The 57,671-nt window shown below is 40.4% G+C and carries 44 protein-coding genes and 1 tRNA gene (2 of these 45 only partly in view); 21 read left to right on the forward strand and 24 right to left on the reverse strand.

The window, feature by feature from the left end; all coding sequences use genetic code 11:
• Nucleotides 1-69 carry the 5' portion of a TIGR01777 family oxidoreductase gene (locus L2735_RS01235; RefSeq protein WP_248982973.1) on the reverse strand. 831 nt of this gene lie to the left of the window's left edge, so 69 of the gene's 900 nt are visible here — the first part of the coding sequence; it begins with the start codon at nt 67-69; its stop codon lies beyond the left edge, outside the window.
• Between the two features lie 520 nt (nt 70-589).
• Between L2735_RS01235 and L2735_RS01240 the strand changes: the two genes are divergently transcribed.
• The 10 genes from L2735_RS01240 (at nt 590) to L2735_RS01285 (ending at nt 10,452) form a co-directional block, all read left to right on the forward strand.
• A complete protein-coding gene (locus tag L2735_RS01240; protein ID WP_248982974.1) occupies nt 590-1,738 on the forward strand; it encodes an AI-2E family transporter in 1,149 nt (382 codons plus the stop codon).
• A 65-nt stretch (nt 1,739-1,803) separates the two neighbouring features.
• On the forward strand, nt 1,804-2,733 hold the full coding sequence (locus L2735_RS01245) for a class I SAM-dependent methyltransferase (protein ID WP_248982975.1): 930 nt from the start codon (nt 1,804-1,806) through the stop codon (nt 2,731-2,733).
• A 501-nt stretch (nt 2,734-3,234) separates the two neighbouring features.
• Nucleotides 3,235-3,393: a periplasmic nitrate reductase, NapE protein gene (locus L2735_RS01250; RefSeq protein WP_102528770.1), complete on the forward strand. Its 159-nt coding sequence runs from the start codon at nt 3,235-3,237 to the stop codon at nt 3,391-3,393.
• 34 nt (nt 3,394-3,427) lie between these two features.
• Nucleotides 3,428-3,694 (forward strand): chaperone NapD, encoded by a 267-nt coding sequence (locus L2735_RS01255; RefSeq protein WP_248982976.1) that lies wholly within the window; start codon nt 3,428-3,430, stop codon nt 3,692-3,694.
• A gap of 2 nt (nt 3,695-3,696) precedes the next feature.
• A complete protein-coding gene (gene napA / locus L2735_RS01260; RefSeq protein WP_248983032.1) occupies nt 3,697-6,186 on the forward strand; it encodes a nitrate reductase catalytic subunit NapA in 2,490 nt (829 codons plus the stop codon).
• Between the two features lie 11 nt (nt 6,187-6,197).
• The gene (locus L2735_RS01265; RefSeq protein ID WP_248982977.1) at nt 6,198-6,674 is read left to right on the forward strand and encodes a nitrate reductase cytochrome c-type subunit; all 477 of its coding nucleotides are present in this window, start codon (nt 6,198-6,200) and stop codon (nt 6,672-6,674) included.
• A gap of 20 nt (nt 6,675-6,694) precedes the next feature.
• Complete coding sequence (locus L2735_RS01270; RefSeq protein WP_248983033.1) at nt 6,695-7,282, forward strand: cytochrome c3 family protein; 588 nt, start codon at nt 6,695-6,697, stop codon at nt 7,280-7,282.
• 173 nt (nt 7,283-7,455) lie between these two features.
• The gene (locus L2735_RS01275; protein ID WP_248982978.1) at nt 7,456-9,237 is read left to right on the forward strand and encodes a type 2 periplasmic-binding domain-containing protein; all 1,782 of its coding nucleotides are present in this window, start codon (nt 7,456-7,458) and stop codon (nt 9,235-9,237) included.
• Nucleotides 9,227-9,964: a substrate-binding periplasmic protein gene (locus tag L2735_RS01280; protein ID WP_248982979.1), complete on the forward strand. Its 738-nt coding sequence runs from the start codon at nt 9,227-9,229 to the stop codon at nt 9,962-9,964. Before L2735_RS01275 ends, L2735_RS01280 begins: the two co-directional genes overlap by 11 nt.
• Before the next feature lie 182 nt (nt 9,965-10,146).
• On the forward strand, nt 10,147-10,452 hold the full coding sequence (locus tag L2735_RS01285; RefSeq protein WP_248982980.1) for a hypothetical protein: 306 nt from the start codon (nt 10,147-10,149) through the stop codon (nt 10,450-10,452).
• On the opposite strand, the gene L2735_RS01290 is transcribed toward L2735_RS01285, so the two are convergent.
• Complete coding sequence (locus L2735_RS01290; protein WP_248982981.1) at nt 10,449-11,450, reverse strand: D-alanine--D-alanine ligase; 1,002 nt, start codon at nt 11,448-11,450, stop codon at nt 10,449-10,451. The two genes, L2735_RS01285 and L2735_RS01290, sit on opposite strands and share 4 nt — an antisense overlap.
• A gap of 359 nt (nt 11,451-11,809) precedes the next feature.
• Nucleotides 11,810-12,907, reverse strand: coding sequence for an acyltransferase family protein (locus tag L2735_RS01295; RefSeq protein ID WP_248982982.1), 1,098 nt, complete (start codon nt 12,905-12,907; stop codon nt 11,810-11,812).
• 246 nt (nt 12,908-13,153) lie between these two features.
• On the opposite strand from L2735_RS01295, the gene L2735_RS01300 reads away from it, so the two are divergent.
• The 5 genes from L2735_RS01300 (at nt 13,154) to prpF (ending at nt 20,436) form a co-directional block, all read left to right on the forward strand.
• Nucleotides 13,154-13,822, forward strand: a complete 669-nt coding sequence (locus tag L2735_RS01300) for a GntR family transcriptional regulator (protein ID WP_248982983.1) — start codon at nt 13,154-13,156, stop codon at nt 13,820-13,822.
• A gap of 118 nt (nt 13,823-13,940) precedes the next feature.
• On the forward strand, nt 13,941-14,819 hold the full coding sequence (gene prpB, locus L2735_RS01305) for a methylisocitrate lyase (RefSeq protein WP_248982984.1): 879 nt from the start codon (nt 13,941-13,943) through the stop codon (nt 14,817-14,819).
• 250 nt (nt 14,820-15,069) lie between these two features.
• Nucleotides 15,070-16,194 carry a bifunctional 2-methylcitrate synthase/citrate synthase gene (gene prpC / locus L2735_RS01310; RefSeq protein WP_248982985.1) on the forward strand — a complete coding sequence of 375 codons (1,125 nt, stop codon included), beginning with the start codon at nt 15,070-15,072 and terminating at the stop codon, nt 16,192-16,194.
• Nucleotides 16,195-16,455: 261 nt separating this feature from the next.
• Nucleotides 16,456-19,065, forward strand: a complete 2,610-nt coding sequence (gene acnD / locus L2735_RS01315; RefSeq protein ID WP_248982986.1) for a Fe/S-dependent 2-methylisocitrate dehydratase AcnD — start codon at nt 16,456-16,458, stop codon at nt 19,063-19,065.
• 123 nt (nt 19,066-19,188) lie between these two features.
• Complete coding sequence (gene prpF / locus L2735_RS01320) at nt 19,189-20,436, forward strand: 2-methylaconitate cis-trans isomerase PrpF (RefSeq protein WP_248982987.1); 1,248 nt, start codon at nt 19,189-19,191, stop codon at nt 20,434-20,436.
• Between the two features lie 842 nt (nt 20,437-21,278).
• Here prpF and L2735_RS19955 read toward each other — a convergent pair.
• The 12 genes from L2735_RS19955 to rmuC all read right to left on the reverse strand — a co-directional run bounded on the left by L2735_RS19955 (nt 21,279) and on the right by rmuC (nt 41,291).
• A complete protein-coding gene (locus tag L2735_RS19955; RefSeq protein WP_283104502.1) occupies nt 21,279-21,410 on the reverse strand; it encodes a hypothetical protein in 132 nt (43 codons plus the stop codon).
• Nucleotides 21,411-21,606: 196 nt separating this feature from the next.
• On the reverse strand, nt 21,607-21,783 hold the full coding sequence (locus tag L2735_RS01325) for a DUF6435 family protein (protein ID WP_248982988.1): 177 nt from the start codon (nt 21,781-21,783) through the stop codon (nt 21,607-21,609).
• Nucleotides 21,784-21,873: 90 nt separating this feature from the next.
• Nucleotides 21,874-23,967, reverse strand: coding sequence for an exodeoxyribonuclease V subunit alpha (gene recD / locus L2735_RS01330; protein ID WP_248982989.1), 2,094 nt, complete (start codon nt 23,965-23,967; stop codon nt 21,874-21,876).
• Complete coding sequence (gene recB, locus L2735_RS01335; RefSeq protein WP_248982990.1) at nt 23,964-27,809, reverse strand: exodeoxyribonuclease V subunit beta; 3,846 nt, start codon at nt 27,807-27,809, stop codon at nt 23,964-23,966. The genes recD and recB overlap by 4 nt, the downstream gene beginning before the upstream one ends.
• Nucleotides 27,809-31,585, reverse strand: a complete 3,777-nt coding sequence (recC, locus tag L2735_RS01340) for an exodeoxyribonuclease V subunit gamma (protein ID WP_248982991.1) — start codon at nt 31,583-31,585, stop codon at nt 27,809-27,811. Before recC ends, recB begins: the two co-directional genes overlap by 1 nt.
• A gap of 216 nt (nt 31,586-31,801) precedes the next feature.
• Nucleotides 31,802-31,963, reverse strand: a complete 162-nt coding sequence (locus tag L2735_RS01345) for a hypothetical protein (RefSeq protein WP_248982992.1) — start codon at nt 31,961-31,963, stop codon at nt 31,802-31,804.
• Nucleotides 31,964-32,081: 118 nt separating this feature from the next.
• Nucleotides 32,082-32,456 (reverse strand): hypothetical protein, encoded by a 375-nt coding sequence (locus L2735_RS01350; RefSeq protein ID WP_248982993.1) that lies wholly within the window; start codon nt 32,454-32,456, stop codon nt 32,082-32,084.
• A gap of 857 nt (nt 32,457-33,313) precedes the next feature.
• Nucleotides 33,314-35,407, reverse strand: a complete 2,094-nt coding sequence (locus L2735_RS01355) for a transglutaminase TgpA family protein (protein ID WP_248982994.1) — start codon at nt 35,405-35,407, stop codon at nt 33,314-33,316.
• The gene (locus L2735_RS01360) at nt 35,397-36,500 is read right to left on the reverse strand and encodes a DUF58 domain-containing protein (protein ID WP_248982995.1); all 1,104 of its coding nucleotides are present in this window, start codon (nt 36,498-36,500) and stop codon (nt 35,397-35,399) included. Before L2735_RS01360 ends, L2735_RS01355 begins: the two co-directional genes overlap by 11 nt.
• Before the next feature lie 5 nt (nt 36,501-36,505).
• Nucleotides 36,506-37,417 (reverse strand): AAA family ATPase, encoded by a 912-nt coding sequence (locus L2735_RS01365; protein ID WP_248982996.1) that lies wholly within the window; start codon nt 37,415-37,417, stop codon nt 36,506-36,508.
• Between the two features lie 153 nt (nt 37,418-37,570).
• Nucleotides 37,571-39,520: a transglycosylase SLT domain-containing protein gene (locus L2735_RS01370; protein WP_248982997.1), complete on the reverse strand. Its 1,950-nt coding sequence runs from the start codon at nt 39,518-39,520 to the stop codon at nt 37,571-37,573.
• Nucleotides 39,521-39,809: 289 nt separating this feature from the next.
• The gene (rmuC, locus tag L2735_RS01375) at nt 39,810-41,291 is read right to left on the reverse strand and encodes a DNA recombination protein RmuC (RefSeq protein WP_248982998.1); all 1,482 of its coding nucleotides are present in this window, start codon (nt 41,289-41,291) and stop codon (nt 39,810-39,812) included.
• A 474-nt stretch (nt 41,292-41,765) separates the two neighbouring features.
• Here rmuC and msrP point away from each other — a divergent pair, with 474 nt between their 5' ends.
• Both msrP and msrQ read left to right on the forward strand, forming a co-directional pair.
• On the forward strand, nt 41,766-42,800 hold the full coding sequence (msrP, locus tag L2735_RS01380) for a protein-methionine-sulfoxide reductase catalytic subunit MsrP (protein ID WP_248982999.1): 1,035 nt from the start codon (nt 41,766-41,768) through the stop codon (nt 42,798-42,800).
• Nucleotides 42,797-43,402 carry a protein-methionine-sulfoxide reductase heme-binding subunit MsrQ gene (gene msrQ / locus L2735_RS01385; protein WP_248983000.1) on the forward strand — a complete coding sequence of 202 codons (606 nt, stop codon included), beginning with the start codon at nt 42,797-42,799 and terminating at the stop codon, nt 43,400-43,402. Before msrP ends, msrQ begins: the two co-directional genes overlap by 4 nt.
• 139 nt (nt 43,403-43,541) lie before the next feature.
• On the opposite strand, the gene L2735_RS01390 is transcribed toward msrQ, so the two are convergent.
• The 4 genes from L2735_RS01390 to L2735_RS01405 form a co-directional block, all read right to left on the reverse strand.
• On the reverse strand, nt 43,542-43,889 hold the full coding sequence (locus L2735_RS01390; protein ID WP_248983001.1) for a hypothetical protein: 348 nt from the start codon (nt 43,887-43,889) through the stop codon (nt 43,542-43,544).
• Between the two features lie 253 nt (nt 43,890-44,142).
• Nucleotides 44,143-44,219, reverse strand: a tRNA-Pro gene (locus L2735_RS01395).
• A 109-nt stretch (nt 44,220-44,328) separates the two neighbouring features.
• Nucleotides 44,329-46,131 carry a DUF3413 domain-containing protein gene (locus L2735_RS01400; RefSeq protein ID WP_248983002.1) on the reverse strand — a complete coding sequence of 601 codons (1,803 nt, stop codon included), beginning with the start codon at nt 46,129-46,131 and terminating at the stop codon, nt 44,329-44,331.
• Nucleotides 46,132-46,232: 101 nt separating this feature from the next.
• Nucleotides 46,233-46,451, reverse strand: coding sequence for a YejL family protein (locus tag L2735_RS01405; RefSeq protein ID WP_102528342.1), 219 nt, complete (start codon nt 46,449-46,451; stop codon nt 46,233-46,235).
• A gap of 275 nt (nt 46,452-46,726) precedes the next feature.
• Here L2735_RS01405 and yejK point away from each other — a divergent pair, with 275 nt between their 5' ends.
• Nucleotides 46,727-47,755 carry a nucleoid-associated protein YejK gene (gene yejK / locus L2735_RS01410; protein WP_248983003.1) on the forward strand — a complete coding sequence of 343 codons (1,029 nt, stop codon included), beginning with the start codon at nt 46,727-46,729 and terminating at the stop codon, nt 47,753-47,755.
• Nucleotides 47,756-47,971: 216 nt separating this feature from the next.
• Nucleotides 47,972-48,919, forward strand: a complete 948-nt coding sequence (corA, locus tag L2735_RS01415; protein ID WP_248983004.1) for a magnesium/cobalt transporter CorA — start codon at nt 47,972-47,974, stop codon at nt 48,917-48,919.
• A gap of 85 nt (nt 48,920-49,004) precedes the next feature.
• Here the strand turns inward: corA and L2735_RS01420 are convergent, their stop codons facing one another.
• Nucleotides 49,005-50,261 carry a cyclic di-GMP phosphodiesterase gene (locus L2735_RS01420; protein ID WP_248983005.1) on the reverse strand — a complete coding sequence of 419 codons (1,257 nt, stop codon included), beginning with the start codon at nt 50,259-50,261 and terminating at the stop codon, nt 49,005-49,007.
• A 128-nt stretch (nt 50,262-50,389) separates the two neighbouring features.
• Between L2735_RS01420 and L2735_RS01425 the strand changes: the two genes are divergently transcribed.
• The gene (locus L2735_RS01425) at nt 50,390-51,085 is read left to right on the forward strand and encodes a 2OG-Fe(II) oxygenase (RefSeq protein WP_248983006.1); all 696 of its coding nucleotides are present in this window, start codon (nt 50,390-50,392) and stop codon (nt 51,083-51,085) included.
• A 142-nt stretch (nt 51,086-51,227) separates the two neighbouring features.
• On the opposite strand, the gene L2735_RS01430 is transcribed toward L2735_RS01425, so the two are convergent.
• From L2735_RS01430 to L2735_RS01445, 4 genes are all read right to left on the reverse strand, one after another.
• A complete protein-coding gene (locus L2735_RS01430; RefSeq protein WP_248983007.1) occupies nt 51,228-52,580 on the reverse strand; it encodes an ATP-binding protein in 1,353 nt (450 codons plus the stop codon).
• Nucleotides 52,571-53,245, reverse strand: a complete 675-nt coding sequence (locus L2735_RS01435; RefSeq protein WP_248983008.1) for a response regulator — start codon at nt 53,243-53,245, stop codon at nt 52,571-52,573. Before L2735_RS01435 ends, L2735_RS01430 begins: the two co-directional genes overlap by 10 nt.
• A gap of 279 nt (nt 53,246-53,524) precedes the next feature.
• On the reverse strand, nt 53,525-54,247 hold the full coding sequence (locus L2735_RS01440) for a LysE family transporter (RefSeq protein WP_248983009.1): 723 nt from the start codon (nt 54,245-54,247) through the stop codon (nt 53,525-53,527).
• 139 nt (nt 54,248-54,386) lie between these two features.
• A complete protein-coding gene (locus tag L2735_RS01445; RefSeq protein ID WP_283104503.1) occupies nt 54,387-55,691 on the reverse strand; it encodes a dicarboxylate/amino acid:cation symporter in 1,305 nt (434 codons plus the stop codon).
• A 233-nt stretch (nt 55,692-55,924) separates the two neighbouring features.
• Between L2735_RS01445 and L2735_RS01450 the strand changes: the two genes are divergently transcribed.
• Nucleotides 55,925-57,671 carry the 5' portion of an Ig-like domain-containing protein gene (locus L2735_RS01450; protein ID WP_248983010.1) on the forward strand. The gene runs 806 nt beyond the window's last position, so the window shows 1,747 of its 2,553 coding nt (coding positions 1-1,747); it begins with the start codon at nt 55,925-55,927; the stop codon falls past the right edge of the window.

A 57,671-nucleotide genomic window follows, 5' to 3' on the forward strand; every position in this document is an offset into this window, starting at 1 on the left:
TTGTTCACTTAGCAATTTAACTAACTGTTGTCCGACAAATCCTGTTGCGCCAGTCATTAATATATTCATATTCTCACCACTTAATCGGTCGAAAGGTATTGGTTTAATCTATCAAGGAGCTTAGTTTTAAATAGTTTGGGTTTAAAATATCTTGGGTTTAAAATAGCTTGGGTTTAAAACCTTGTGCTTAAATTAGCTACGTTTAACATGTTATTACGAAATGCAGTCGATGCTAGATCAATTTGCACAACTGAAATGATTTAAGTCTGCTAATTCAACTCATTTAACTCATTTAACTTCTGTTCAGCTTTAACTTGTTAAACTAAGGCTGTTTTTTAATTAAATCGCGTTAAGATAGTCATTCATCGTTACTTGATTACGAGTATAATGCGTAAGTTATTATTATTGTGCTAGTTTAGTAGTAGATTTTATGTTCAAAGTTTACGAAATATACAATTAACATATTCATGTCTTAAGATTTTAATATCAAAACGCTTTAATTATCGCTTTAAATAGCCAATAGAGTGATGGTTAATGAAATCGAGTCATATAATTCAATAAAGTTCATTAATATAAAAGGGCATTAAATATGAGTGGCGGTAATTCTTCATCGATGGCGTTACGTGGTTTCGCTATCATGGCTTGTTTAGTCGTTATTTTAGCAGGCATCAAAACCGCAAGTCCTATCGTCGTGCCATTTGTGTTATCAGCATTTTTAGCCGTAGTCTGTAATCCAGCAATTCAATTTATGACCCGTTATCGAGTGCCTAAATGGCTATCGGTCATCTTATTAATGATGTTTATTGTGATGATGGGGTTATGGCTTGCAAGCTTAGTTGGGAGTTCAATAAATGAATTTACCCAACAAATGCCGTTTTATCGACAACAATTAATTGAGCAGTTCTCTTGGGTACTTGAAAAACTTAACGCGCTGAATATCAATATTTCTAAAGACAAGGTGTTGGAATATTTTGATCCTGGAATGGCACTTAGCATGACAACGAACATGTTGTCGGGTTTAGGTAATGTGATGGCCAATTTATTTTTGATTATCTTGACCATTATTTTCATGTTATTCGAAGCGCAATCTTTGCCTAAAAAGCTACATTTAGCACTTTCAGATCCTGATATGCGTTTAAAGCAAATCGATAAGTTTTTGCACTCTGTAAATCAATACATGGTCATTAAAACCCTTGTCAGTATGGCTACAGGTATCATCATTGGAATTGGTTTATCGATTATTGGTGTGGATTACGCTTTGTTATGGGCCGTTTTAGCATTTTTGCTTAATTATATCCCGAATATTGGTTCAATTATTGCTGCTATTCCCGCTGTGCTATTGGCCTTTATTCAAATGGGGCCAGGAGCTGCTGGTGTTACGGCGTTATTGTTCCTAGGTACTAATACTGTCATGGGTAACGCTGTTGAACCGAGATTTATGGGCAAGGGCTTAGGTTTATCTACGTTAGTGGTATTTCTATCATTAATCTTCTGGGGGTGGTTATTCGGTTCTGTCGGTATGCTGCTTTCGGTACCATTGACTATGATAGTCAAAATAGCACTTGAATCCAGTGAAGGCGGTAAATGGTTTGCTATTTTATTGTCCGATGTTACTCCTGATGAAGACGAAAAAAATGAAGGTATTGAAGGCAATTTAGTTCAAGCAGATAATAGTTTAGCATCAACTGCTGATAACTTGGCTTCAACTACTGACAAGAATACAGATGATAAAGCCTAGGGCCTGTATATAACCCTAGTAATACAAAAATCGAAGACTAATTAATTAACGTTGTGAAAGTATAAATGAATCTTGTAAGTGATGATTTTCCACTAGGGCAAGCACTTGCTCAAGTGAAGTTGACCAATGAGCTTAGCCGCCTATTTCATGGCCGTGGAGGCCGTTTTGAAGGTTTTGAGCATCTTTGTTTAGATTGGTTTAACCCTGTCTTATTATTAACGAGCTTTAAAGAATTATCAGAAGCTGAACGCCTTGTGTTAACTGATGCAATTGCTGAAGTATGGCAACAACATCACAATGAACTGCAGTTTAACCTCGTATTCCAATACCGTAATGCGGGTAGAACGGTCACCGATGTTGTGGCCGGTGAGGTTCCTGACAAGCACATAGTGACAGAAAATGGCGCCGATTTTTTAGTTCATCTTTTACGTGGTCAAAATCACGGTATTTTTCTCGATATGACAAACGGCCGTCGATGGGTTAAAACCCATGCTAAAGATAAAAAGGTATTAAATCTATTTGCATATACTTGCGCATTTTCAGTTGTAGGTTTGCAAGGCGGTGCGACCGAAGTTGTTAACATGGATATGAGCAAAGGTGCACTGAGTATTGGTAAGCAAAATCACCTTATAAACGGTTTTGAGTCCGGAGCGCGTTTCTTAGGTCATGATATTTTTAGATCATGGGGCAAACTGACCAAATTAGGCCCTTATGATTTAATTGTTGCTGATCCACCAAGTAATCAAAAGGGCAGCTTTGTTGCAACCAAAGATTATGTAAGACTTTTACGTAGGCTGCCAGAGTTACTTGCTGAAGGTGGCGAAGTGTTACTTTGTTTGAATGCACCAGAATTAGGCTGTGATTTTTTAATGCAGCAAGTTGCAGAAACGGCGCCAAGTCTTGAGTTTATTGAGCGGATTGAAAACCCACCAGTGTTTGCCGATATTGATGAGCAGAAATCACTAAAAGTTCTACGATATCGAGTGAATAGTTAAGTTAGATTAATAATTGAAACTACCTTTTATTTAGCACAATTGAATATTCATTCAATTGTGCTTTTTTTTGACCCAAAAATTAGCGCATAAACCTGCGATGTAAAAGCAAACAATTTGACGTCATTCCCAGTATGTTTTGGACTTGAAAAACCATCTTTAAACAAAAAATCTCATCACTTATATCAGTTAACAAGTTGATAACCTTTGTTGAAGGGTCTATATATACTTAAGTATTAAATGCGTTAATCCAATGAGATTCGCCATTGTTGTATTTGTTTAAAGAACGACCACTCGTCCATTTGGTCTAGTTTCTTAAGTCAAACAGAAGTCTTTATAGGGCAGTTGTTTAGTTCGCTTTTTATGATCTAGATCAACAAATCTTCGTTTTACCAATTTGTGAGTATATAGTTTAGTCTTTGATTAAAGATAAAATTCTCACCAATCTTAGTAGGTAACAAATTTGTTACATTACTTTCATTCGATACCTCTGCTGGAGGCTCCATGAGTACAGATCCGCAAAGTGAAAAAAGCCTAGAATTTAAAATTTTTATATTCTTAACGGTTTTTTTAGCTCCAATTTTGTCAGCACTTTTAGTCAGTGCACTCGGTTTTACCATTTGGTTCAGTCAAATCCTTTCGGGCCCGCCAGGCGCTGGTTAGTCTTAAATAAATAACAAAAATTAATAGAGAAATAATGACGATGAGCAAAAAAGAAATCCATGTAACTAGCCTAATAGTACAAGTACAACCTGAACAAATGGCTGAAGTACGTCAGAAAATCATGGCGATGGAAAATGCTGAATTATCAGTAAATAACGAAATGAAGATTGTTGTGGTGATTGAAGGGCCGACTCAGCGCTCTTTAATGGATGACATCTCTACTATTAATGCTATCCCAGGTGTGCTGACAGCCACTATGGTTTATCACCAAAGCGAAGAGCTAGAAGAGGGTGAAGAATGAGTATGAACAGACGTGAGTTTATGAAAGCCAATGCCGCAATTGCAGCAGCTGGCGTTGCTGGAATGGCTTTACCTGCATCTGCAAGTAACCTAATTACTAGCTCAGAGCAAACCAAATTAGAGTGGAACAAAGCGCCTTGTCGTTTTTGTGGTACGGGCTGTTCGGTCATCGTAGCCACTAGAGACGGTAAAGTGGTTGCTACTCATGGTGACGCTAAAAGTGAAGTGAATAAAGGCCTTAACTGTGTAAAAGGTTACTTCCTTTCTAAAATTATGTATGGCCGTGATCGTCTACAAACACCTATGTTACGTATGACAGACGGTAAATACGATAAAAACGGTGAGTTTACTCCTGTCAGTTGGGATACCGCTTTCGATACCATGGCTGAAAAATGGAAAAAGACCATTAAAGCTAAAGGGCCTACTGCAGTTGGTATGTTCGGTTCGGGTCAGTGGACTGTTTGGGAAGGTTATGCTGCCGTTAAGTTGATGAAAGCGGGCTTTGGCTCAAATAACATCGACCCTAACGCGCGTCACTGTATGGCATCTGCTGTAGGTGGTTTCATGCGTACCTTTGGTATTGATGAGCCAATGGGCTGTTACGATGATATGGAAGCGGCTGACGCATTTGTATTATGGGGCTCCAACATGGCAGAAATGCATCCAATTCTTTGGACTCGCGTAACTGACCGACGTTTAAGTGCACCACACGTTAAAGTGGCGGTATTGTCTACATTCCAACATCGCTCATTTGATTTAGCAGATTTACCTATTGTTTTTACCCCACAAACTGATTTAGCAATGCTTAACTTTATTGCTAACTACATTATTCAAAATGATAAAGTGGATAAAGACTTTATCAGCAAGCATGTTAATTTCCGTAAAGGTGAAACTGATATCGGTTATGGTTTACGTGCTTCACATCCGCTGCAGAAAAAAGCTAAGAATGTCAGCACTGCAGGTGATTCAACCCCAATCGATTTTGAAGAATTTAAAAAGTTTGTTGCTGATTATGACGTTGAAAGTGTCAGTAAACTTTCTGGCGTACCAGAGCATAAACTGATTGAACTTGCTGAGTTATATGCCGATCCTAAAAAGAAAGTGACTTCTTTTTGGACTATGGGCTTTAACCAACATACTCGTGGTGTTTGGTGTAATAACCTGATTTATAACATTCACTTATTAGTGGGTAAAATCTCGACTCCGGGTAATAGTCCATTCTCGTTAACGGGTCAGCCTTCTGCATGTGGTACCGCTCGTGAAGTGGGTACTTTCTCTCACAGACTTCCAGCAGATATGGAGGTTAACAACCCTAAACACCGTAAAATTGCTGAAGATATTTGGAATATCCCTGAAGGTATTATCCCGCCTAAGCCAGGCTACCATGCAGTTGAACAAAACCGACGACTTAAAGACGGTGACTTAAACTGTTATTGGGTGCAGGTAAACAACAACATGCAAGCTGCGGCTAACATGAATGAAGAAGGTTTACCTGGATACCGTAACCCTGACAATTTCATTGTTGTTTCTGATGCGTACCCAACTGTTACTACCCAAGCCGGTGATTTGATTTTACCTTCAGCAATGTGGGTTGAAAAAGAAGGTGCCTACGGTAACGCAGAACGTCGTACTCAGTTCTGGCATCAAATGGTGCAAGCACCTGGCGAGTCAATGTCTGATTTATGGCAGCTGATGGAATTCTCTAAACGCTTTACCACTGATGAAGTGTGGTCAAAAGAGGTGCTTGCTGCTAACCCTGAATACAAAGGCAAAACCTTATTTGAAGTGCTGTTCCAAAACGGCAATGTTGAAAAGTTCCCGTTAAGTGATGCCGACCCTAAGTTTATGAATAATGAAGCTAAGCACTTTGGCTTTTATGTTCAAAAAGGCTTGTTTGAAGAATACGCTCAGTTTGGTCGTGGACACGGTCATGATTTAGCTGACTTTGACCGATATCATGAAGAGCACGGCCTACGTTGGCCAGTTGTCGACGGTAAAGAAACCAAGTGGCGTTATCGTGAAGGTGCAGATCCATACGTGAAAGCGGGTAAAGGGTTTGAGTTTTACGGTAAACCTGACGGAAAAGCGATAATCTTTGCCTTACCGTACGAGCCGGCGCCTGAAGTGCCGGATGAAGAGTTTGATATTTGGTTATCAACAGGACGTGTTTTAGAGCATTGGCATTCAGGTTCAATGACTCAACGTGTACCTGAGCTTTATAAAGCATTCCCAGATGCAGTCTGCTTCATGCATCCAGATGATGCTAAGAAGCGTGGTTTACGCCGTGGAGATGAAGTTAAAGTGATATCTCGTCGTGGTGAAATCAAAACTCGTGTTGAAACAAGAGGACGTAACAAACCACCTATTGGTTTGGTGTTCGTGCCATGGTTTGACGCTAGCCAGCTAATTAATAAGGTCACACTTGATGCGACAGATCCTTTGTCTAAGCAAACTGACTTTAAGAAGTGTGCGGTTAAGATTGTCAAAGCCTAAGGAGAACGACCATGAAAACACGTAATGTTTTATCAGTATTTGTATTATTGAGTCTTTCTTTTAGTGCTATGGCTGAAACAGCGCCTGTGCCTGAAGATAAGGTAGCGACTTTGCGACTTGCGCCAATTGATATTGAGCCAACACCACCTGCGATGCAGAAGGTGATTAACTCTGATGTGAAGCAAGTACGTAACTATCCGATGCAACCACCTATCATTCCTCACAGAATTGATGGCTATCAGATAGATTTAAAAGTAAACAAATGTATGCAGTGTCACGCGCGTAATAGTACTGGACACTCACAAGCACCCATGGTGAGTGTGACGCATTATATGGATAGAGAGAATAACTTCTTGGCATCTTTATCGCCACGTCGTTACTACTGTACCCAATGTCATGTATCTCAATTAGATGCCAAGTTACTTGTAGAGAATGATTTCGTTGACGTGAAAGAGTTAATGAAAAATCCTGCTAAAACTGAGCACTAGGAGCCAGTATGATTGCAAAAATACTAGAAAATCTTAAATTGATTTGGAAGGTGATACGCCGACCAAGTGTCCATTATAGTCTTGGTTTTCTGACTTTAGGCGGCTTCGTTGCTGGTATTATTTTCTGGGGGGGCTTTAATACCGCCCTGGAGTTAGCAAGCACTGAGGAGTTCTGTACCAGTTGCCATGAAATGGAAAGCAATGTGTATCAAGAGTTGCAAAGCACCATTCACTTTACTAATCGAAGTGGTGTTCGTGCAACGTGTTCAGATTGCCATGTTCCACATAATTGGACGGATAAAATTGCACGTAAAATGCAGGCTTCGAAAGAAATTTGGGGTAAAGTTTTTGGTACGATTAACACACGGGAGAAGTTTGAAGGCAAACGTCGTGAGTTAGCGGAACATGAATGGGCACGTTTAAAAGCGAATGACTCCTTAGAATGTCGTAACTGCCACAACTTTGATTATATGGATTTCACTCGTCAATCAAAACGTGCATCAGCGATGCATTCAACCTCGCTTGCGAGTGGTGAAAAAACCTGTATTGACTGTCACAAAGGTATTGCTCATCAGTTACCTGATATGGCAGGAGTGGAAGGTTTTTAAGCTACCACTGTGATAAAAGTCATATAGACTTTAGTCAATTTGTATCATAAAAGGTCAGCGTAAGCTGGCCTTTTTGTATCTAATAGCGCTATATTTAAGTATATAAATTATTCAGTAGTTATAGAGACTTAATTCGGCTAACTTATCTTGAATCGTTCACTGAAGCAGGATGCATGCAGACATTATCATTATTAATTAGCGACATAAAAAATACACTAAGAATACGCTTTTCGGCATCATTGATTGCTGGGATTATGCTAAGTGTTTTTATTTCATTTGCTCTATTTGCAGATGATACACCTGAGCCCCGACAAGCTAACAATCAGCAGCTCTCTAAAGTTCAGCAAAACTGGTTAGAAACAGAGTTTCAACCTTCGACGTTATCGTTATCAGAACAAACGAAAGAGCTGCAATGGTTCCAGCAAAAATCTCAGCCTTTTAAAGGCATGACGATTAGAGTTGTCTCTGAACGTATAAATACCCATCAATACGAATCCAATATTCTCGCTAAAGCCTTTTTCGACATCACTGGCATTCATGTTATTCACGAACTTACCAATGAAGATGATGTGCTTAAGAAGTTCTCGGCGCAAGTCATGACAGGGCAACGCCTTTATGATGCCTATATCAGTGATAGTGATTTAATTGGCAGTCACTTTAGACAACAGCATGTTATGTCGATAACCGATCTTATCAATCACCAAGCAAAGGCATACACGCTACCGTCTTTAGATTTGAGCGACTTTATAGGTCTTGCTTTTACTACTGGTCCTGATGGAAAGATTTATCAGTTACCTGATCAACAATTTGCCAATTTATATTGGTATCGAAGTGACTGGTTTGCTAATGCCGATTTCCAAAAACAATTTGAAGCTAATTATGGCTACCCTCTAGGGGTGCCACAAAACTGGCAAGCCTATGAGGATATAGCTCATTTTTTTACTCATGACATAAGCGAAATTGCAGGTGAAAAAGTTTATGGTCACATGGATTATGCTAAGTCAGATCCCTCTTTAGGTTGGCGGATCTCTGATGCGTGGTTATCAATGGCTGGAGTCGGCGATAAAGGACTGCCGAATGGCCTACCTGTTGATGAATGGGGAATTCGTGTCGAGGATTGTCACCCCGTAGGAGCCAGTGTTGAGCGAGGAGGTGCCTTAAATAGTCCAGCAGCTATTTATGCGATACAAAAGTATAAAGAGTGGTTAGTAAAATATGCGCCGCCAGAAGCAAGGCAACTCACTTTTTCCGAATCCGGCCATTGGGCAGCTAAAGGCAATATTGCTCAGCAAATATTTTGGTATACCGCTTTTGTGCCTGACTTTACCTTAAAGAATTTAGCGGTTATGAATAAAGATGGCACACCTAAATGGCGAGTAGCGCCTTCTCCGGTGGGTAAGTATTGGCAGAAAGGCATGAAGTCTGGATATCAAGATACCGGCGCTTGGACGTTTTTAAACCATACTCCAGAAAGTAATCAAATTGCTGCATGGCTCTACGCTCAATTTGTTGTCTCTAAAACTGTCTCTTTAAAGAAAACCTTAGTAGGGTTAACCCCGATACGTCAGTCAGATATAGAGTCAGATTATATGGCCCAGAAAGCGCCATATTTAGGTGGCTTAGTCGAATTTTATCGCAGCCATGCTAGGCATGTGTGGACGCCAACGGGAACAAACGTACCTGATTACCCTGGAATGGCTGGGTATTGGTGGCAAGCAATTAGTCGTATTATCGAAGGCGAGTTATCTGTCACAGAAGGTATGGACGCCTTAGCGGAGGAAGTCGATAATCATTTGATAAAGTTACAAGAACAAGATTTAACTTGTGGACCTAAAGTGAATAAGAAACAAGTGCCTTCTCATTGGTTAAATAAACCAGGGGCGCCTAAAGCTGAATTGCCAAATAAAGTAAAAGGTAAGACATTACCTTTTGAGGAGGCAATCAATGCTTGGTAAGAAGCGCGTATATTCTTTACTCAGTACCGTCATTTTTTTAATTGCTGAGATTAATTCAGTAGTTGCTGAAGAAATTACTGTTTATACCTATCAACACGTTCCATTTGCTGAGCAAACTGACACAAAACACCAGGGTATGATTGTTGATATTATCGACGAGTTATTTTCTAGAGCAGAAATTGAGTACAAGATTATTTTTAACCCGCTTAAACGTGGTTTAACGATGACGGAAAGGAGCAAAAATGTTTGTGTATTGCCAATTGTGCGGACTCAGCAAATAGAGAGTGAATATAAGTGGGTTGGCCCTGTATTAATTTCTCGATATGGATTATTTAGCGCCACTAACAGCACAATTCCTTTAGTGACACTGCAAGATGCTAAATCATTGTCTATTGGTACCTATTTAGGTAGTGGGATAAGTGAATATTTAGAATCTTTTCAGTATCAAGTTCAGTTAACAAATGATGATGGATTAAATATAAAGAAACTGGAAAGAGGCCGTATCGATCTTTGGGCTGCAGAATTAATCAGTGCCAAGGTATTAATGGAGCAAGCTAAAGTCCAACTCGGTGAACCTGAACTTATTTTTCATACTTCTTTACGAGCAATGGCGTGCAATAAGTTTATGGATGATGCAAAGCACCAAGCATTAGTAAACGCATTAAATGAAATGTATCAGGATGGATTTATGACAAAAATCAATCGTGAGTATGGTGTTTCGCTCTAACCTTCCCTAATGATAGCCAAGGCCCTCTGCAACTAAAGTGCTAGATTCGTATCTGTTTAGTCTATAAAAAGTATCGGTTCAAATATAATTTCTTTAACAAACTATACTTATCATATTCAGCTAGCTCTCAACGGATGAGATATCCGCTGATAATTCTAATGAGCTTTGTTTGGAGGGGTATTATGTCTATGGTGAGTTCTAAAGATTTTGCAAATTGGCTTAAGCTGCAATTTGACCAGTTAGAAACAGGTGTGAGCCTAACAAGAGAAGATATTAATCAGTTAACTGGTCGACAGGGCTTCTCGCTGGTGTTTATCAATGATATACATTATGAGTTGATGCAGCACGGGATTGCCTTTGTGACTGATACTTACAGGCAGCATTTCTATATGGTGAAAGTGCAGGAAAAGCCTTGGCGAGATGAATTGGAAAATGCTGGCCATCAGCAAACATTCTCCAATATTATTTCGATTAATATGTCCCGTTAAAGCTGACTTTCGATGTTATCTACAAGGTAAGCGGTAAAGTCTTCACCGTGGTTTTGTAGCATTTTAGGGAACATCGAAATAGGCGTTGAGCCAGGGAAGGTATTAATTTCGTTTAATAAAATTTCATTCTCGTCAGTTAAAAAGAAATCAATTCTTGATAGATGTCTTAACTTCATTCCTTTAAATGCCTTAATGGCATAGTCTCTAATTTGCTCCGTTACTTCTGCAGACAGGTTTTGTGCCACAACATCGGTTCTTGCTTGGCTGCTGGCATTATATTTTTCTTCAAAAGTGTAAAATGTATTACTTGCACAGATGATTTCACCGGGTAATGTTGCAATTACTTCACCTTGATACTCATAAACAGCAACTTCTAACTCGCGAGCAATAATTGTTTTCTCAACGACAACCGACGGGGCAAAACTAAATGCATCAGTAAGCACTTGTTCAACTTGCTCAGCATCATCAAGTTTATAGCAGCCTACAGATGATCCTTGTGAGGCCGCTTTTACAAAAACAGAACCCCATTCATTTAGGGCTGATATTGTTTGTTCAACCGCTTGTTGGTTTAAATCGTTTAAGAAAATATAAGGTGTGTTAGGAATACCTAACGCACTAAACCACATTTTAGCGGTGATTTTATTAAAGCAATTACTTGATGCTTCTGACTCGCAACCAAAGTAAGGCAGTTGAATAAGATTAAAATATGATTGGATATCGCCAGTTTCTCCGGGAAAACCGTGAATACAAGGAATAGCATAATCTACAGCCCACACAGGCTTAGTTTCATTATCAAAACGAACTTCACGACGGTTGGTTAATTCGCAGCGATGTCCATCTTTATCAAAATAGTGACCATTAGCATCAAGCTCTAGTCTCAATAAGTTAACTTTATCTGACTTTGCTAAAGACGATTCAAAATAGTTCGCAGACATAACTGAAACATCATGTTCAGCGCTGCCGCCGCCACAAATTAGAAGTACATTGAAAGTTGTCATAAAGCCCCGAGAGAAGTTGACGAAGTAAAACAGTTTAATTCTAGGCTCATGATAATGAACAGGTAAGGTTTAGCGCAAGAAAGGTTTTAGATAACTGCTTATCTAATCGTCAATATCGCTCATTTAAAATTTAAATTTGCTGGTATGACCGTTTTAATAGAGTTAGAAGGGGCGCTTTAGTGAGTGAAGCTTACCTGTTGCTGTCAGCTTAACTCAAAATTACTGTATTGAAATCGCTGTTGTTCGTTCTTAACTAGCAACAGCGATTTCTTTTACATTTCTCTATTGGCGAACTGGTTGATTCAGGTTCATGGTTGTAACCATTTTTAATAGCCTTTTCTTTTATTAATTGATTCTAGTTACCAACCAATTAAATAACGGCTTTTTTTATTGAAGACCTTTTTAATCGCTGTAGCGATAAAGTACGAAATAATAATCACAACCATAGTCACAAGCAAAGTCGTGAGAACATTACCACGGCCGGCAAAACCCAAAAGGTCAGGGCTGTCATATATCATCCACCAAGGTGTGGTTATCCACGGATGAATAAAGTAAATCGCAAAGCTCACTTCTGCTAACTTTTGCAATGGCTTGATACTGATGTGCTCAAACTTATTCAAAATGGCCAATATTACAAAGGTCAGTAAGATTTTTTGGGGCAACATTAAATCAGGCACCGTCAACTCAAGTGCGGCTTTATTTAACGTCCCCGCACCAAACCAATGTGCCTGCGCTACAGCCAATGCAATGGCTATCAGTAACATCAACATCCAGTATTTATCTATGAATGGGAACAGTTTGTCTCGATGAGCTGAGCCCCAAACGCCAAACAAATACACTGGTAAAAAGTAAAACAAAGACTGAATCGCATTGAGGTTTGATTCAGGTCGGTGGATTAGCATTGCAATGATAAATAATGGTACAGCCACAATCAGTAGGTGTTGGCGCTTAATTAAATGCATTACCCAAGGTGATAAGGCAAATAGCATCATTCCCATTGGAATATACCAGTAAGCGGTTAGCGTACGGCCGGTGATGACATACCAACTTGCTGCAACGGCAGGTTTTTCGATATCGGCGTACATAACGTGCATTGCAGGATCTGTCCCTACGGTTAAGTGCCAAAAAATCCAAGGTAGCGACAAGAGCAAATAAGGCAGAAATACAAACTTGGTTTTATTCTTCATGTATTTCTTATAATCCCAGCGGTGATAAAACACGTGATGGAATAAAAAACCTGAGATAAACACAAAGAATACAGTGCCATTCATCATTAAATTAAACCATGCTTTATCGGCTAAGGTTTCAACTTCCCATCCGGCTGGGCGATAACAATGGGCCATAACAATAAAAATTATCGCAATACCACGAAAGTGGTTAATGCTGTTTAAAAAGCCTTTTTTCTCAGCGGGGTTAACCCTAGGTGTTGCGGGAGCGGCATTGGTGCTATCTGACATGTTAAGCCTTGATTCTATTATTTTTTAATAAGAAATATCAGTGTTATTCCATTGTGCTTTTATTGTTACGAAATAACAATACTCGAAGCCCTTTGTTTGAATCCCCTTAAAGTTAAATCAAACGTATCGAAATATTGACGTTCACGTTAGACCTTTGTCGACAATACAGCGGCTTTATATTGACCAGAGTATATAATGAGCTTATATTGTCGACAATAAATCGAAATAGAGCTCAGTATTATTCCCATGACATTCTTTAATGAACAGCCAATAACCGCCGCAGACAAGACTTTCTTTGAGTTACGCAAAGATATTGTCGAAGGTGACATCCAAGCTGGGTCAAAATTGAGTGAAACTGAACTGTCGACAAAGTATCAAGTCAGCCGCGCTGTTATTCGTGAAGCCATTAACCGTTTGGAGTCTTGCCATTTGGTTGAGCGTAAGGCAAACGTCGGCGCTAGAGTGGTTGCATTAAGCCCTGAAGGATTGATTGAGCTTTATCAAGTGCGTGAATCATTAGAAGGCATGGCTGCAAGGTTAGCGGCTAAAAATATGTCAGACAGTGAAATTGCAGATTTGAATTCACTGCTCAATCGTCATTTTGATGAAGTACAGTCTGGTGAGTCATATTATCAAGAAGCTGGCGATGTCGACTTTCACTATCGCATTATATTAGGCAGTAAAAACAAGCACCTCATCTCTGTACTGATAGACGGAATGTACCATCTTATTCGTATGTATCGAGTTCAACTAGGTATGGCAGGACCACGTGTCACCACAGCATTTGATGAGCATAAACATATTGTGAAAGCCATTTCTAACCGAGATGAAGAATTAGCCGAAATGCTGATGCGTCGCCACATTATGTATTCAAAAGCCAATATTGAAACCAAGTTAGAAACTCAAGGTTCTTAAGGATTGAGTCGGTAGTAGAAATAACATTTACACAGATAGCTTAATGGCCAATTTAGAACGATTAAATTAGATAAAAGCCATTAATAAAGATAAAAGCAAAATAATAGAGAGGGAAATCATGAGCGCAGGCAAAAAATTCCGTCAAGCACTAGCTGACAATAAACCATTGCAAATTGTTGGGACTATCAATGCTTATGCAGCAATGATGGCAAAACAAATTGGTCACCAAGCCATTTACTTATCAGGCGGAGGTGTTGCCAACGCCTCCTACGGTTTACCTGATTTAGGTATGACATCGTTAAATGATGTGATTGTAGATGTACAACGCATCACTTCAGCTTGTGATTTACCGTTACTCGTGGATATCGATACTGGTTGGGGCGGCGCATTTAATATTGCTAAAACCGTTCGAGATATGGAAAAAGCAGGTGCTGCGGCTGTGCATATGGAAGATCAAGTCGCGCAAAAGCGTTGTGGTCATCGCCCAAATAAAGAAATCGTTTCTACAGAAGAAATGGTTGATCGTATTAAAGCAGCAGTTGATGCACGCACGGATCCAGACTTTTTCATCATGGCTCGTACAGACTCATTTGCTCAAGAAGGTTTAGATGCAGCAATCGCTCGCGCAAAAGCTTATGTCGCAGCTGGCGCCGATGGCATTTTTGCTGAAGCGGTTAAAACAGAAGAGCATTACCGCGCATTTTCGGAAGCTTTAGACGTGCCAATCTTGGCCAATATCACTGAGTTTGGCCAAACAGAATTGTGGAATAAACAGCAACTAGGTGAGTGGGGCGCTGACATGGTGCTTTATCCATTAAGTGCCTTCCGTGCAATGAACAAAGCGGCTGAAAATGTTTACTCAGCCATTTTAAACGACGGCGACCAAAAAGCGGTTGTCGACACGATGCAAACCCGCATGGATTTATATGATTACTTGGGTTATCACGATTACGAGCAAAAGCTAGATAGCTTATTTGCTGAAGGTAAAAATAAATAACGTTAACAGTCAAAGATTAACGACAAGTTAGCGCAATATCATTAACGGTTCATTTGTCTTTGCTAGAAACGACTTGCTTAAAATCTGTATTAAAAATAGGCAAATGTTGTTTTGGGACAATATAAGTTTCTAGCAAGTAGATAAATTATTAATGATCCATTGACGGCTAATGTACCCGACATAAAAAGAAACTTAGATAAAAAGAAAGTTACTTAAAAAAGAAAATAGCATAAAAGAATAGGACATCATTATGGTAGACAAGAAATTAAGTGGCGCAGGCCTTCGTGGTCAAAGCGCAGGTGAAACAGCATTATGTACTGTAGGTAAATCAGGTTCAGGTTTAACTTATTGCGGTTATGATGTGGCTGATTTATCTGAAAATGCCACCTTCGAGGAAGTCGCCTACTTATTATTTAACGGTGAGTTACCAACATTTGATCAGTTAGAAACCTATAAAAGTTCGCTAACAGCACAACGAGACTTACCTCAAGCACTAAAAGAAGTGCTTCAGCGTATTCCTGCTGATGCTCATCCAATGGATGTGATGCGTACAGGTTGTTCATTTTTAGGTAACCTTGAGCCCGAAGTTGACTTCACTCAACAAAATACTGCTGCAAACCGCTTACTGGCGGCTTTCCCTGCCATCATGTGTTACTGGTATAAATTCTCTCATGAAGGCGTTGAAATTGATTGTGTCACTGATGAAGACACCATTGGCGGCCATTTCTTAAAGCTACTGCGCGGCGAGACCCCATCAGAGCAACACCGAAAAGTGATGGATGTATCGTTAATTCTTTACGCTGAACACGAGTTCAATGCTTCGACCTTTACGGCACGTGTTTGTGCATCAACCTTATCTGACATGTACTCATGTATTACCGGTGCGATTGGTACTTTACGTGGTCCACTTCATGGCGGCGCAAACGAAGCAGCGATGGACATGATCCAACAGTTCACATCGCCTGCTGATGCCAAAACACAAATGGCTGGCATGCTAGAACGTAAAGAAAAAATCATGGGCTTTGGTCATGCGATTTACCGCACTTCAGATCCGCGTAACGTGATTATTAAAGCGTGGTCAGAAAAGCTTGCACACGAGAATGGCGACACTAGCTTGTACGACATTTCTGTGGCGTGTGAAGAGTTCATGTGGGATACCAAGAAACTCTTCTGTAATGCTGATTTCTTCCATGCCTCTGCGTATCACTTCATGGGCATTCCAACTAAGCTATTCACACCGATTTTTGTGTGCTCTCGCTTGACGGGTTGGGCTGCACACGTGATGGAGCAGCGTTCTAATAACCGTATTATCAGACCAAGTGCTGATTACACGGGTTCTGAGCCGCGCACTGTAACGCCAATTAGCGAACGATAAATAGCTTAGGCTGACGGATGACGTCAGCCTTTTTACTTTTTATCTAATTCATCAATTATTTAAGCACTCATGCTTATGTTTGATTCTGTTTTCCTTTAGTCATGTTCATCGCCCTAACTGATGCGATAAAAAAAATAAAAATAAAAATAAAAACTAAAAGCACCAACACTTTGCAAGAAGCAACGAACATGTGCACTGCAATTTGAACAGCAAACCATTACGGGCTGAGTGATATAACAAACAATAACAACGGACTTGTTTATGAACGTCAATTATAGAAAATCGTTATCGGGTACTAATCTTGATTATTTTGATACCCAAGCGGCAGTTGAGGCTATAGCCCCAGGTGCTTATGCCAAGTTACCTTACACATCGCGTGTTTATGCGGAAAACCTCGTTAGACGTTGCTCGCCAGAGACCTTAACCGACTCACTTAAACAAATTATCGAGCGCAAACGCGATTTAGATTTTCCTTGGTACCCTGCACGTGTGGTTTGTCATGATATTTTAGGCCAAACCGCATTGGTGGACTTAGCTGGCTTACGTGACGCCATTGCTGAAAAAGGCGGCGACCCATCTAAAGTAAACCCAGTTGTACCGACGCAGCTCATTGTGGACCATTCTCTAGCTGTAGAGCACGCAGGGTTTGAAAAAGATGCCTTTGAGAAAAATCGTGCCATTGAGGATAGACGTAACGATGACCGTTTTCATTTCATTAATTGGACCAAAGAGGCCTTTGAAAACATTGATGTGATCCAGCCGGGTAATGGCATTATGCATCAAATCAATCTTGAGAAAATGTCGCCTGTAGTGCAAGCCCGTGAAGGCGTGGCATTTCCTGATACTTTAGTCGGCACCGACAGCCATACGCCACATGTTGATGCGTTAGGGGTTATTGCCATCGGTGTGGGCGGCTTAGAAGCTGAAAGCGTGATGTTAGGTCGTCCATCTTGGATGCGCCTACCGGATATTGTCGGTGTTGAGCTTGTCGGTGAGCGCCAACCTGGTATTACAGCAACCGATATCGTCCTTGCGATTACCGAGTTTTTGCGTGAACAAAAAGTAGTGTCCACTTACCTTGAGTTTTACGGTGAAGGCGCTGCAAATCTCACCTTGGGCGATCGCGCTACCATCTCAAATATGACGCCTGAATTTGGCGCTACAGCAGCTATGTTCTACATCGATGATAAAACTATCGATTATTTAAAGTTGACTGGCCGTGATGATGAGCAAGTTGAGTTAGTTGAAACCTATGCCAAAGCCAATGGTTTATGGGCAGATACGCTAACCAATGTTGAATACGAGCGTGTATTACAGTTTGATTTATCATCAGTTGGCCGCAACATTGCAGGACCATCTAATCCTCACAGACGTGTTTCTACCGCTGATTTAGCGGCAGAAGGGATCAGTGGCAAAGTAGAAAATGAAGCAGGCTTAATGCCTGATGGTGCTTGTATTATTGCTGCGATTACCAGCTGTACCAACACCTCAAACCCTCGCAACGTAATTGCAGCAGGTTTACTTGCTCGTAACGCGAATGCTAAAGGGTTAACTCGTAAACCTTGGGTTAAAACCTCGTTAGCACCAGGGTCTAAAGCGGTGCAACTTTACCTTGAAGAAGCCAAATTATTGCCGGAACTGGAAGCCTTGGGCTTTGGTATTGTTGGTTTTGCTTGTACCACTTGTAATGGCATGAGCGGTGCACTTGATCCTGTGATTCAGAAAGAAGTGATAGAGCGCGATTTATACGCCACTGCAGTGCTATCGGGTAACCGTAATTTCGATGGTCGAATTCATCCATATGCAAAACAAGCCTTTTTAGCCTCACCGCCGTTAGTCGTTGCTTATGCGATTGCAGGCACGATTCGTTTTGATATCGAGAAAGACGTACTAGGTAAAGATAACGAAGGTAACGATATTCGCCTGAAAGATTTATGGCCATCGGATGCAGAAATTGATGCTGTGATTGCAAAAAGCGTTAAGCCTGAACAGTTCCGCAAAGTGTATGAGCCTATGTTTGACATAAAAGTGGATTATGGCTCTTCACAAGAGGGTTCATCAGCAAAGATTGATCCACAATATGAGTGGCGCCCTCAAAGCACTTATATTCGTCGCCCTCCATACTGGGAAGGCGCATTAGCCGGTGAGCGTTCAATGAAAGGCATGCGACCATTAGCGGTATTAGGTGACAACATCACTACCGATCATTTATCGCCATCAAATGCGATTATGCTCGACAGTGCAGCAGGTGCCTACCTAGATAAAATGGGCTTACCAGAAGAAGATTTTAATTCTTATGCTACTCATCGCGGTGACCATCTAACTGCTCAACGTGCAACGTTTGCTAACCCGAAACTGCTCAATGAAATGGTGCAAGACAATGGCCAAATCAAACAAGGTTCTTATGCGCGAATTGAGCCAGAAGGTCAGGTAAGTCGAATGTGGGAAGCTATTGAAACCTACATGGAGCGTAAGCAGCCACTTGTGATTGTTGCTGGCAAAGATTACGGCCAAGGTTCAAGCCGTGACTGGGCGGCAAAAGGCGTTCGTTTAGCTGGGGTTGAAGTAATTGTTGCTGAAGGTTTTGAGCGAATCCATCGCACTAACTTAGTGGGAATGGGTGTCTTGCCTGTTGAATTTATCAATGGCGAAACCCGCCATACTTATAGCATAGATGGCACAGAAACCTTTGATGTAGTAGGCGAACGTACACCTGGTGCTCAGCTTACCTTGATTATTCTTCGTACTAACGGTGAAAGCGTTGAAGTGCCTGTGAAGTGCCGTTTAGATACTGCTGAAGAGTTATCGGTTTATGAAGCTGGTGGAATTTTGCAGCGCTTTGCGCAGGACTTTCTTGAAAGTAACCAGTAACGTTATAGCTGACTAATACATGAAATAAAGCGCGAAATAAAAGCTATGAAGGCAGGTTTCGCGCTTTTTTATTGCGTATTTAGCTCATTTTGATTGAACAAAATAATGCGAGTAGGAATTAGTATGTCTACGGAAAATAAGACACATTCTCCACAACAATTAGCGCCACGATCAGCACCTCAAGTAAAGATTGCAGCTACCTACATGCGTGGCGGCACCAGTAAAGGGGTGTTTTTTAACTTAACTGATTTACCCCAAGCTGCTCAAGTTGCAGGTGCTGCACGTGATTCGCTTTTACTGAGAGTGATTGGCAGCCCAGATCCATACGGTAAACAAACCGACGGTATGGGCGGCGCAACCTCAAGTACTAGTAAAACGGTCATTCTCTCGAAAAGCACCCAAGAAAATCACGATGTAGATTATCTTTTCGGCCAAGTGGCCATTGATAAACCCTTCGTCGATTGGAGTGGAAATTGCGGTAATTTAACTGCAGCGGTTGGTTCTTTCGCAATATCAAACGGTTTAGTGGATGCGAGCCGAGTTCCACAAAATGGCATTGCTGTGGTGCGTATTTGGCAAGCAAATATCAATAAAACGATTATTGCTCACGTACCAATGACTAATGGTGAAGTGCAAGAAACCGGTGATTTTGAACTCGATGGAGTTACATTTCCTGCTGCTGAAGTATTGGTGGAATTTATGGCGCCAGCTGATGCTGATGCAGCTATGTTTCCTACTGGCAATGTGGTTGATGAGTTAGTGCTGCCGCAGTCTATTCCTGAGTTTAGCGCTAAAGGCGTAGAGTCAGTGAAAGCCACGATGATCAATGCTGGCATTCCTACTATTTTTGTTAATGCTGCTGATATTGGTTATCAAGGAAATGAGCTACAAGATGACATTAATAGTGACCCACAAGCGTTAGCATTTTTTGAAATGCTGCGCGCCCATGGTGCCGTGAAAATGGGATTAGTCAATCACATTGATGAAGCTGCTGCTCGCCAACATACACCTAAAATTGCCTTTGTATCAGCCCCAAGTGATTACACTTCATCTAGTGGGAAAGCCATAGCAAGTACTGATATAGACTTACAAGTGCGCGCATTATCCATGGGGAAATTACACCATGCGATGATGGGAACAGCCGCCGTAGCCATAGGCACAGCTGCTGCTGTTGAAGGCTCTCTTGTTAACCTAGCTGCGGGTGGCACACCACGTACTCAAGTGGTGTTTGGTCATCCGTCTGGTACGCTAAAAGTTGGCGCAGAGGCGACATTGGCTGATAACAACTGGCAAGTTAACAAAGCCAGTATGAGCCGCAGTGCAAGAGTGTTGATGGAAGGTTGGGTGAGAATTCCTGGAGATAGCTTTTAAATCTAGACTTAAACTTTTTAACACCTAACTTATCTAGGTAATATTTATCAAAGGCTAGCAATCTCATTATTGCTAGCCTTTTTTCATTATGTTTCGGTTTGCTCCATTAATTGGGGGTAGTCTCACGGCTAGAGCATTATAAATCCGATTTACAGACAATATCGACCTAAAAGTCACCAAAAAATTTATGCGGGGAATGCTTTCAGCCAGATTAATGAGCGAGTCGTTTGTGAAAATAGGTTTAGATTGCAAAATAGAGTATTTTTTAAACTATACATGGTCAAAAATCATAATGCTCTAGTCGTGCCTTGCTAATTGATCATCTAACTATTGGCAATTGACTCTCCGTATTGGTTTAACTTATAGTACGAGTTAAAAGGATTCTGTTTTACATTCAAGGATTAGAATGAACCACCTATTTGTTTACATCTGCCTTAATGGCTTTTTCTTGATGTATTTAATCATCAAGAATAATCAGATTCAGAAAGACATTTGCCTTTATATCGAACATGAATACCCAGAGTGTTGGCAGAAATATTTACTAAATGGTAAAAGGCTAGGAAATCCTGAAAAGTGGTCAAAACTTTTTGCTATTGAGTCAGCAACCAGCGGTGAAATCTTCAAATTTCAGAACCCGGACTTATTAAACCTTCAAACGAAACAAAGTAAAAATTTCGATCTAATGGCTTTAATTCCGATATTCCTAACAATAATTTTAAGTTTGGTTGAATATTTATTGAATTAGGTGAGCACTTCTTTTAAACAATCACCTTAAACCTTGGGTATGTATTTTATACTTCTTAAATTCTTTGATACTGGCAGGTTTATTTAAGTTCATAGCTTCAAGTTAATCTATTGCCTGCCGCAGGCTTATGTGCAAGCACGACTGTGACACGCAGCAAGTTCATCCCTGAAAGCTCGGCCATGACGTCCATGTCATGGACGGTCACAGCCGCGCTTACACTGGGATTCAAATTTCTTCGATGTAACTTTGCTCGGAATAAAAATAATAAAAGGCTTGTTTGATGGGTAAGTCACATGCATTGAGAGTAATAAGTAATTTGTGAATCAACAGACGGTAACCAATAGTCATGAGTATGGATTCTTGAACAAGTTAAATGTGAGCTTTATAAACATGGGCTTTTTAAACATAAGTTATTCAAACTCAGTTCATACATTTGCGGTTTCAAGAGCTTGTATTTTTTTAAGCACTTCTTCTGCTTCTGCAGTTAAGCTCGAGTAGGTTCTTATATCCCCGTTTCTTTGAGCATGCATGGCTTGTTCAAGCAGTGTTGAGTATTGTTTTTCAAGTTTGTTGATAGGATTAGTTTTAAAAAAAGAAAACATAGGCATTCCGTTATTATTGATTTTCAATAATGTACGAAGTGCCTATTAAAAGGGTTCAGTTTAGAATCAACCAGAATTAAGTAAAACAGTTTAAACAGACTCGCTTTCCTTGCCCCATAACCTCAGTGCCAACCCTGATGCTCTTGAAGTCACTTGTTTACACGCTCTTTCGAATACATAAGGTGAGCCTAAGCAAATAAAGTGCTCTTTAGCGCGAGTAATCGCGGTGTAAACCAGCTCTTTGGTTAGTAGTTGCCACTGCGCATTGCTGGGTTTTTGCGGCAAAACAAACGCCACTTGTTCAAACTCACTGCCTTGGCTTTTATGTACGGTCATCGCAAAACAACTGTCATGTTGTGGTAAACGCGCGGGTTGCACTTTTAGCAAGCTGCCATCTGCTTTGATGAAGTAGGCCATAAGTCGTTCAGGCTTAAGCTCATCTTGTAAAATCAGTCCAATATCACCATTAAACAAACCTAAGTTGTAATCGTTACTTTGAATAATGATCGGCCTGCCAAGATAAAACTCTTGGGTGGGTTTTATCCAGTGATTTTGTTTCAGTACATTTGTGATGGCGAGGTTCATGCCTTCAACGCCAAATTCACCTGAACGCATAGCGCATAAAATGCGGAACTGATTAAAACTGTCGATAATGTCTGCGGCGTTGTGACCCGCCTCTGTAGCGCCTTGTTCAAAATGATGTTGATTATCCAGCACCATTTGCAAGTATTGACTGTAAGCAGCAACTGCAGCTTGTAGTAGCTGTAAGCTTTGACCTTCAGCTTGATGCTCAATCCATGTCAGCTCTTGATGACCTTGCTGCCATTCACGGCGAATACCATTGATATCCACTCTGTTCACCGCGGTTGCAAGCAAGCCAATCCCTGCATCACCTTTAAAGCGGTGGCTGTGCATTAACATGCATAGGTTGTCACCAATCATTGGTGTTTGATCAATAAATTGATGGGTATCTTCACCTGTTAACTGATGGAGTAATTCAGCTTGTTTAGCTGAATAACGCATTCGCCAAGGCTGTGATTTCTCATTAGTTATTTCTGGGTTAGCAGCTGTACTGACTGGTGTGTTGACTTGAGTATTGGCAAGTCCCGAGCAAATATCAGCTAATACTGCGCCAGCTTCAACAGAGGCTAACTGGTCTTGATCGCCTAAGAGTATTAATCTTGATTGGCTTGGTAGGGCATTAAGCAACTTATGCATCATAGGCAAATCCACCATAGATGCTTCATCGACGACCAATAAATCTAATCGTAGTGGGTTGTCTTTATGGTGCCTAAAGGCGTGCGAGTTTGGAATGACCCCTAACAAGCGATGTAAAGTGGCCGCTTCTTCTGGAATATTATTCAGCGCATCGATTAACTCTGATTTGCCTGTTTGGCTGACTTGAGCCAGTAGGCGAGATTTAGACGCTTTGATAGATTCACTTAACCTTGCTGCAGCTTTACCTGTCGGTGCCACTAAGCGAATGGTTAATGCTTCTTGAGTCAGTAACAGTAAAAGCAGTTTAGTGACTGTGGTGGTTTTACCTGTCCCCGGGCCACCCGTGATCACAGCGAGTGCTTTGGTCAATGCTGTGGCAGTGGCGACTTTTTGCCAGTTTATGGCTGCAGATGTGTTTGAATTCACATCATCAAATAAATCATTTAAATAGGCGGGTAAAACCTGAGTATTGACGTTTAAATCAATCGCGGCCATTTGATTTAATCGATCAGCGACCTGGGTTTCAAAGTGATAATATTTATTTAAATATAACCGCCCATGTTCAAAAATCAGCGGCTGATTATCATAAGGCTTGCCGACACAAGCTAAGTTAATGATAGCGTCTGCAACTTGTTGATGGTCAATGGTTAATTGACATAAAGATTGCTGCTCACAAAACGGGTTGGCTAAATCAATACTATTGATAACCAGACAGCTATGCTGACTGGAAAGCTGCTGACTGACTAGGGCGCAGATAAACAATAAAAAATCATCATGGTCAGCATTAGACTGACGTTGATCTTTTATATAGGCCGTTGAATTGGCCTTTATCTTATCAGCTTGCTTAGCCTGCATATTTGCCATTTCTAAAGCAAAATGACGGTCAAGTGGCGTAATCAAACCTTGCTGCTGCCAGTGTTTTAATAAATCTTTTATTGGTGCGTGAAGTTGGAGTAATTGACTCATGATGCTGACTCCATTGATGCTCTCAACTCAGTTGAAGCACTTTGATCCATAGAAGCACTTTGATCTATAGAAGCGCTAAATAGCACATCTAATTGTTCAATTAAGGCTTGCGGCGGCTTGTCGAAGAATACCCCAGATTGCGGCATTTGCGGGCTCATGCCACGTAAGAATAAATAGAAACTGCCGCCAATGTGTTGCTGATAATCATAATTGGGCATACGCAGTGACAAGTAACGATGCAGCGCCAAGGTATACAAGATATATTGTAGGTTATAGCGATGGCTGCTAATGGCGTTACCCATAGCTTCGATGCTGTAATCGAGGTAATCATCACCTAAATGGTTAGATTTATAATCGGCAATATAATATTGGCCGTTGTATTCAAAAGTTAAATCGATAAAGCCTTTAAGCATGCCTTGTAGTTCATCAAATTCAAGTCCTGCATCGTAACCGTATTGGCTTAATAATTGATTCAATTGCTCAGACTTTAATTGACTAATGGGCAGGTAAAACTCCATTTCAACCAGCTTTTGTTGTTCAGTTAACTCACTTAAGGTTAATGCCATGCCTTGTGAGTTCAGCAATTGTTGATCGCACTGCTGGTATCCCGTTAATAGTGGCGTATGCAGGATCTGTAGATACCAGTCATATAAAGTGTCAGTCCATAGTTCTTTATCAAAACCATATTGATCCATGGCTTTGGTTAATGCTTCGGGTAACTCATTTTCAGCATTGGTGAAATCAAACAACTCTAAAACTAAATGCATAAAACTACCGGCATTAGCGCCTCGCTCGAAAGTGAAGCGGTTTATCGCGTCTTCTTGTAGTTCAGTATCAAAAGGGTTGATATCGCTGTGTGGCTCAAACTGAGGTTGGATTTCTTGACTGAAATCCTCATCATCTGCGCCAGGGGCGACTTTCTCGTGAGCGAGATGTTTTACCAGACCCGAATAACTGCCTACACGCCAAGGTGTGTGGTAGCCGCGATGTAAGATTTTTGGCGCCAGATCTTGGTCGTTGTTATCGTTATTAACGAGTGCTGACTCATCGATAGCTTCAATATCGCTGACACTGATAGCATCAATCCTATTGTCGGCTTTATCTTTGGTAAGCGCCAAGGCTTTTAACTTAAGCAGTTCAAAGTCACACTCTTTGGTGGTAATTCCCAGTAAATAGCCAATAGCGGTTTCACATAATTGGCTGCTAATACCGGCTTTTAACATGCGGCTGTGATTGGCAATGTATAAATAACACACATACACAGGTCGAGTCAGCGCCACATATAATAGGCGTAAATCTTCGGCAAGATTTTCTTGCTTGTATTGCTCCCAGCCTTCTTTCGTGGCTTCGACATCCCAGATTAATTGATCGTTTTGATGATAAAGCATCGGCGTCGGTTTACGGCGATTGTCACGCGCTAAACTGATAAAGGGCACAAAACACACTGGGTACTCTAGGCCTTTACTCTTATGAATTGTGACGATTTGGACTAAGTTCTGTTCACTTTCAAGCCTAAGCTGTTGCTCGTCGCTGCCTTGTCCTTCGATAAGTTGTTGTTCAAACCAATTAATCAATGCACTGCTGCCATCAAGCTCGGTGGCTTTTTGTTGCAGTAATTCAGCAAGGTGACGGAAATCGGTTAAGCGGCGTTCGCCACTTTCTGTTTCACTGCTTTCACTAATTTCAATTTCACTGTGACCGTTTGCTAAAGCGGACTTATCAGTATGACCTTTGGCTAGGTATCGTTTAATAAGCTCGGTTTCACTGGCAAGTGAGAGCAGTGCAGGCATTATGCCGTGACGGCTCCATAGTTGATGCCAATGGGCAAACTTATCCAATAAATCTTGGCGCTGCTCTTCATCTTGGTTGAATAGATGGATTTGCTCTGCGTTATAACCCATCAGCTCGGTCGCCATAGCGGAGCGTAAACTACGCTCGTCTTTTGGATTGGCTAACGCCCGTAAAATAATGGCCAGTTCAAAAGCTTCTTGGGTTTTAAATACGCTGTCTCGGCTAAGAAATACCGCGCCGATATTGCGCTCACTCAAGGCTTTTTTCATTACCGCCGCTTCATTACGATCACGAACTAATACTGCAATGTCTTTGGCGATAAGCGGTTTATTTTTAACTGGGTCGGTATTATTACCCATATAGCACTGACCATCTTGTGACTCAGTGAGTAAGCGTTTAATTTCACTGGCTGCATCGGCGGCTAATACTTTACGAGCTGTGGTTTTATTTAACCCTGAGTCATCCTCTGCCAGTAACTTTATTCGCAGTGCAGCAGCGTTAGTGGCTGCTTCAGTAAGTCGTTTATTGTCAGCACTTTTAGGGGTATTGACTACATCATACGGGATAGCATCGCTGATAAACGGATCGTCATGTTGGCTAAATAATTGATTCACGCCATTAACAAGTGCGGTTGATGAACGGTAATTGGTTTCTAGGTTGTAATGAGCCTGAGTTTGCTTACGGGCTTGAATATAGGTGTGAATATCAGCGCCGCGAAAGGCATAAATCGCCTGTTTGGGATCGCCAATCATCAGTAAGCTGAGTTTGTCTAATTGCTTTTGTTGCTGGTAAATAGCCGAGAAAATAGCAAATTGCAACGGATCGGTATCTTGGAACTCATCAATTAATGCCACCGGGAAGCGTTTAGCAATGGCTTTTGCTAATTGCTGAGAGACTACTGAATCCGATGCTTGCTCAAGACTTGAATCTTGTTCGCTCGGTTCTAATGCGCCAGCTAAGGTGATTAATAAATCATCGGGCGTCATTAAATTTCGCTGGGCTTTTTGCAATGCAAAACGTAATTTGATGCCATCTTTAGCGCGCACTAAAAATGCCGGTTTGATTTGATTTATTAACTCAAAAAGTCGCTCAATATGATCTAATAATGGCGCTTCAGCTGGAGTGGGCACTTCTCCGCCTTTATTAAGCTTAAGCTCTGATAGCGCCAGCATTTCTAAATCTTTGATTGGTGGTAAACCATGCTCAGCTTTGACCCAATTGCTTAAGCGATCGAACATGGCTGCAAGTTTAGGGTACTCATCGGCTTTTTTACCAAATCGAGCGCCATTAAGTGGCAGACTATGGAGCAGGGTAAGCGCAGTTTCACTGTCTGCAGGCCAGCGCATTTTAAAGCGTGACAAGCTTTGCATAAGCTCAGAAGTGAGCTTATTAAAATCTTTGGTAATCAGTGAGGTTTTAGCTTGAGTCGCGCCTAACAATTGTCTTAATTGCTTGGCTAAATCATCAGGACTGCCAAATTCATTGGCAACCACTTGAGCTAACACAGGCGGCAGTGGATAACAGGTCTCGCGCCAAAAATCTCTTACGGCATGGTGTAAAAACTCGCTGTCATCTAGGGTAAATTCAGATTCAAACAATAGCGATGATTCAAAGGCCATGTCAGATAAAATGCGCTGACAAAAACCATGAATGGTAAAAATAGCGGCTTCATCCAATGACTTCAGTGCTAAATCTAGCCGTCTTAAGGCGATTGAACGTTCTGACTCTGGGATTTGCTGATAAAGGGCGTTAACAAACTCATCGTCGGTCTCAAGGCCAATAAAGCATTTAAAAGCCACCTGAATTCGCTTGCGGATCCGATCGCGTAACTCTTCAGTCGCCGCATTGGTAAAAGTTACTACCAAGATCTGCTCACAAGTGAGAGGCGCTCGAATAACTTCATCTTTATTTTCATTATCGTTTTCGCCCAACAGTAAGCGCAAATACAAACCAGAAATGGTATAGGTTTTACCTGTGCCTGCACTGGCTTCAATTAAGCTGCTGCCAGTAAACGGTAAAGTGAGGGGATTAAGTTTGGTGACCGTGACCATTATTGCTTGCCCTCTGTATTGGCTGAAATGCTTTCACTGATGTATTCATCTAGCTCTGCTAAAGTGCCTTTGTGATATACACTCAACATAGGCTTAAGTAGTTGCATGGCTGTATGGCCAAACCCTTGTTTGGTAAAATCTTCTGGGAAACTAAATAAGCGCTTATTGTGCGGATCGTTTCCTTCACCAAATTCTGTTTGTTCATCAATCCACTGGCTTTGCGCTTCATGGAGCTTTTCACTGTGCTCGCCTTCAGCTTCAACATACGCAAGGGCTGTGCGGGGCATAAAGCACAATGGCTGCGCTTGGCCATTAACGTAACCTTGAATAAATTGCGCCAATAGTTGATAAGCCGCATCGGCTTTAATGGCAGTGAATGCATGGAAGTGACCAATATCTAACAGGTAACTGTTTTTCTCTACTCCAGCAGCGTTTAAGCATAAGTGACGTAAATAAACCCGTAAAAAGTCTCTGCCATGGGCTGTTCCTGGGCGGTAGTTCACTTGGCCTTTGGCATAAATATCATCAATGCGGCCGATTAAATTGACCTCGATTGATTGTTGCTGATTGAGCGTAATATCACTGAATAACAAGTCGACATCCACTTCGGTAGTGTGAGTTTCAGCGGTAAGAAATTGAACTCGGCCGATTAAAGCGGCGATATCTTTTTGATATTGACTGAGCAACAAGTCATCAAAAGGCTGCATTGGTAGCTGACCACTGGCTTTTAGCTGCGCGATAAACTCAATATCAGCATGCTCTAGCCGATTGGATATGGCGCTATCTAATAAAGCCGATTGCAGTTTATAACGCTCAAGGGAATCTAATCCGAAAGGCTCATCATTATCGTCAGCCTGAATGCGCAGGTTAAAGTCGACTTTAAGGCTACGATTTAAAAAGAACTGGGCTGGGCTTCTGAAAAATCGTAATAATGCTGATAATTCAAGTGTGTGTTGGGCTGAACTAGCATCAGCTTGCTCTGCTTGTAAGTCGACATCGATAGGCTGCAATGGATTGATAAATGATGCTTGCCATTTAGCAATTCGTTGATCATTAAATTTGGGCGGACACCACTGGCGGCTATAGCTTTGTTGCAATGAGCTTTGTTGTAATGAGCTTGGTTGCAGTGAGTTTAGTTGCAAGCCACTGTGATGCAAAGAGTCATGCTGTACTTCAGTCATTGTTTGCGGCTGGAATAATTTTGCGTCAAAAGGCTGCAACGGCTGCTGAACAATGAGGTGCTCAATGATGGCTTGATCGGCGGCGTCGTTAGTGACATTTTCACGGCTTATTTTAGCTTGGCTATTTTGATGGTCTGCAAAACGATAATCGGCAAAATAACAGAGCTGATAATACTCAATGAGTTCAGATACTAACATTGACGGAATACGCTCTGCGTTATCTCGCTCTGAGTGGCCAATGTAGCTGATGTAAAGCTGTTGTCTTGCTGATAATAGCGCTTCTAAAAACAAGTATCTGTCATCAAGTCTGCGTGAACGGTCGCCTTTAATCGCACCGTTGTGGGCCATTAAATCAAAGCCAACAGGGTGCTGAACTCGAGGGTAAACACCGTCGTTCATACCCAATAAACACACCACTTTAAACGGGATAGATCGCATTGGCATTAAGGTACAAAAATTCACACTGCCAGCAAGGTAACGCTGGCCAACTCGAGATTCATTTAAGCGTTGATTAAACCATTGTTTAAGCACTTCAATATCGAGCTCACCTTGATGACCTGCGGCTTCAAGCTCTTCTTTTAAAGCGGTTAACGCTTCACGGATAGTTTGTACTTGCTCGCGCTCATCATCGTCGGCTTCAAAAAACACTTCAAGCAATTGATAAAGTTGTTCAATACGCTCAAGCGTTGGGCAAGGAGTTGCGAGTTGCAGCTGGTATTCATCAATGGATTCTAAGAAGTTAAGCAAGTATCCCAAAGTCTGTGCAGACTGACCTTCAACCCCTTTAACCAGCAGGGTGTCATGATAAAGCGATGATTCATCATTAAACGCATAGCCCTGAATGAGGCGGCTAATGCCAAATGCCCATGAATTTTGATTAAAAGCAGGCACGCCTTGTTGTAAGCGAGTTTGCTCATCTCGCCCCCAACGTACATTGGCATCATCAAGCCAGCGCCTGATAAGTTGCAAATTGTCATCATCAAGCTGAAATTTACGTAAAATAGCAGGCACTTCTAAGATACTAATAATATCCGTTAGGCCAAAGCGGCTTTGATTAATATTAAGTAAATTCAAGAAGCTATTAATCAAAGGGGACTCTTGCGCCGCGCCTCTATCAGCAATGGCATAAGGAATATAATAGTTACTTTGTCGTGCGCCTCGGGGCTTATCAAATACTCCGCTTTGTTGGCTGTTACTGGTGCCAAATACGGCATCAATATAAGGCGCATAAGCAGCGACATCTGGCATCATGACCACGATATCTTTTGGCAAAATAGCGTCAGTATTGTCTTGGCTGGAAAGCAGCTCTAATAAATGATCATGTAAGGTTTCAACTTCCCGTAGCGGACTATGACAGCTTCGCAAAGTAATGGAATCATCCGTTGATTTAAGACTTCTTCTCAACGCGGTATTTTGGTAGAAGTGGGCGTCAGGCCCAAGCGGCTCGCCTAAGGTTTCCATTTGTAAAATATCAAACTGCAAACCTTGAAGTAGGTTTAACTCATCAGGTGACTGCTGCGGTTCAATATAACAATCGTAATTAAAGTCGGTATGCTCAGCAGGGAGCTCGAGCATCAAGTCTAATAATTCGCGGCCCATTTTACCGTTGTTAGCCAGAATGGGATTGCCCACTTCGAGTTTTTCTTCCCACAGCTCACCTAACTGTTTTTTATCAGTATATTGCAGCGCCATACGAGCGCGAGCTTTCGGGTCAACTATATCGCCCCAATAATGCTGACAAGGGCTTAGTGAAAACATGATGACTTCAATGCGTTCCGCGAGATGGTAAAGCACTTCAAGGGTTTGCGGCGGCATTGACGAAATACCAAAAACAAACAACCGCTCAGGTAAAGAGCCAATCACGGTTTGTGGGTTTTGTAATGCAGAGATTAACTCTTGATGGAGGTTGGCACGGTGATAATGGCTGCCATTAATTTCATTTTGGTTGTATTCAATCAAAGCTCGCCAAAGCTTAGGCTGCCATAACTGGTTTTCTTCAAGCTTAATCGGTTGCTCGTTTTGCTCCCAACCTAAAATCCAGCTCGGGCGATATACTAAGTATTGGTCAAAGATATCGGCAACACGACCACAAAGCTGATAAAGCTTCATCGCATCAAAGTGCTGTTGATGCTGAACTGATAAAGCATTTAAATGATCACTTTGACCAGCAGTAACCGAATTAGAGCCGGATTCACTGGCATGTTGAGTTGACTGTTCAGGTGCTAGTTCTTGTTTTAGTTCTGGCGTTAGATAAGCGTTAAGTGGAGCAAAATCTTCATCAGTTAATAGCCTTGGCAATAAGTCCATTAACTTCCAAGTCATGGCGGCTTTGGTAAAAGCATTATCTTTGGGTACATCGGGTAATAATTCATGGCACAGTTGCCAAGTAAAGCTAGACGGCAGCGGAAAGGATAGGGCAGCCGCAATACCATTGTATTTAGCCACTTCTAAGCGCAGCCAAGTCGACATACCCGGACTTTGGACCAAGATATGTTCATTTGCCAGTAAGTTAGCATTATCAAGGGGAATAGCTAACATTTTGGAAAGCTGTTCAGACAGCACTTCCATCTGATTTGATTGAATTAATCTAAGCATTACTGACTCGGCAACTGATGATAAAAACCATTCTAAGAGGTTGTTATTCGGTTTGAAAGGCTTTTATAACATAGGGTGGTTAAACGATAAAATAGCAAGCAAATGGAAAGAGTTTTGCTTGCTTAGGTTTGTGTTATTTTCGGGGGTAGGTGAGTTGGTAAGACAGGTTAAAGAGTTCAAAGGTTTAGTTTACTTTGACCCACTAATTTTATGTTTTTATTTCATCGAAATACCGTATGAATCCTTTGACACTTTATGGATTTCAATTTTCTGCTTGTGTGACATATCATATATATCCGAATATTCAAGAATGTACATAGCAGTAAAGTATTCACCAGCATTTGCTTTGTGCAAATCAATACAGATTGCACAAGTCACACCTTTTCCAACTTCTACAGTAGCTAATGATTTATTACTCTAAAATCGATTTTCATACTTAAAATAGTGAAATAATATTTTTTCGTTTTCATTAAGCAGATTAAGCAGATTAAGCAGATTAAGCTTTAAGCAAGGGCCTAAACCAATATTTTTTATATAAATTGTTAGAAAAATCTTTTCTATTCAGACCAATAGTTTTACAAGTATCAGTTTGTATGAAGTCAGGGTTTGGGTATGCTAAATCATATAAAATACTAGAGGTATCCTTTTCAATAGCCTTTACATCTAAAAATGGTTTTACATTTTCTTTTCGCTGACTTTGAAAAATATATAGAGCTGAAATAAATGCTAACAGTCCGCCAGTATACCCTCCAGCAAAACTTAACCAACCATCGATCGTTCCAACCATGTCACCAGGGACAACTGAAATATACAATTTAACTACTAAAGGACTCAAAATAAGAATTAGTAAAGCAATAATAATATATTTCACCAAACCTCCGAAAAATGACACTTGTATAGTGTGCATGTGTATATACTTAGTAAAACGTGTATGTACATTTAAAAACTATTATTGAAACTTTTTTAGTAAAGTTATTAGCTTATGAATACTCTATCAAAGTTTTTCAGGATAAACGAACATCATTAATTGGAAAGTAACTATTGGTGTTGGTGGCTTATTTTATTTCCAAACTTTGTTTGAATTAGGATTAAGGTCGTGGCGCTTCGCCCACACCCGACGAAAGGGAAACAACAGCATTTCCCTTTTCGATATCCCTTGCCGCTCCGACGAAGTGTTATTCCTCATGCTATAGAGCTAATTAGCTATCGCCTCAGATTCGCCATCCTTGGCTCAATCTGAGGCTATGTCGGCGTCCTGCCTCCATCACGCAAATTAGCTCAACGCATTCGGACACTTCCAACGGAGATTATTGAGTCTGCAGATTCATTTATTATTCCTGTTTTGGTTTATATGAAAGTGGGCTTTAATAGTATTTATTTTGATTTTGACCTTCTTTGAATGTTTATCTGGAATTAAGGAAATCAAGAAAATTGCGTGAGTCCAGACATGGATGTCTGGCTAGCTTTCGAGGGGAAGGGACGCCCCATCGTAAGCGTTAGTGATTTTTGCAGATTGACGAGGCGGACTAAAAATGAAGTTTGACGCTATGAACATCCCCATTGAAATATTTCGCTTTCCAGAAAATTTCGTAGGGGCAGCGGGGTGTTCCAAGAGGGTATTGCTGTTGATACCCTTTTGGTCTGGTGTGGGCGAAGCGCCACGACGTTAAGCTAATTCAAACGAGCTAAATAGGATTAAGTTATTGAAATAACATTAAGTAAGTAACCCTACAACCCCATTTTCACTTTCCTAAAATAGCGTTTAAACAAGGTTTGATGTTGTTCAATTTGCTTGTCACTCAATGGTTGATATTGCAGTGCAATAAAGTGCTCTGTCATCTTGTCAAAATCAGCGGCTAATTGTGGTTGCTCTTGATGAACAGCTTGGTGGATAAAAGTTGCAAACGCCTGTGGTGGCATAGTTTCTCGTTGATAACCTTTGTTAGCTAACTTATTGCAAATCAGGTTATAGCGTTTGATGATTGGGTCTTGTTTGGGGCTTAAGTTAAATACACCCGCATAGTAGGCAATCACTAATGCAATAATGCTAAAGCTAATGATCATTAAAATGATTATTTTACTGGTATTAACTTCGCCTAGTAATTCACTGAGTACTTGCAGTTGACGCTCTTCATCAAACCCGAGTACCCAAACACTCCAATAAAAATCTAAACTGGCAAGTTGCAAACGAATATCGTTAAGCCAAGGAATTTCTTTTACGCGTAAACTGGTAAAAGGGCTATCTTGCAAGTAGCTATCTTCACCGGTAAACATGGCATCAAAACCATCTAGAATCCTATCGGGAGCAATCATAGCGGTTGGATCAAATCTTACCCACCCAAGTCCTTCCAGCCAAACTTCGGTCCATGCATGTGCCATATATTGATAAACGCTGTAATAACCGGCTTTAGGGTTATATTCACCGCCTTGATAGCCGGCGACCATACGAGCAGGGATGCCACTTGAACGTGCCATAAATACTAGGGCTGAAGCATAGTGAGAACAAAAACCAGCTTGATTTTCAAATAAGAAATCATCGACTTGGTTGCTACCAATAGCAGGTGGGCTTAAGGTGTAGTAGAAGGATTGTTGATTAAAGTAGCGCATCATCGCGGCGATTCGGTCGCGAGGAATAGGGTAATCTGTAGCAAATTGCTGTGCTAAAGCGTGTGCCTTCGGATTAGTGTCTTTAGGGAGAGATAGATTGATCCGTTTTGTAAGTGGCGGTAGTTGCTCCTCTAGTGAACTATTAGGAAAAGAAGTGACGCGATAGCTAAACCGTTGATCGATGTTACGTAATGAAAATAACCTTAAGTCAGCAAGTTCTACTACTTGCTCGGTTTCAGAGAAAGACTGATCTAATCCAAACAGCCATTTTTGGTAAGTAGGCTCAGTGATGACTTGGTAATTTAAGGCTGAAGACTTATCTACGACTTGAGAGTCGTGCCGTTGTGAACGGTTACCGTAAGCACTGCGTTGCTCATTTTTTCTTAAATTAGCTTGCTTCCAAGTTTGTCCATCGTAACTTTCCATTACCAAGGCTCGCCAATATAATTGCTCATTGGCAATTAACTGTTGCTTAGTGGTGTTATTGACTTCGTTATCAAATCCGACTCTAAAAGCAAGACTTGGTGAGCGGGTCAATTTACTAATATCGCCTAGTGATATCTCATCTGATATGCCGGTTGTGGCATTTTTCATACTCGGAGCTAACCATAGTGGCGGCAGGCGAGGGAATACGACAAATAGAAGTAAAGCGAGTGGCAGGCTTTGTAAAAAGACCTTAAAACCAAAGGATAAGTTTACTTTTTTGCTGCTGTGTTGATATACGCTGATTAATACACAGGCATTGATGACACAGACAAACAAAAGGTGCACAGCATCCAGCATTCCTTGGCGTTCAAGCAGTGCAAATGCAATTAAAAAATAACCGACTAACACGACGACTTTTACGTCGCGAATTTGGCGCATTTCTATGTATTTAAGGGCATAACCGAGTAATAACAAATTGACTAGCGCATTGAGCATACCAATCTCTTTGGCCACTAAAGCGAGTGTAGCTGCAGCGCCTATGGCTAGGCTAGTGACGAGTAGCTTAGGCGGTGCGGCGACTTTACCTAAATAAATACCCACACGCCAAACAAAACAAATGGCGCAGATGCCAATGCTCCATAGGGTCGCATCTTGGTATAGCGGCGATAACACTAAAACATTAGTAAGTAGTAACCAAAACAGGGTATTACGGCTAATGTTCTCATTAAAATCATCGTTAAATGAATCATTCGAACTTGTTGTTTGAGGCGCTGATTTTTTAAATCTCATCTGCACCTCTATCATTTGATTTGGAATTCTTTGAATGGGAGTGCTTTGGTTTGGCAAACTTTGATTTAACAAATAAGGCAATTAATTGCTGGCATTGTTTTCGATGCGCTTCACCACTGTCTTGTTCTATTACATCTTGGTGCAGGGCTAAACCAAAGATCTGTTGAGATTGAGACAAGGCGTTGACCTGCCATGCAAGCTTACTCAGCTTTTGTTCAATATTAGTGCCTTGAGTGTCATCAAGACTTAGCCACACAGGTTTACCTTCTGGTTGAGCAAATTCTTTGGTTAGCATGCCTCGGCCTTGGGCCCACTGTTTCCAGGCAACTTGTTTTAACGATTCACCTTCAACATAGGTTTTTAAACCCTTGTAATCATCAACCCCAGGTTGCAGTTTACCGTGGTCAAACTCACTCGTGTTATCGTCATCAAGACTTGTCAGTGACACTTGGGTGTTGAGTGGTTCGGCATAAATAATGTGGTTAATATCGAGATCAACATATGACCAAGCGCGAAATAGCCCTAGAGGGAAGTTAGATGACACTTGTATTCTGCCTGGATTAAATTCGCCGCGTGCTTGAGGAGAAAATGCGATGGTAGCATGTGTAGACTCACCAACTTCGGTTAAGCGAATATGGCGCTGCTCAGCAAAGTTTAGACAAATTTGCTGGTGGCTAGTATGACTATTATTTTTATTAATCTTACTGGATAAGCTTACCGGAAATGCCATATTCTGATTGGCATGTGTTTCAGGTGGTACTTGTGAGGTTAAGGTCAGTCCTGCCAAGTTTTTATAACTGTAAATGATGCAAGTATGCAGCACACTCGCGAGTAATAAACTTAACCCAATGACTAAATTGTTTTGATAATTAGTGCCGAAAAGGTACAGCACACCAATAAGTACAAACCAAGCAAGGCCAAACCCACTGGGTAAAATAAAGATACTCTTGTGAGTAAGGGTAACGAGCTTATTGGGTGGAATGCGTTTGTTTAACCAGCGCCCCCAGCGCTGCTTTATTCGTTTAGGAATAAAGCGCGAATACCATTTGGGCTTAGGGCGGTAATGGGCTTGCGGGTCAGCTGATGATTTCATGCTTGTTAACTAATTGGGTTAACGCTGGCAAGAATATGATCTGACAAAGCTTGCCCTTGTAACTGACTATTAGTGCGAATTCGGTGTTCGGCTACACAATGAAATACGGCTTGAATATCCTCCGGCACCACATAATTTCGATGATGTAAAAACGCCCAGGCTTTAGCTGCATCTAACAGTGCAATACTGGCTCTGGGTGATAAACCGTTACCGTCAGCTTGCTCACGAGAAAATTGTGCCAGATTAATAAGATATTTAAGCACTGCATCTGATGCGCTAACTTTTTGTACTTGGCTTTGTATGCTGATGAGCTCAGAAGGAGTAAAACATTGTGATAGTGGCTCAGCAACACTTCGAGTGGTTAAGCCTTTGAGCATTTCAAGCTCAGCTTGCTCATTTGGGTAGCCTATGGATATTCGCATCATGAATCTGTCGAGCTGCGACTCTGGCAAAGGGAAAGTCCCAGATTGCTCAATGGGGTTTTGCGTGGCAATAACAAAAAATGGTTTGGGTAGCGGGTGTGTTGTGCTATCTAAAGTAATTTGGCGCTCAGCCATCGCTTCAAGAAGTGCACTTTGTGTTTTAGGGCTGGCTCGGTTAATTTCATCGGCTAATAACATTTGATTGAAGATAGGGCCTGGATGAAAGGTAAATGCTTGTTGTTCTTGTTGGTAAATTGATACACCAAGAATGTCGGCAGGTAACATGTCACTGGTAAATTGGATCCGTTGATAACTCATGCCTAATGAAGTGGCGAGCGCTTGAGATAAACTGGTTTTCCCCATACCCGGTAAATCTTCAATTAATAAATGGCCTTTTGCTAAAATACAGGCCACGGCAAGTTTGATTTGCTCAGGTTTACCCAGTAATACACTTTCTAATTGCGATAATAATTGTTTTAGTTTTGACGCTGGCACTCAGGACTCCGTTAGTTAACAAGCAATTGTGTTATACCTGTTAACAAATACACCGAACCTATAACGTTACCTTGTCAGTAATTAGAAGGAAAGTACTTAACGAGATTAAGCTGTAAAAGTTTATTTAATTTTATATAAAAACCTATCAGCTATTTAATACAAGAAGTTAAGCTCTTTTTTACTGAACATACTGGCATCAGGACTATGTGATTGTTGATAAATTAAACGGTAGCTTAATACGGCTTGCACGTATTCACGAGTTTCTTTATAGGGAATGGTTTCGATAAAGCTCATGACATCTAATTTGCCGTCAGACTCTTTTAGCCAACGTTTTACTCGGTGAGGCCCCGCATTGTATGCCGCCGAGGCTAATACGCGATTATTATCGAACTGTTTTAGTAGCTCACTATAATATGCACTACCAAGCTGTACGTTATAGTCAACTTTATATAAATCGTTTTTGCGCTTAAATGTCAGCTTGTTTTTACGCGCTGTTTCTTTGGCCGTTGCAGGCATAAGCTGCATTAAGCCGCGAGCGCCCACACCCGATGTCGCGTATGGATAAAAAGCGCTTTCACGCCTTGCTATCGCGCGTACTTCATCAATATTGACCTTATATTTTTTGCTGGCTTTTTCAAACTCTGTTTGGGCTGCAGGAGGGAAGCGTAATTTTAAGCTATTCCATTGTTTAGCTTGAATACTGGCCTCTACACTGTAATCAAACCAACCTTGCTCAAGGGCATATAGTCCATATTCAGCGCGCATTGGGTTTGATTGTCTGCGTAGCATGTGCACCCATTCATTGCGGGCATCGCGAGTTTTATCCATTGCAATAAGCTCAACGATTCTGGCCATTGCAGGATCATCATTCAGCCTTGCTGCAAGCGCTGGGTTTGACTGTAAATTATCATCGTTCATAGCAAGTGGGGCTTTGATAGTTTGCGCGGTATGAAAACCGTAAAAGTTACGCGCCTGACTGAGTTGTTTAGATATTTGCTCAGACTGAAGCTTATCGGCCTCATTTCTAGCATTTTCGTCTAAATAACGTGCTTGCCAATATTGCCAGCGAGAGTCATCAATCACATCGTCACTGAGTAAAGCAAGGTAGTGTTTGATGGTGTCAGTATCTTGCTCGCTAATGGCCCAACGAAGTCTGATTTGAAATAAATCATCAGAGTCTAGAACAGGCAAACTAGCATCAATGTGCTCAAGTAAGTCGGCTTCTTTATAGATGAGCGCTCGGCGGACTATGTAGCGGTTTAACTGCTGCCCTTTAATGGGGTTAAATCGATTGGCTTTGTCATATTTTTTGTAAAGCTTAACCGCTTGCTTGAGATCTTTTCGGGCAAGTTTTCTGAGACCAACCGTGACAATGTCACCTACCATGGGTGATTTAGATGAAAATTTGCGGGTATGGCGCAAGCTATTTGGGTCGCGATAAACTGAAATAAGTAGCTCTGCTTCAGCTTTATTCTTGGTTATTTTTCTTGCTAAGTATTGGGTGAGTCCGTACTGACTTTCATTAAAGCTCAAAAGCATCCGTGACCAAATCAGTGATTGGGTGCGTTTACCTGCCTTAGTCCATTCACTGAAAAGTACGTCACATTCTTTAGGGCGTGAGCGGCCATATTGCCATAATCTTTCTGCGCCATCGAAGGCCACTTTTGAATTACCTTGAGATAGTTGCGCTCTGAAATAATAGCATTGCAAGGCCGTATCATTAGGCGTGTTAGGTGAGATTGCGAGAAAGTTTTTCCATTGTTTACCTTTACCTGCATTTTTTAAATAGCGGTATCGCAAGGTGTTATAAAGCGGCGTGGCATTGAAAGCTTCGATAGCAGTATGAGCTTGCTCACCATTAAGTTTTAAGATGCTGGCACCTTTTTCATGGTAATCAAGATAGACGTTAAGTGGGTAGTCACCAAGCTGTGTGCGTAACTTGTTATAGGTTTTCATTTGTCTTTTATCTAGTGCTTTTCGAGCATCCAGATACAATTGCTGTTCAGCGCTATAACTCATCTCGTTAGCACTAGCGTGATGACTCAAGCCTTGCATTAATAGCAAGGCGAGGGTGACCAATGAAAAATACACCATGTTACGCATAATAATGAGACCTCCGCCTCAGTACGACTTCGTTGCGAAAACTTAACTTGAGTACGATTTTTACCGTAATCAGCAGTGTTGTAATTTATATCTTGCGGCTAAGCGGTTTTAATTCAACTCAACTTAACTTAACTTAACTTAAGCCAATTAATTTCACCTGAATTCATTTAATATAATTAGGCTCGATACACTCATTAATAATGAACTCAATCAAAATAATAGTGCAAATAGCTATTTGTGCGCTGTTAATTTTGATTCATTATGAGTTCATTTCGTTACTTATAACCGATTAGTGCTCTTTTGAGTCATCTAATGCTTTGCTAATAAGCTGCGGGTCTAAATTCTTGCTGGTTTCCACGCCTAGTTTTTGCATGATATGAGCTTGTCTTATCAGGTTACCTTTACCTTGTGACAGTTTACTCATAGCTTGCTGATAAGTTTTGTCAGCCGTTTCTAGTGCTCTACCGAGTTTATCCATGTCTTCAACATAGCCACACAGTTTGTCATAAATTTTAGCCGCTTGAGCAGCAATGCTTTGGGCGTTTTGATTTTGATATTCGTAGCGCCAAATATTATTAATGGTGCGCAGCGCGACTAATAAGTTGGTTGGGCTGACGAGCATAATATTATGATCGAGTGCAAAGCTGACTAATGCTGGGTCTGATTCAAGCGCGAGTAAAAAAGCCGGCTCTATCGGGATAAACATCAACACATAGTCGAGGCTCTTTAAGCCGTGTAACTTGTGATAATCTTTTTGGCTTAACCCTTTAATGTGTTGTCGAATGGACAAAGCTAACTCTTTAATAGCCTGTTGTTGCACGATTTCATCGTCGCTATTAAAGAAACGCTCGTATGCCACCAGTGACATTTTTGCATCGATAACCACATCTTTTTGCTCGGGAAGGTGAACAATAACATCTGGCTTAAAGCGTTTACCTTGTTCATCCTTTAAATCTTGCTGAATATCGTACTCATGACCTTCTCGTAGGCCACTTTCTTGCAGTACTCGCTCAAGGATAACTTCGCCCCAGTTACCTTGTTGCTTATTATCACCTTTAAGAGCTTTGGTTAAGTTAATCGCATCTTGGCTCATCTTAAGATTAAGATCTTTTAGATGGTCTAGTTGGTGCTTTAATGCGCTACGCTCAGTTTGCTCTTGGGTATAAGATTCGCGGATTTGCTGTCTGAAGCCTTCTAGTTGTTGTTTAAGCGGGCCAAGAACGCCATCGATTTGAGTAACGTTTTGTTGCTTAAAGTTTTCACTTCGTTCTTCAAAAATGCGGTTAGCGAGGTTTTCGAATTGCAGCTTTAATCTTTCTTCTGCACTTTCAAGCAATGCAATTTTGTCATTGAGCGCAGCTTTTTCGGTATTGGCTTGAGTCTGGATGCTTTGCTGCATGGCATTAGATTTAGATAGGGCCAGTTGAGTTTCCATGAACTTACGTTGACCATCTGTTAGATTCTGCTCAAGTTGGGGAACTCGCTCAGCTTGGGCTTCAAGTTTTGATAACTGGGCGATGAGTAATTCAGATCTTTCACGAGTCTGATGCAGAGCGTCTTCTTTCTCTTCAATTTGTTGTTGTAATAGTGTTTGTTTGATCTCTAAGTCAGATTGTAATTGACTCATTTCATCGGCAATCTTGTCTCTATGTTGCTCCCAACGCTGACGGGTTAATCGTTGATTCAATAAGGCGCCAATGAGTAAACCTACAAATGCTGCTGCAGATAATGCGATGATTTCGGCGATAGATAAAGAAGTGGGAAGCGTCATAATTTCGACCTGCTGAAAATGATGCTTAAGATTCTCATGCCATTAATTCTGGCGCAAGAGAGTAACAGGCTATTTAATACTTAAGCGCCTAATTTATAAACTCAAAACAATAAAAAGCTAGGGGCTGTTGTTCTTTGCTGTTTAGATTTTGTTCGAAGTAAAAATACTTTATTCGAGGCGAGTGGATTGCTGCCTAGCCATCTAAGCGAAATGCACTCAACAATGACTAAAGTATTTTTAATCGAACCCTTCGGGCAGCGTTTGTTGACCGCTTCTACAGCGTTATTGGCTTTTTATGTAGAATAACTACACTACAAATCCTCTGCCTTGTATAAGCGGTCAACAACTCGCTGCAAAAATAACCATGAAAGATCAAAAGCCCTTAAACTATTTGAAATATATTTTCGTATTGAACTGTCTTATAGTTTATCGAAGCGATTAATTTTGTTCTAAGTGAGCAGCAAGGAGTGATTTATGGTATCTAAAAAAGGGTTTACTAAAGGAATTATCAATAAACCTTCATGGTCACTCAAGGACAATGAGGTTACCCCTGAAAGTGTATTCAGCGACAGACGTAACATAGTTAAAGCTCTTGGATTAGGGGCATTAGGGGCCAGTTTACCAGGTCAAGTTCAAGCGGGTTTATTTGATTTATTTGGCAGTGAAGATAAGCCTGCTTTTGCTGTGCAAGGACTTGATTACAGTAAACCAAGCCAATTTCAGATTAGCGACCGCTTAACTCCTGAAGATAAAATTACTCGCCATAATAACTTCTACGAATTTGGTACCAGTAAGCAAGACCCATTTGAAAATGCCCAGCAGTTTCAAGTTAATCCTTGGGAATTAAGAATTGAAGGCTTGGTAGATAAGCCTTTGACTCTTGATTTAAATGACTTAACGACCAAGTTTGATCTTGAAGAGCGTGTTTACCGCTTACGTTGTGTTGAAGCATGGTCAATGGTTGTGCCTTGGATTGGGTTCTCATTAGCTGAGCTGTTAAAAATGGCTGGTGTGTCAAATAAGGCAACTCATGTTGCTTTTGAAACCTTATTTGACCCTGACCAAATGCCTGGGCAAAAGAACCGTTTAATGGGCGGAGGTATTCATTATCCTTATGTTGAAGGCTTAACCATTAATGAAGCCATGAATGAGTTACCATTTTTAGCGGTTGGTCTATATGGTAAAACCTTACCACCGCAAAACGGCGCTCCAGTGAGACTGGTATTACCGTGGAAATATGGTTTTAAAAGCATTAAGTCAGTGGTAAAAATCCGTGTTACAGATAAGCAGCCGCCAACCAGTTGGAATCAATTAGCTCCCCATGAATATGGTTTTTATGCCAACGTAAATCCGCAGGTGGATCATCCAAGGTGGTCTCAGGCATCTGAGCGTAGTATTGGCGAGGGTGGCTTATTTTCGGCTAAACGAATCCCTACCCAAATGTTTAATGGCTATGGCGATCAAGTGGCGGATTTATATAAAAACCTTGATTTAAGGAAGTACTATTGAAGCGCTTAACACCTAGAGGTCTGTTCTGGCTTAAAGGCTTTTTACATTTAAGTTTTTTGAGCCCGATTATTTACTTAGTCGTAATGGTGTTGACCGATAATGCCGGCGGCGATCCTGTGCAATACATTATTCATTATACGGGTATGGGCGCGATTAATGCTTTAGTGGTGACATTGCTTATTTCACCCATTGCTAAGCGATTCAAACAAGGTTTACTGCTACAAACAAGAAGGTTGGTCGGCTTATATGTATTTGCTTATGCTTGCCTTCATATTGCCGCATTTATCAGTTTAGACTTGCTGTTTGCGTGGGGATTTTTATTTGAAGAAATTATTAAAAGACCTTATATATTAGTCGGTGCTGCAAGCTTTATTATTGCTAGTCTATTGGCATTAACCTCTTTCCAAGCGGTTAAGCGTAAAATGGGTAGGGGATGGCAGTCATTACATAATTGGATTTATTTAATGGCATTATTAGCTCCAGTACACTTTTATTGGTCGGTTAAGTCAGAAATTATCGAGCCAAGCATTTATATTGGCGTTTGTTTACTTTTATTGTGGTATCGAAGACAAGCGATAAAAAAGTGGCTATTTAAGAGTTGATTACCTTAAGAATTGATAGTCTTGAGAGTTGATTGCTTTAAAAGTTGGTTGTCAGATAGCGATGAGTCGTTAATGACTTTCCCAAATAAAAATACCGACATAATCATGTCGGTATTTTTATTTGGGAAAGTCAGACTGATTATCTAAACAGGCAGTTTTTGTCTCTTGGTGGATTGACTAGGCCATTAATACAATAACTAGCAAAAAAACTGAATGTGATGACTGTACCCATGATGGTCGCTAACAAGTACCAAGGCTCATTCATAGTGATCCTCAAGTTAATATATTGGTATGTGGCCGGCGCCCATACAATTAACGTTGCTATTATCAGCCCCATTTGTATTAGTCGCGTCATTAAGTTGTTTTTAAGCAACAGAAGTAAGGGAAGCAGGACACAAGTGATGGCGAGTGGCATTTGGCCAAAACGTAAAAAATGAGCGGCTAGCAGTACGTAAGCTATAGAAATTAGAATAATACGCCACCACATTGTTACCTTCCTTAACCCATTTTACAGTCATTCATGTATTTAAGATGCATCAATATAGCGTAATGAATAGTTTGGGTTCTATTGCATATCTCACATAAGTCGACTTTTGTTTTATCTTTAAGTGATAGAGTTCAAAATCTGATGAGTTTAAAAGTTGACTTATAACGATACGGCTATAGTGAGATTAGACATAATTGTCTTAGAATAATAAAGTTGGCAAGCAGATAAGTTTAACCAAAGGGGAAATAAGAATTGGTCGGGATAACAGGATTTGAACCTGTGATCTCTTGTCCCCCAGACAAGCGCCTTACCGGACTAGGCCATATCCCGAGCAGAATCTTACGCTGCATAGATTAACAATAAGGTATTTTTCTGGCAATAGATATACTGAAAAACACCTTCAGTTGATTGTTATTTAAACACTTATTCAACTTGATTGTTATTGATTGTACAGTCTTCGGCCTTCCCGCATAACTTGTATTAGCTCAGGAGCACTCAACTTTTGTTTAAGTCTTTTTTTATACTCAATATCATATATTCGATATTTACCATGACGGTCTAAAACCGTTATCTCATCATTTTGGTAAATTGCAAAAGTACTGCTGTCGCCGATATAAACCCAATTTTGCTCACTTGGCTGCAATAAGCTGTAGCCAGAGCTGTAATCAGTGATTGAGTTGTTACAGTGTAGCACTTGACTCATTATGGTCGGCACTACGCCATAATGGCTGGTGCGGTAACTGACAGTATCTGAAGAGGTTTTAGGTAAATGCATCACAAAAGGCACTTTAACGTTACCCGGTGATAAGTCCTGATTAACTTCAGAAGGATTACTGCTGAATATCTGTCCATGAGTACCGGTTATCACCACCACGGTATTATTATCAATATGATTGAAAAGTTGCTGCAACTGTTGATCAATAAAGAACAAAGATTGTCGGTATTGATTGTATAGCACTTTTTGCGCCGGCTTTAAGTCGATGTGTGGCTTAACGGTTTCGACCCCTAAAAAGCCAATCGGGGTGTCGTAATGTTTTGGTGCAGATAAATTAACCATTGAGAACCAATGGGAACCTTGTTCAGCACTCCAGTTAATAAACTGCTGTACATTTTTTATATCTGTCTGAGCACTGCCTTCTTCACTGCTATTACTAAAAACAGAAAGCCCATTAAATATTGAACGGTTTTCAAAGACGCGTTGATTATCTTCCGGCAGGAAAATTGCTTGCTGATAACCTGCTTCTTTCAAGGCTCCAGTCATTACTGGCGGTGTATGATAAAACTCTTTTCTGTCACCATAATTGCCTTGTAAGCCATAAAAGAGTGCAAACATTCCGGTTTTAAATTGGTTTCCACCGCTGTAGTGTTCGGTGAATTGTTTATTGTCTAATTGGTATTGCGTTAAAAAAGGCATGGTGAGCTCATTCACCATATCCGCTCTTAATCCATCGACGGAAACAATCAACACATTGGGTTGGTCTTTTATTAAAGATGGCGCCTTACATTGCAAAGGCAATACCGGATAACTGAGTTGTCTCGACTTGGTTTGATAACGGTTATCTTCAATGTTCGTGCCTTCAATACCGTGGCTTTCCATAAACGAGCGTGCAGTGGCAGGATAAGACAGAGGGTAGGTGTCATCAAAGCGAGTTATCTGTGTGACGTCTGATGCATCAGCCCAAATATGCACTAAATGACTACTGACAAAACAAATGCCGACGAATGCAATGGCTTTATTACCCAGTTGCTTTTTTTCTAACTTCTCGATTCTTTTCCAAATAAAGTTAGCTGCAGTCAACTCGATTAAAATAATTGCCGTAGGTGTGGCTATGTATGACGTGCTTTTAAGCAAGGCGTTAAGATCTGTCCAAGCAAGATCAAATGCAAATGGGCTTAAGTGAATGCCATAGTCATCAAATATAATGGTGTCATACAGTAAAATGCACAGGCCGAGAGTGGCGACAAGCGCTGCATAGCCCCGCAGTATTTTCGAGTATGGTAATAATAAGGTGACAGGAAAAAGAAAGACGACATAAACAATAAAGGCTAAAAAACTAAAATGACCAATAGTGCTGATGGCAAGGTAGCCCCAACCAATAATGGTTTCAGGGTAACCGACACTCGATAAATATCGGGCGCCCACTATCATGGCTAAAAAACCATTAAAGAAGGCAAACCAGTGTCCCCAATTAACAAGACGTGAGACTTTGTCACGAGTCATTTGTTTTTTACGCTCAACCATGCGGTATCGTTTTCCTAATCCTATCTGGAATCAAAATAATTGTGCCAAAAGTAAAACTTAAAAATAGCATACCTTTGAAAAATTTAAATGACTTTATATACTTAGTCGGCTTTAACTGATTGCGCTAAAGCTTTAGCGAACTGTTCAGCTACAGCTTGACGAGATTCACTTGGTACTTTGTTTTCAAGTAGGTGTGAAACACAGTTGCCTAATACCATCAGGCTTAAGTCAGTTGGTGCTTGATGCTTGTTAAGTACCGCTAAAAGCTCAGTAATTAATGCTTCAACTTGGGTATTGGTATATTTAGATTGGATAGCCATAATCAGAAAAGTTCAAAAAGTAATGAATTAGCTCGTCATTATATCGGATTTCAAGCGTGGTTGCTGCAAGTTTATCATGGCTAAAATTACATCTAATCTCAGGGTTTTATCTTAATTTATAGTTAGATGTTATCTGAATTGATTAGCTTGGGTTTAGAAAGACGATATTTAATTGTTGCCGCACGATTTAATAAGATTTTTTGAGACTTTTTAAAACTCTCTGTTATGATATTGAGCGCTATTTCGCTTCCATCATTACAGATCAGTTAGGGCTTATGAGCATCAATATCGAACAAGCAATTATCCATGAAATCTCCCAAGACAGTCAGGGGCAACTAAGTTGTCGTCTAAGACCGCAGCCACTGTTAAACAGTAATGCTGTAGAGTCTATGCTGGAAGAGTTACATCAAACTTATACTGGTAAAGCGGGTAAAGGTTTTGGCTTTTTTGGTACTCATGGCGAAGATGGAGAAGCCAATCCAGCTTTTTCAAATGCCCTAAATGAATATCGTAGTGGCGAGCTTGGCTTTGTAGAGTTCAGTAGTGCAGCCAGTAAATTGCTGCAAGAAGAGTTAGCAAAGTATGACTTTAGCCAAGGTGGTTTTTTATTAATGTCATGCTATACCAGCATGACCAGTGATTATTTGTTTGTGGCTTTATTAAATGCCAAACCATCTATGACTGTACTTGATGATATGGAGCTGTCGCAAAATAATCATCTAGACTTAACGAATGTTCAATTGGCGGCTCGAATTGATTTAACAGAATGGCAAGCTGACAAAGATTCCCGCAAGTATATTTCATTTGTTCGTGGCCGCGCTGGTCGTAAAGTTGCAGATTTCTTTTTAGACTTTATGGGTTGTGTTGAAGGTGTTAACACCAAGGCGCAAAATAAAACCTTAATGCATGCCGTTGAAGACTTTGTTGCTAGCAGTGAGTTGACCAAAGATGAGCGTCAGCAATGTCGTGACAAAGTATTTGATTATTGTAGTGAACGAGCCGACGAAGGCGCGGATATTGAAGTTAAGGATTTAGCTGATGAGCTAGCAGACTCTGGTATGGATTCATTTTATGACTTTGCTTGTGGTGGCACTTACGAGCTTGATGAAGAGTTTCCTGCCGATAAAGCCAGTTTACGAACATTAAAGAAGTTTTCGGGCACAGGTGGCGGAGTGACATTAAGTTTTGATGGAGGTCATTTAGGTGAGCGTGTTATTTACGATCCTATTTCTGACACCTTATTAATTAAAGGTGTACCGGCAAACTTAAAAGACCAATTAGACCGCCGTCTTAAAGGCGAATAAAACAACATATTTAAATTAAAGCGTCCATTTGGACGCTTTTTTTTGCACTTATTATATGAATTTATTGATTTGGGCGCATTTGCGAGGTTATTTGCTCTTAATTACATTTAAAGATTTTATTATCAAATTATTTTAGTACACTAGCCAAAAAATTTATGCCTGTTTTATATAGCTAATTTCTGGTGGACACCTTTAAGTGACCACTCTGGGGGAATCATGATTACTGCCTATGTTTACAAAAATCGCAAGTTAACTGTTCACGAACTGAATGTTCAAGACAGTATACCCGAACAAACATTATGGTTAGACATGTTCAAACCCAATGATGATGAAAGGGAATGGTTGAGTCGGTTTTCGGTTGAAGAAGTCCTCGAAGAGGAAGATATTAACGAAATTGAAGCTTCTGCGCGTTTTTTCCAAAGCAAAGATGGACTGCATATTAATTCTTTATTTCCGCAGCGAGTAGGCTCAGATGTTAGAGGCATTAACGTTTCCTTCAACTTGAGAGAAGATTTTTTACTGACCATTCGCGAAGATGATGTTGGTTTGATCCGCTTACTACGTAACTATTTACGATTAGGTCGATTAGATGCGACAACGCCCCAAGGGTTAATGATTGAGTTGTTCCATTTAAAAGTCGATTATCTATCTGACTTAATTGAAGATGTATATTCAGTTTTAGATAATGTGAGTGAAAAAGTGTTTGATGATGAAGAGCTGGACGAAGTCTTTAAAATGATCACTTTACAAGAAGACTCTAATGGTAAAATACGTTTGAGTTTGCTCGATACACAGCGCTCGTTACGTTACATTCAGCGTTATTATCGTGAGCATTTATCAGAAGAAAACATTAAAGATTTACGTGAAATGTTATCGGACATTGAATCGTTAATGCCGCACAGCCAATTTATTTTTGATAAATTAAATTTCTTGTTGGATGCTGCGATGGGCTTTAGTGGTATACAGCAAACTAAGATTATTAAGATCTTTTCAGTTGCTGCAGTTGTATTTTTACCGCCAACAGTAATAGCCAGTAGTTACGGGATGAACTTTGCTAATATGCCTGAATTAGACTGGCGTTTTGGCTACCCAATGGCGATTGGTTTAATGCTTGCTAGTGCTAGTGGTACCTATTTCTTCTTTAAACGTAAAGGCTGGTTATAGGCTCGAATTAACCGCTTTGTAAATTTTTAAAACCATTAATTACGATGTAATTAATGGTTTTTTTGTATCTGAATTTTATAAAAGACTAAGGTTGACCAATACCGTAACTTATTCGCTCTCTTGGATTTAAATATTTAAATATATTTTCTGGTAGGGCTGAAGCTGGCAGGCAGCGGACAATACTGATTTCTTCCCGTTCTAAATCGATGATAGGCGCTTGCTCTTTTGGCACAAGTGGGTCGTAAAGCATGATTTGCGGGAATAAGATTTTATTAAGATTCACTGACATGACCATGCCAAATTGACCGCTGGATAATTCAATGACACTGCCAGGCGGATAAATACCGATGGTTTTAATCAATTTTCCAACATATTCGTTATTTAGCTTTTGTTTATAATTTTTATAAATGATCCCCAAAGATGCATAGGGCGTTTTTGCTTTGGAGACTTTAGTGCCATTACACAAATCATCATACTCATTTACCACAGTGATTAACTGTGAAAACTTATCTAATTCATCACCTTTTAAACCTTTAGGATAGCCTGAGCCATCAATAAACTCGTGATGATTAGCGATCATAGGTTTAGCTTGCTCAGGAAAGGTATCTGCAAGTTTAAGAAAGTTAAGGCTCATCAATGGATGTTGCTTAATTAAGTTTTGTTCTGGCTTAGTGAGCTGAACATGCTTATTAAGAATATTACTGGGGATTTTGAGCTTGCCGACGTCATGAAATAATGCGCCTAGTCCTATTAACTCTATATCTTCACGACTCCATTCAAGACTTTTACCTAACATCATAGACATGACTGAGACATTTAATGAGTGGTGATAAATTAAGTCACCAGGCTTTACATCTCCCATTAAATGCAGCACTAAATCATCTGAGTTAAGTAGCATATTGGTCATTGAGCTAATCATATCTTTAGCATCATTAACGGAGTTTAGTGGACGGCTGCCCAGTTTAGAGACGGTTGAGCGCATCATTGATAAAGAACGTTCAAATTGTTGCTCGGTCTTTTTTATGCTGCGACGAAGTTTTTTCTGTGACTCGATTTGGTCATGTTTATATTGATCCATTTCAAGTTTTAATTTATCTAAACCATCGCCATCAACAGGTAGAGTTTTGTCTGAGGAACTCTTTAAGGCGAGTAATTCAGTGTCACTTCGTTCTGTATCGTAAAAGACTTGCTCGATACCAAGACTCTTAATTAGCTCAATTTGTGATTGGGTTTTAACTTTAAAATTACTGAAAAGGAAAGGGTGGTCCTTCCACGAAACAGGTAGGCGAATAAAGTTGCCCACTTGAATTTGATTGATAGAAACTTTTACAGAATTTTTCATAGGTTAAAGCAAATACCTAAAGTCACTTTTATTATTAGAGTTGCGAATGATGAACAGCCAACTTTTGCCAATTTATCAATTCCGTGGCAGCATATTATCATTACATTATAGAAAAGTGCTGATTAAATATGGATTTTATTGAGGTCATTCCCAATGCAATTACGGATGATTTATGTGACAGGCTGATAATGACTTTCGAGCAACATGAAGGTGTGATAGAAGGCAAAACCGGTCAAGGTGTCGATAAAAGTAAAAAGCAAAGCCTTGATTTAACCCTGGATAATTATAGTGATTTAACGTCGATTAAGAATGAATTACTTCAAGTCACTTTAAAGCATGCTGCACATTATTTTAAACAATACCCTATGGCGTTAATGGGGGCTGTCTCAGTTAGCGTGTCAGATGAGCTGGGCAATCCGGTTACGCTTAATCCTGATAACTTTAATACGCTTGGTGAACCAAGGGCTGAAGCTTTAACGAAGTATTTGTATCGCAGTGGTTCGGTGAATATACAAAAATATTTACAAGGTGTGGGTGGTTACCCGCATTGGCATTCAGAAAATTTTCCACAAGTAGGATCTCATGAGGCGCTACATAGAGTGGTGTTATATATGTACTACTTAAATGATGTTGAACAAGGCGGTGAAACTGAATTTTATTATCAAGGTAAATCAGTCAAACCGAAAAAAGGCACTATGGTCATTGCCCCTGCAGGTTTTACTCACACTCATCGTGGTAATACGCCAAAAAGTCATGACAAATATATTGCTACCTCGTGGATTATGTTTAATAAAGCTGAGCAGTTATACGCACCTATTAGCTAGTGTAAAAAAGGGTTACGCACTACTCATACTTCAAATAAAAGCGAGCATATAGCCCCTCGCTTTTGTTCCTCGTTTTACCTTTCTTTTATGACATATCTAATTTTGAGGACTTAGAACGAACTATTACATGAAGTAACTGTGTTTATTGAGGTGGAATTTTTATAGTGAATTTTGCACCTTGTAAGTGACTTTCTGTGATTGAAAGCAAGCCATGATAGCTACTCACGATCTCATTACAGACAGCAAGACCAATACCTTGGCCTGGTGATTGAGTATCAGCACGAACGCCACGTTGGATGATGCGCTCTTTTAAAGCATCTTCAACGCCAGGTCCGTCATCTTCTACTATAAGTACCGCATTGCCATCTTGATCAATATGGGCTGAAATTATCACTTCGCTTATTGATAACCTGAATGCGTTTTCCATTAAATTGCCACAAAGCTCCATTAAATCGCCTTTATTGATGGGAAAGCTGACTTTTGGTTCGATATTAGTGCTAAACCTGACCCCTTTTTCACGGTAAATTTTAAATAACATCTGAGACAGTTGTTCAACCATTGGTGCAACTGAGGTTTGCTCGTGTACTAAACCTTGACGCCCCACAAGAGCACGTTTCAATTGATACTTAACCAGCTGATCCATTTGACCTACTTGTTGCATGATCTTTTCACTGGCATCTGCTTTAGAAAGTAATTTGTCATCTGTTATGGCATGTACTGCAGCTAAGCGTGTTTTAAGGCTATGGGCTAAATCATTCATTGCATTTTGATAGCGCTCTTGCTGTTCGCTTGATTGAGTCAGCAATTGATTTAATGCTTGAGTTACGCCCTCCAATTCGTGAGGGTAACCATTAGAAAGAGATTCTTTTTTACCTTCTCCTATCGCTTGCAATTCACTCTTCAATCTACCCATTGGGCGAAGACACCAATAGGCTGCGCTAATAAGCAAAATAAAGGCGAGTAACATCACGACAGCAAGACGAAGGTAAGTGAGCTTTTTAAATCGTTTGAATTCATTTTCTACAGAGTCGGCATCTTTTAATACGACCATATTGTATTGGGTTTGATTTAGCTCAACTGGCAGTAAATAAGCAAAATATGACTTTTCATCTGACATCGTTAAGTAATACGGGGGGCTTGTGTCAGCGATTGATTCAAAACGCTGACAGATGTTATTCAGTCCTCTGTCTGTCGCTAATGAAGAAATCCACACATCATCGAAAGATTGAGTACAGCTGGCCATCATATAACGTTTTTGTTTATTGTTGTCATTGAGCCAGCTATTGTCAGCGGGAATGAGATTGTGCTCTCTAAGTTCTGCTGCGATTTGAGGCATTTCAGCAATGAGCTGAGATGTTTCCTGGTTATAGCTATTTTGTGCATGAAGTATGGTGACTGACCACGCTAACCCAAAGCCAACTAATGCAATAATAGTTAACGAGGTAATAAACATCCTTGCTAGCAGACGCTTTTTGGGCTTAAAACTTAGCTGCATGGTAAGTTAAATTTATATCCTTGGCCGCGAATGGTAGCAATAGGGTTGTCAATCCCGCCATTGTTGAGCTTTTTGCGAATTCGACTGACCATGACTTCAATGGTATTTGGGTCACCTTCTTTATCGCCATAGACTACGTCTAGCAAACGCTGTTTAGCGACAACTTCATGGCAGTGGCGCATTAAATATTCGAGGATCAGATATTCGAATGCAGTCACTTCCATATTTTCTTCATTCAAACTGACTTGCTTTGCCGCTAAGTCGAGTTGCAGTGTGCCACTGCTAATCGTCGGTTTTACGAAGCCGGCACTTCTTCTAACTAAAGCATCTAGACGAGCAACCAATTCTTCTTTCTGAAATGGCTTGACTAAATAGTCATCTGCGCCAGCGTTTAAGCCTTCTACTTTATCTTGCCAGTTTACGCGCGCGGTTAAAATTAAGATTGGCGCTTTAACATCGGCGTTGCGTATATCAGAAATAAGAGTCATGCCGTCTTTATCTGGTAAACCTAGGTCGACAATGGCGATATCAATAGGGTAGTTGGTTGCTTGATAAAAGCCTTCTTTGGCTGTTAGTGCAACCTGAACTTGGTTTCCTAAATCAGATAACTGAACATTTAGGTGGTGGGATAAAATAGGATCGTCTTCAATGACCAAAATTCTCATAGCAATACTCTAGTAGATGTATATAAGTAAAACGAAAATGATATTGATGTAAGTACTTATTAAAGTGAGAGTTTAAACTCAATTAACGTAAGCCAAACGTTTTCATCAGATGATAATACACAATAACTTATTAATACTTAACCATTACTGACTGTAATGGCTAATGACTTTTTCGACAAGCGACTATATTTACAAAGGATTATATTTACAAGCGACTATATTTTCATGTTGCTATCGCGACAAGTGAATATCTCAGTAAGTAACAAACTCAATAAGTGCTTAACCGATAATGTGAACATTAATTAAACTGATTAAAATCGTGATTGCAACCCCCATGAATATTACGCCAGTTATAGCATCAATTGCTTTGCTACCTTTAACCATTCTTTTTTGGATTATAGGTTTAGTTAACATGATGGCGAGAAAGCAAAACCAGATGACTGACAATGAAAACAGTAAAGCAGCAGAAGCTACTTTAGTTTCTATTGTAACTTGTGGCGTCACTAATACTGTAAAAATGGTGATAAAGAATATTAGCGCCTTGGGGTTAAGAAGGTTTGTATAAAGACCTAATTGGAAACCTTTGCTAGGTTTTATTTCTTTGAATTGACGATTGGCTACTAGTTTATCTTCTTTATCTACTTTTGATGTTTCAGCATTTTGATTTTCTTCAGTCGGGTTTTTGAACTCATTTTTAGATTGAAAATTATTTGATGTTAGCACTGAGCTAATTGCGCCAAATCCCATATAGGCAAGGTAACTTACCCCAATAAGTTGAACGGCAAGGTAAGCTATTTCTGACTGTTGGATCATTAAGCTAATACCCAGCAAAGACATTAAGCTATGGAGCAGTATTGCTACACTTATACCAGTTGCGCACATTAATGCGGTTTGCCGACTTTGTTGTGTGGATGTTTTGACAATAATCGCAAAATCAGGACCGGGGCTGATTAGCGCAAGGCAATGAATTACGGCAAGAGTTGAGAGTAAAGCAAAGTCCATTTAATTGTGATTCCGAATTGATTTTCAATGAGTACTGATAAACAGCTTTGGATATTAACTTAACTAGGTTATCGCAATAATAAATAAGGCGCCATCATGGCGCCTTTTGAAATCAAGTTATTTAAAACTTTTTAGCAATTTAAGCATTTTTAACTTGATCTTCGAAGCTTGAACCAACTTTACCCGCTTGTGAGTCATTGAAGATCTCTTCGTTGAACTCGCCTTCTGATTTAGCAATGACTACTGTCGCAACAGAATCACCAGTAACGTTAACTGCTGTACGTATCATATCTAATAGACGGTCAACACCGATAATTAGGGCAATACCTTCAACAGGTAGACCAACTTGGTTAAGTACCATCGCCAGCATGATTAAACCAACACCAGGAACACCAGCAGTACCGATAGAAGCTAACGTTGCAGTTACGACAACCAAGGCATAATCCATCAGACTTAATTCAATACCAAATACTTGCGCAATAAATACTGTTGCTACACCTTGCATAATAGCTGTGCCATCCATATTGATGGTTGCACCTAGAGGCAGAGTAAATGAAGCAACTTTATTATCAGCACCTAAACGGTGTTCACAGGTTTCGATAGTTACTGGTAATGTTGCATTCGAACTTGCAGTACTGAAGGCAAACAACTGAACATCACGCATTTTACGTAAAAACATGAATGGGTTTAGGCCCGTAAATGTTTTCAATAGGGTTGGGTATACAACTAATGCCTGCACAAGTAATACAAAAATCACTAAGAAGAAGTATTGAATAACACTGCCTAAAGTTTCTAACCCAAGGGTTAGACTTAACTTTGCCATTAACGCAAATACACCATACGGCGCTAGTTGCATGACTAAAGTAACTACTCTCATGATGACTTCGTTTAAGTCATTGAACAGTCGTGATACACGAGCACCGCGCTCACCAATATGAGAAATAGCAAAACCAAAGATGACAGCAAAGATAATAATTTGCAGCATGTTACCTTGGCTCATGGCTTCAATTGGGTTCGTTGGAACAATGTTAATCACGACTTCTGAAAGACTTGGTGCATCTTTGGTGCTGAACTCCATTGCTGAAGTGGCAAGAGAGGCGTTTCCAGGATGGACGATAAGAGCTAATGTGATTGCAACGGTAAGGGCGATTGCCGTTGTGAACATATAAAAGGCGATGGTTTTGCCGCCTAGTCGACCTAATTTAGAAGGGTCACTTAGTGAACTAGTACCACAAACGAGCGATACAAAAACAAGTGGTACAACTAACATTTTTAAACTTGAAATAAAGATGGTACCGACAACATGTAAAATGCCTTCGGTAATATAATCTTTGACGAACAGGCTTTCGGGAAATACATTTCTTAAAATTAAACCGAGAAGAATACCAGCACCCATGCCGATGAGGATTTTGCTTGTTAAACCAAGCTTACTATTTTTATTCAAAACTACTTCCTTCCAATCTCAATCATCGATTGTTGATGATTTTTATTTTTTATCTTTAAAGCCTAGCAGGAAAATAAATCTTATGAAACGGCATAAAAGTTAAAGTTTTTAAGGAAAAATGCCGAATAAAACAGTAGAGTAACGAAAAGGTTACCAGATTTTTGTGTAATATAACGTTATAAGTAACTATTATAAATCTTAAGTACGATTTTAATGTAACAGGGAGACTGACAATGAGGTCAGCACAAAGACTATTTTTAGCGCTTTTAAGTTCAATTTTTCTTTTTGCTTGTAGTGGTGGGGGAAGCATTACTGATGACGGCAGTGGGGGAACCGATCCCACTGAAATTTTTACAGTTGAACTGACATCTTCAGTAGCATCTGGTGAAAGTGTTGATGCAACCACAGGTGCACTTTTAACTGCGACTATTACTAGCTCAATTAACGGCGCTGTATCTGGTGAATTAGTTAGCTTCGAATTAAATAATGCTGCGCTAGGTTCTTTTGATATATCAACAGCAACAGCAGTAACGAACTCTGAAGGCGTAGCGACAATTAACTTGTTTTCTGCTGAAATTGCTGGTTCAGGTTCTGTAACAGCAAGTATTGAATCTGGTGAAACTGATACCTTGGCATTTACTATGTTGGGTGATGGTGGTGAAGCTGGTGGCGGAGCACAAGTTAGTCTCAAGCTATTTGATGCTACAGGGGCAGAAGTAAAAACAATTAGTACACTTGTTCCAGGAGTATTGGTTGCAACGGTCACAGGTATTAGTAAGCCAACTATTGTGACATTTAGTTCAGAAATTGGTGATTTACCGATTACTTCTGCTGTGACAAACGATGAAAACCAAGCTTCCGTAGATATTTATGCGGGCAGCTCTTTAGGCGCAGGTCTAGTTACCGCATCACTTTCGACTGGTGAAAAAGGTGAAGCGATTGTTGTTGTTGGTGCAACTAATGTTGTGATGGGAAGCGGTTCTCCTTTTACTGAGGGGGATGCTGAAGTGAGCACCACTGATTTATCAGCAGGCGGTACGGCGACAGTTACTGTTTTGATTCAAGATGAAGAAGGTAATCCTTTCACACAACCTATTGATGTGAATTTTTCATCTACTTGTGCGACAAAAAGCCCTGCGCAGGCAGAATTAAGTTCTCCAGTTTCATCTTCTAATGGTGTAGCAACATCGACTTATCTCGCTGCAGGTTGTGTGGGGGAAGATCAAATTAATGTTACGGCTAATGCTGGTGGCATAAGTTTATCAGCCGTTGCGACTATTAATGTTTTACAATCTGATATTGGCAGTATTGTATTCGTATCAGCTGAACCAGAAAATATTGGTATTTTAGGTACTGGTGGTATTGAATCGTCAGTGGTGAAGTTTCAAGTGCTCGATAAAAATAGCAATGTTGTTGCGAATCAAGCTGTAGATTTCTCATTAAATACAGTTGTAGGTGGAATTTCAATTAATCCTGAGACAGCTACAACCAATAATGAAGGTATTGTTCAAACAGTAGTGACCACAGGTACCGTTGCAACATCAGTTAGGGTGACAGGTACCATTCAAGGCTCATCTCCGGTTATTTCAAGCCAGTCAAGTCAATTAGTCGTTTCGACTGGTATACCTGATCAAGACAGTTTTTCATTATCTTCAACTATTTTGAATGCTGAAGGCTGGAATGAAGAAGGAACAGAAGTTGAAGTCACTGCCCGTATGGCTGATGCCTTTAATAACCCGGTGCCAGATGGAACTACTGTTAATTTCACCACTGAAGGTGGCTCTATTGAAGATGCATGTCAAACAATTAATGGTGCATGTTCAGTTACCTGGACTTCTCAGTTACCACGCCCAGAAGGTAAAAGTTTTTATAATGCTTTAGGTGAGCAAATTTTAAGCCCAGTTCAAAACCTAAAATGTTATAAACTTTCTGATAAAACAGAAGATCTTACTTGTGAAGCTGACAACATTGTTTACGGTA

This window comes from Shewanella olleyana (assembly GCF_023283825.1).
GTDB lineage: Bacteria > Pseudomonadota > Gammaproteobacteria > Enterobacterales > Shewanellaceae > Shewanella > Shewanella olleyana.

Coding starts and splice junctions, on each gene's coding strand:
- L2735_RS01240 (WP_248982974.1), top strand. CDS start 590: ATGAGTGGCGGTAATTCTTCATCGATGGCGTTACGTGGTTTCGCTATC.
- L2735_RS01245 (WP_248982975.1), top strand. CDS start 1,804: ATGAATCTTGTAAGTGATGATTTTCCACTAGGGCAAGCACTTGCTCAA.
- L2735_RS01250 (WP_102528770.1), top strand. CDS start 3,235: ATGAGTACAGATCCGCAAAGTGAAAAAAGCCTAGAATTTAAAATTTTT.
- L2735_RS01255 (WP_248982976.1), top strand. CDS start 3,428: ATGACGATGAGCAAAAAAGAAATCCATGTAACTAGCCTAATAGTACAA.
- napA (WP_248983032.1), top strand. CDS start 3,697: ATGAACAGACGTGAGTTTATGAAAGCCAATGCCGCAATTGCAGCAGCT.
- L2735_RS01265 (WP_248982977.1), top strand. CDS start 6,198: ATGAAAACACGTAATGTTTTATCAGTATTTGTATTATTGAGTCTTTCT.
- L2735_RS01275 (WP_248982978.1), top strand. CDS start 7,456: ATGCAGACATTATCATTATTAATTAGCGACATAAAAAATACACTAAGA.
- L2735_RS01280 (WP_248982979.1), top strand. CDS start 9,227: ATGCTTGGTAAGAAGCGCGTATATTCTTTACTCAGTACCGTCATTTTT.
- L2735_RS01285 (WP_248982980.1), top strand. CDS start 10,147: ATGTCTATGGTGAGTTCTAAAGATTTTGCAAATTGGCTTAAGCTGCAA.
- L2735_RS01290 (WP_248982981.1), bottom strand. CDS start 11,450: ATGACAACTTTCAATGTACTTCTAATTTGTGGCGGCGGCAGCGCTGAA.
- L2735_RS01295 (WP_248982982.1), bottom strand. CDS start 12,907: ATGTCAGATAGCACCAATGCCGCTCCCGCAACACCTAGGGTTAACCCC.
- L2735_RS01300 (WP_248982983.1), top strand. CDS start 13,154: ATGACATTCTTTAATGAACAGCCAATAACCGCCGCAGACAAGACTTTC.
- prpB (WP_248982984.1), top strand. CDS start 13,941: ATGAGCGCAGGCAAAAAATTCCGTCAAGCACTAGCTGACAATAAACCA.
- prpC (WP_248982985.1), top strand. CDS start 15,070: ATGGTAGACAAGAAATTAAGTGGCGCAGGCCTTCGTGGTCAAAGCGCA.
- acnD (WP_248982986.1), top strand. CDS start 16,456: ATGAACGTCAATTATAGAAAATCGTTATCGGGTACTAATCTTGATTAT.
- prpF (WP_248982987.1), top strand. CDS start 19,189: ATGTCTACGGAAAATAAGACACATTCTCCACAACAATTAGCGCCACGA.
- L2735_RS01325 (WP_248982988.1), bottom strand. CDS start 21,783: ATGTTTTCTTTTTTTAAAACTAATCCTATCAACAAACTTGAAAAACAA.
- recD (WP_248982989.1), bottom strand. CDS start 23,967: ATGAGTCAATTACTCCAACTTCACGCACCAATAAAAGATTTATTAAAA.
- recB (WP_248982990.1), bottom strand. CDS start 27,809: ATGGTCACGGTCACCAAACTTAATCCCCTCACTTTACCGTTTACTGGC.
- recC (WP_248982991.1), bottom strand. CDS start 31,585: ATGCTTAGATTAATTCAATCAAATCAGATGGAAGTGCTGTCTGAACAG.
- L2735_RS01355 (WP_248982994.1), bottom strand. CDS start 35,407: ATGAGATTTAAAAAATCAGCGCCTCAAACAACAAGTTCGAATGATTCA.
- L2735_RS01360 (WP_248982995.1), bottom strand. CDS start 36,500: ATGAAATCATCAGCTGACCCGCAAGCCCATTACCGCCCTAAGCCCAAA.
- L2735_RS01370 (WP_248982997.1), bottom strand. CDS start 39,520: ATGCGTAACATGGTGTATTTTTCATTGGTCACCCTCGCCTTGCTATTA.
- rmuC (WP_248982998.1), bottom strand. CDS start 41,291: ATGACGCTTCCCACTTCTTTATCTATCGCCGAAATCATCGCATTATCT.
- msrP (WP_248982999.1), top strand. CDS start 41,766: ATGGTATCTAAAAAAGGGTTTACTAAAGGAATTATCAATAAACCTTCA.
- L2735_RS01390 (WP_248983001.1), bottom strand. CDS start 43,889: ATGTGGTGGCGTATTATTCTAATTTCTATAGCTTACGTACTGCTAGCC.
- L2735_RS01400 (WP_248983002.1), bottom strand. CDS start 46,131: ATGGTTGAGCGTAAAAAACAAATGACTCGTGACAAAGTCTCACGTCTT.
- L2735_RS01405 (WP_102528342.1), bottom strand. CDS start 46,451: ATGGCTATCCAATCTAAATATACCAATACCCAAGTTGAAGCATTAATT.
- yejK (WP_248983003.1), top strand. CDS start 46,727: ATGAGCATCAATATCGAACAAGCAATTATCCATGAAATCTCCCAAGAC.
- corA (WP_248983004.1), top strand. CDS start 47,972: ATGATTACTGCCTATGTTTACAAAAATCGCAAGTTAACTGTTCACGAA.
- L2735_RS01420 (WP_248983005.1), bottom strand. CDS start 50,261: ATGAAAAATTCTGTAAAAGTTTCTATCAATCAAATTCAAGTGGGCAAC.
- L2735_RS01425 (WP_248983006.1), top strand. CDS start 50,390: ATGGATTTTATTGAGGTCATTCCCAATGCAATTACGGATGATTTATGT.
- L2735_RS01430 (WP_248983007.1), bottom strand. CDS start 52,580: ATGCAGCTAAGTTTTAAGCCCAAAAAGCGTCTGCTAGCAAGGATGTTT.
- L2735_RS01435 (WP_248983008.1), bottom strand. CDS start 53,245: ATGAGAATTTTGGTCATTGAAGACGATCCTATTTTATCCCACCACCTA.
- L2735_RS01440 (WP_248983009.1), bottom strand. CDS start 54,247: ATGGACTTTGCTTTACTCTCAACTCTTGCCGTAATTCATTGCCTTGCG.